Here is a 57,671-nt window from a genome sequence, read left to right as displayed (position 1 = left end):
TCGGGTCCGTAGCACCGGCGGGCGTGACCGACCGCCCGTACGGCCCGTACCTCACGCCCCGCCCGTACCGACCCGGTCCGCCGAACGTTCCACCCACCCCGAAGGGACCCCCGTGAACACCGACCTCACCCCCGGCACCGACGCCCCCGACCCAGGCGGCACCGAGGGCTCCGGCGGCTCCGGCGGCTCCGGCGAGCGCGCCGGGCTGCGTGCGTGGGCCGGGCTCGCGGTGCTGGCCCTGCCCACCCTCCTCCTGGCCCTCGACATCTCCGTCCTGCACCTGGCCGTGCCGCATCTGGCCGCCGACCTCCAGCCCAGCAGCACCCAGATGCTGTGGATCATCGACATCTACGGCTTCATGATCGCCGGCTTCCTGGTGACGATGGGCACGCTCGGCGACCGCGTCGGCCGCCGCCGGCTGCTGCTGATCGGCGCCGCCGCCTTCGGCGCCGCGTCCGTCGCCGCCGCGTACGCGCCGAGCGCGGAGGCGCTGATCGTCGCCCGGCTGCTGCTGGGCGTGGCCGGGGCGACGCTGATGCCGTCCACGCTCTCGCTGATCAGCAATCTCTTCCTCGACCCGCGGCAGCGCGGTCTGGCGTTCGCGATCTGGGCGGCGATGTTCTCCCTGGGTGTCGCGCTCGGGCCGGTGCTGGGCGGGGCGCTGCTGGAGCAGTTCTGGTGGGGTTCGGCGTTCCTGCTGGGCATCCCGGTGATGGTGCTGCTGCTGGTGGCGGGGCCGGTCCTGCTGCCGGAGTCGCGGGATCCGGATCCGGGCCGGGTGGATGCGGCGAGCGTGGTGCTGTCGCTGGTGACGATGCTTCCGGCGACGTACGCGATCAAGGAACTGGCGCACGGGCTCGCGGTGCTGCCGCTGCTGTCAGCCGCGCTGGGGGTGACGGCGGGGACGCTGTTCGTGCGCAGGCAGCGGAAGTTGGCGAACCCGCTGCTGGATCTGGCGCTCTTCGCCGACCGGTCGTTCCGCAGCGCGCTGCTGATCATTCTGGTGGGGACGGTCGCGGTGAGCGGCTCGTATCTGTTCGTGACGCAGTATCTCCAGATGGTGGAGGGCCAGTCGGCGTTCCGCGCGGGGCTGTGGCTGCTGCCGCCGGCGGCGGTGCTGATCGTCTCGTCGGTGGCGGCGCCGGTGTTCGCGCGCCGGTTCGGCCCGGGGGCCGTGATGGGTGCGGGGCTGGCGTCGGCGGCGGCGGGGTACCTGCTGCTGAGCCGGGTCGAGGCGGGTGGCGCGGGGGACATCGCGCTGATCGTCGTGGCGTACGCGCTGGTGAACTCGGGCATCGGCCCGGTGCTGGCGCTGGGCACCGAGCTGGTGGTGGGTTCTGCACCGCCGGAGAAGGCGGGCGCGGCGTCGGCGATCAGCGAGACGAGTTCGGAGCTGGGCGTGGCGCTGGGCGTCGCGGTTCTGGGGAGCGTGGGCACGGCGGTGTACCGGTCGGGGGTCGGCGACGGGGTGCCGGAGGGGACGCCGGAGGCGGCTGCGGACACGGCGCGGGAGACCCTGGCGGGCGCGACGGGGGTGGCGGAGGAGTTGCCGGTGCGGCAGGGCGCGGAGTTGCTGGGGGCGGCGCAGGAGGCGTTCGCGGGCGGTCTGGCGACGGTGGGCGTGATCAGCGCGGTGCTGTCGCTGGCGGTGGCGGCGGTGGCGTTCACGGCGCTGCGGGGCGCGGGCGCGGGTGCGGGTGCGGGTGCGGAGAAGAACGTGGCTGGGGAGAGCGCCGTGGTTGCGGAGAGTGCCCCGGCTGGGGAGAGCGCCGCGGCCGGGGAGGCGGCCGGGGTCGCGGAGAAGGCCGCGGTTGCGGAGAAGTGAGCGGAGGGCGTACGGGGGCCTCCGCCGCCCCCGTACGCGCCGCCGTCCCCGGCGTGCGCTCCGTGCCCCGGCGGGCACGCCCGACTCCGCTGTCACCTGGGCCCGTTAGGCTGCCCCCAGTCACGGACACAGTGCACGCATCGGACACGGTGCGCGCACCGAAGGGCAGAGGGCGGCTGTGGGGGAGAGCGAAGCGGGGGTCGGCCGGCGGCTTGCCGGGCGGTATCGCGTGGTGGGGCAGCTCGGACGGGGCGGCATGGGCACGGTGTGGCGTGCCGTGGACGAGGTCCTGGGCCGTGAGGTCGCGGTCAAGGAGCTGCGCCCGTTAGGGGAGGGCGCGGCCCATGACGCGCAGGAGTTGCGGCTGAGGATGCAGCGGGAGGCGCGGGCCGCGGCCCGCGTCGACCACCCGGGCGTCATCGCCGTGCACGACGTCACGGAGCACGAGGGCCGTCCCCTGATCGTCATGGAGCTGGTCGACGGGCCCTCCCTGGACGACGTCATCCGCGAACGGGGCGTGCTGGACCCGGCGGAGGCCGCCGGTATCGGCGCGAAGGTCGTGGACGCGCTGGCCGCGGCGCACCGGGCGGGAGTCCTGCACCGCGACGTCAAGCCCGCGAACATCCTGCTGGCCCGCAGTGGCCGCGTCGTCCTCACCGACTTCGGCATCGCCGCGATGGACGACCCGGGCGACGACGGTTCGACGCGGCTGACCGCCCCCGGCGAGATGGTCGGCTCCATCGACTACCTGTCGCCCGAGCGGGCCCGCGGCGAGATGCCGGGCCCGCCGTCGGATGTGTGGTCGCTCGGCGCGACGCTGTACGCGGCGGTCGAGGGCATGTCGCCGTTCCGCCGGTCGTCCACGTGGTCGACCATCAGCGCCATCGTCGTGGATCCGCTGCCCGAGCCGCAGCGCGCGGGCGTGCTGGCGGGTGCGCTGCGGGAGTTGATGGACAAGGACCCGGGTCGCCGCGCGGACGCGCTGCGCGCGGGCCGGCTGCTCGCGGCGGTCGCGGCGGGCGAGCCGCTGTCCGACCCGGCGGAGACGATGCGCCTGAGCGGCGGCCTCGGCCTCGGCGCGGGGGCCGCGGGTGCCGCGGCTTCCGGTACGGGCACGGGGCCGGGCGGGTTCGGCCCGGCACCGGAGTCGCACACCCCGTCGATGCCGCCGCAGGCGTTGAACGCGGCGGCCAGCGCGTACGGGCCTGGCGGCCGGCAGCCGGGCGGGCAGCCGGGCGGGCAGCAGAACCAGGGCGTGTCGCCGGGTCAGGCGACGCCGCCGGGCCAGTTCACCCCGTACGGCCAGAGCCCGCCGGCCACCGCGGGCACCCCGCCCGGCACCTCCCCGTCGCGGCGCCGCCGCCCGCTGATGCTGGCCGGTGCGGCGGTCGCGGTGGCGGCCGTGGCGGCGCTGGCCTTCACGGTGCCGGGCTGGGTCGGCTCCGACGACGGCGACGACACGGCGAACGGCAGTGGGGCGGACCGGAGTTCCAGCGCCCCCGCCGACCAGGGCAAGCAGCCGGGCAGCGTGAAGCCGTCAAAGGCGAAGGACGACGGCAAGGAGTCCGCCTCCCCGTCCCCGAGTCCCTCCGCAGCGGGCACCTCGCAGCCCACCGAGGACCCCGCCGAGACCGACCCCGCCCCCAAGCCCACCCGCCCCGAAGCGACCTCGGCCAAGCCGACCACCCCCACGACCTCCGCACCGCCCGCGGACCCCTGGGACTCCTGCACGTACTACTCGGGCACGGCCCTCACCCAGAACGGCGACAGCGGCGAGCGCGTGGTGCAGGTCCAGTGCATCCTCCGCGCCCGCGGCTACGACCTCGGCGCGGGCGGCGTCGACGGCATGTTCGGCGCGAACACGGAGGCGGCGGTCAAGAGCTTCCAGTCCGCGAAGGGCCTGGCCGTCGACGGCCAGGTGGGCCCCGACACGTGGGGTGCGCTGAGGGGTTGAGTTCGGCTCAGAACTCGTCGTGCTTCACGGCGGCGAGGAACGCGGTCCAACCCGCGGTGCTGAACATGAGCTTGGGACCGTCCGGGTCCTTGCTGTCACGAACGGGAACGAGGTCGGGGACACCGTCCCCGACCTCGACGCATTCGCCGCCTTCGCCGTTGCTGTACGACGACTTGCGCCAGGTGATCATGATCTCCCGTAGTCTTCTGCCGCCGATTCCAGCATCTCCAGGGATGCCGTCGGTGACAGAGCAGCAGCCCTGATCAGATCGTAGGACGTCTGGTACTGGCCGACCAGAGCCGGATCGTCGATCAGGTTGCCCCTGTGCGCGCCTTCCTCGTAGACCATGGACGGGCCTTCGGCGAACTTCATGATCCTCGCCATGCCGTTCATGAAGCCCTGCGCCGCCGCGGTGAATGGGAGCACCTGCACGACGATGCGGCGACTACGGCCCGGTTCAGGGATGTGGCGAAGCTGCCGCGCTGCGACTTCGGGTCCTCCGAACGCGGTACGGAGCACTGGCTCGTGGAGGACTGTCCAGAGCCTCGGGACTTCCGAGTTCTTCAGTAGGCGCTGCCGCTCCTGGCGAGCCTGGACGTGCTTCTGGATCACGTCCTCGGGCATCAAGGGTGCGGTGGCCAGGCTCAGGGCCCGGGTGTACTCCCGCGTCTGCAACAGACCGGGGACCAACAGCGGTGCGTGGTCGTACAGGTGCGTCGCCAGTGTCTCCAGCTCCGCCGCGTCCGCGAAGTAGTCCGGATACGGAGACCGCCGCGCCAACCGGCACAGCCTCTGGAGGTGTTCTCCCGTCGCGAAGATGTCGTCCAGCATCTTCGAGATTTCCTCCTGCGGACGCGCGTGGTGAGTCGTACGGGTCCGGGCGTCGTGTCTGTGTCATGTGACCGAAGGTAGTGGTTCAAGTGCGGTACGGAGTTGATACATGCGTAGTTGTACGACCGCCGGTACCCTGCCCCGGAAAGACGTCAGACCTCGGGGGAAACGGACGATGAGCGACCTGTGCGTGGACTACGGCCGCCTTCAGGTGATCGAGCGTGATCTCGGCATCGTGAAGCGGGAGTTCGAGAGCTGCGAGGAGCATCAGGAGCGGCTTAGCGGAATCTACGGCTCCGGCACCGTCGCGGATGCGATGGAGGACTTCACCACCAACTGGGACCGGCACCGCAAAGAGGTGCTGGAGTCCGTGAAGTCCGTCGGCGAGATGGCGAGCAGCGTCCATCAGTCGTTTCTGAAGACGGACAAGAAGCTTGAGCAGGAATGCAAGGGTGAGTGACGATGGCCCGCCCCACCGACTGGCAGCCGCTCGCCGACTCCGATCCCGTACCGGGGAACGTCGAGGACATCAAGGCTGAGGCCGCCAGGCTGAAGAAGATCGGCGAGACGATCGAGTCGCAGGTCGGCAAGTTGCGCGACATCGGCAAGGACGGTGCCCTGAAGGGCAAGTACGCCGACAAGCTGCGCAGTGCCGCGACCGATCTGGCCGGGAAGATGGAGAAGACCTCCGGGCGGTACAAGGAGGTCGCCGGGCATCTGTCGTCGTGGGCGGGTGATCTGGACGAGGCGCAGAAGGCCGCGGAGCGGGCGCTGACGAAGGCGCAGAGCGCGGCCGGGACGATGGCGCAGAACAAGCCGCCGGACAAGGCGGCCTCGCCGGACGCGCCGGAGCCCACCGACGCGGAGAAGGAGGCGGAGAAGGGCCGGGAGAAGGCGTACGGGGCCGCCGAGGGGGAGCTGGAAGAGGCGCGCCGGATGCTGGGGCGGGCGACGTCGGCGCGGGACAGCGACGCGGACACGGCGGCCGGGCGCATCAAGAAGTCCATCGACGACGACGTCAAGGACAGTTGGTGGGACAACGTCAGCGACTTCGTCGACAAGTACGCCGACATCATCAAGATCGTCATCGATGTCATCAGTTGGGTGGCGACGGCGGTGGCGATCATCTCGCTGTTCATCCCGGGGCTGAACGTGGTGGCGTTCCTGCTGATCGCGGGGTTGCTGGTGGTCGGGGGCAGAGCCCTGCTCGCGGCCACGGGCAACGCGAGCTGGATGGACGTGCTGGTGGACTCCATCGGGCTGCTGACCATGGGCCTCGGGCGTGCCGGCATGGCCGCCCTGAAGGGCACCAACGCGCTGACGAAGACGGCGGCGACCGGGGCCCGTTCGCAGCAGGTCGCGCAGAACCTCGCGAGGTCGTCCTCGCAGCGGCAGGCGCTGGGCCGGGTGCTCAGCAGCCGTACGGCGAGTCCCGCGGCGAAGCGGGCGGCGCGGGCGCAGATCGACGCGCTGAAGGCGCAGGCCCGGCGGCAGGCGACGAGCGTGCCGCAGAACCTTCCGTCGGTGGGGCGCCTGGGCAAGATCCTCAACATGGGCGACACCGAGGGCCTGTCCATGGTGCGCAACATCGGGCGCATCTCGGACCGCTTCCCCGGCCTGGTCAGCGGCGGTACGGCGGCGAAGGCGTCGGCCGCCTACACGGCCTCTTTGGGCGCCGCCTGGGGCGGTACGATCGTCGACCTCGGTGACAAGGCGCTCGGCAGCAGCGACATGCTTCCCTTCAAGCCGTTCAACGAGTCGTACAACGACTGGAAGGGCGACTCCTGGAAGGCGCCGATCGGCTCGACCTGGTGACCCGGGCGGCCCTGTGACGTCGGCGGCCCGCCTTGTGACGTGACGTCCGCCGCGGTCGCTCCGTCGCCGTGCCGCCCGCCCCCGTGATGGAGGAGCCGATGGTCTTCCTGCCCCGCCGCACCACCCCGTCCGCGCGCGGACGGGCGGACGGGCGGCTGCTGGTGGCCGCGCGCACCGCGGTGCTGGTGCCGGTGGCGGCCGGGGCGCTGTTCGCCGCGCTGGCCGCCGTCTTCGACGGCGCGGCGGGGGATGCCCTGGCCTGGGTCGAGCGGGGGCTGCTGGGCGCGGCGGTCGCGGTGCTGGTGTGGTCGGTGGTCACGGCGGCGGTACGGAACGTGGGCGACGGCGAGCTGGAGGTCACCGCCGTCTTCGGGGCGGTGCTGCTGATGATCGCCGCGTACTTCACGGGGCCGCCGGTGCTGGTCGCGGTGCCGGGGGTGGCGCTGGTGACGGGGGTGGTGTCGGCGGTGCGTACGGACCGGGCGGAGCGGCGGCGCAGGCGGGAGCGGCGGGAACGGGACGCGCGGGTGCGGGCGCACCACGCGGAGAAGAAGCGGCGGAAACGGGAGAGCGGGGGAGCCGGCGGTGGCTGAGCAGGCGGGGCGCGTGGACTACGTGAAGCGGCCGGGGCGGTCGGAGCGTACAGAGGCGCCTGTACGGGAAGAGGGCCGTGCCGCGGACTCGGCCGGGGCCACAGACGGGGACGCGGGCCGGGCCGGGGATCGGGGCCGGGCCAGGGACCGGAGCCGGACCCGGGCCAGGGACCGGGGTGAGGGTGCCGCCGTCGGGTACACCCTCGTCCTGCCGCCCAACTGGTCCCGAATACCCCTGCGCGACGGCACCGACGAGGCCGTCATGCGGATCGTCGACGAAGCCGTCGCCGACCTGCCCGACGACTTCCCGCGCGACCAGGTGCCCGCGGTGCGCCTGGAACTCGTACGCCGCCTGCGCAAGGCCGCCGCCGACGCGCGCAAGAGCGGCGGGCTGGACCTCTACCTGCCCGTACAGCAGATGCACGGCGTGACGGTCGCGGCGTCGTTCGTCGTCTCCGAGATCACCCTGTCCGCGGGCGCCGACCCCTCGCTCGTCCTCGCCCGGCTGCTCGCCGACGCCGACAAGTCGCAGCCCGCCGCCGTAGACGGCTCCGTGGGCTACCGCAACGAGCGGGTCGCGCGCGGCTCCGGCGAGGAGGGCGGCGAGTACGCTTCGCGCCGCGTCGACTACGTGCTGGCGGTCCCCGAGGACGACACCCGGTGGGTGACGGTCGGGTTCAGCACGCTCGCGGACGGCGACCCGAAGGGGCAGTTCGCGGACGTGCTGGTCGAGCTGTTCGACGCCGTGATGACCACATTCCGCTGGACGAGGAGCAGCCGGTGAGCTGGATCGAGGTCGACTACGACGACGCCAAGTGGCTGTGGGTGCCCCAGCAGTGGGAGGGCATGCCGTGGTCCGGGCCCGCGGAGTGGGCGGAGGCGTTCGCCGAGGCGTGGTGGCTGCTCGTCGACGTCGATCCCGGCGGCGACGAGGAGGAGGTGGCGCGGCTGCGGGACGCGCTGCTGGAGTACGCCACCCGCGCGGGCACCGTCTTCCCCGGCCAGGACCTGTACCTGTACATGCCCGACCCGCGCCAGGCGCCGGTGCCGCTGGCCGTGTGGGGGCTGGCGACGTCCGGGGACCGCAACGACCGGCTGCGGGAGCTGGTGCGGTCGATGGACCCCGAGGCGGTGGAGGCGCCGATCGTGGAGCTGTTCCGCCACCCGCACCTGGGGAACGGGCTGCGTGCCATGCGCTACTTCACCGACCCGGGCGACGGCACCCTCGGCTCCTCCCTGAACTACGCCTTCCGCTCCGAGCCGCACGGCGTGGACGTCCTCGTCCGCGCCATCAGCGCCGACGTGGGGCGGCTCGCGGCGGCGGCGCAGGACATGGACGAGCTGGCGCTGGCCGTACGGGTGCGGCGCGACGAGGACCGCTGACAAGCGGGCCGTACGCGTCCCCGCCGCGGGTGAGGGACAATGGAGGGTCCGTCCCCGTACCCGTATCGAGGTAGTCCGCCGCATGTCCGAGCTGAAGATCGGCCCGCACACCGTCTCCCCGCCCGTGGTGCTCGCGCCCATGGCGGGGATCACGAACGCGCCGTTCCGCACGCTGTGCCGGGAGTTCTCCGGCGGCCGGGGCCTGTTCGTCAGCGAGATGATCACGACGCGGGCGCTGGTCGAGCGGGACGCCAAGACGATGCGGCTCGTCCACTTCGACGGCACCGAGAAGCCGCGGTCCATCCAGCTCTACGGCGTGGACCCGGCGTACACCGGCCGCGCGGCCCGCATGATCGCCGACGAGGACCTCGCCGACCACATCGACCTCAACTTCGGCTGCCCCGTGCCCAAGGTGACCCGCAAGGGCGGCGGCTCCGCGCTGCCGTACAAGCGGAACCTGCTGCGCGCGATCCTCCGCGAGGCCGTGCGCAACGCGGGCGACCTGCCGGTGACGATGAAGATGCGCAAGGGCATCGACGACGACCACCTGACCTATCTGGACGCCGGGCGGATCGCGGTCGAGGAGGGCGTCACCGCCATCGCCCTGCACGGACGTACGGCGGCGCAGCACTACGGCGGCACCGCGGACTGGGACGCCATCGCGCGGCTGAAGGAGCACGTGCCGGAGATCCCGGTGCTGGGCAACGGGGACATCTGGTCGGCGGACGACGCGCTGCGGATGGTGCGCGAGACCGGGTGCGACGGGGTGGTGGTCGGGCGCGGCTGCCTGGGGCGGCCGTGGCTCTTCGGAGACCTGGTGGCGGCGTTCGACGCGGAGCCCGAGGCGGGGCCGGAGCGGGGCGTGGGCCCGGTCTCGTACGCGCGGCCCGCGCTGAAGGAGGTCGCCGGGGTCATGCTGCGGCACGCGGAGCTGCTGGGGCAGTGGCTCGGCGACGAGCGGCGCGGCGTCATCGACTTCCGCAAGCACGTGCCGTGGTACACGAAGGGCTTCTCGGTGGGCAAGGACGTACGCCACCGGATGGCGATGGCCGGGTCGCTGGCCGAACTGGACGACCTGCTGGGCACCCTGGACCTGGACCAGCCGTGGCCCGCGGGTGCGGACGGCCCGCGGGGGCGCACGGCGGGGCGGAACAAGGTGGTGCTGCCGGAGGGGTGGCTGGCGGACCCGTACGAGTGCGCGCAGGTGGACGCGGGCGCGGAACTGGACACGTCGGGCGGCTGAGCCGCGCGGGGGCGCGGTACGGCGGGTCCCCGCCCTCCCCGAAACCGGGACTGCGCCCCCGGGCCCTCGCCGCTGGCGCCGCACGGGCCGGCCTGCCGACCGGGAGCCGCCGGGCGGCGCGCACCGCACACGGCGATGCGGGTCCGGGGCCCGGCGGTGCGAGTCCGCGCCCGGCGGGTCCGCCCCGCATCCCCCGCGTCCCGCCCGGCGGCTAGCCTCGGGGTGGTGGACACGACGCATCGGCCCGCCGCGCGGGTGATCTGCCTCGACGCCGCCCAGCGGATTCTTCTGCTGCGCTGGCGCGACCCCTTCGACGGCGCCCTGATCTGGGAGCCGCCCGGCGGCGGCATAGAACCGGACGAGACCCCGTTCGCCGCCGCCCGCCGCGAACTCGCCGAGGAGACCGGCCTCGACCCCGCCGCCGTGCTGGACCGCGGGGTGCCCGTCGAACGCGACTTCCACTGGAAGGGCACGCACTTCGTCGGCACCGAGCACTTCTTCCTCGCCCGCTACGCCGACGACCGCCCCCCGCTGCGCCGCGGCGGCCTCCTCCCCGACGAACAGGTCACCCTGGCCGGCCACGCCTGGGTCCCCTGGCCGGAGATCCCCGCCCTCCCGGACCCCCTCGAACCCCCGCACCTGCCCGCGGTCCTGGCCACCCTCGCCCCCGAAGGCCCGTGGGGCACGGCCGCGGGCGGCTAGCGCACCACGCGGTGGTGGAGGTAGACGACGCCCGAGGCGAAGGTGCGGGTCTCGACGAGTTCGAGGTCCTCGCGGCGCTCGTGCCGGGGGTGGAACGGCGCGCCGCCGCCGACCAGCACCGGGTACACCCTGACCCGGTACGCGTCGATCAGCCCCAGCGCCCCCGCCTCGGCGGCGAGCGTCGCACCGCCGATCGCGATGTCGCCCTCGCCGGGCTCGGCCCGCAGCCGCGCGATCTCCTCGGCGAGCGTGCCGGTGGCCAGCCGCGCGTTGCCCTCGACCGCGGTGAGCGTGCGGGAGAACACCACCTTGGGCAGCGGATTCCACAGCGCGGCCCACTCCCGCATGTCGTCGCTGAGCGAGGGGTCCCGCTCGGCGGTCTCCCAGTACAGCATCGTCTCGTACAGCCGCCGCCCCATCAGGTGCACGCCGACGTCGCGGATCTCCTCCATGGAGAACCGGAACACCTCCTCACTGGGCGCCGCCCAGTCGAACCCGCCGTCGGGCCCGGTGACGAAACCGTCGATGGAGATGGCCATCGAGTAGGTCACGCTGCGCATGGGAAGTCCTCCTCGCCAAGGGATCTCGACACTAGGACCCCCCCGGACCCCCCGGACTCATCGCCGTACCTCAGGCGTCCGCGGGCGGGGCGAGAGGGGCGATCTCCCTGTCGAAGAAGTCGTGGAATCCGTCTCCGCGTTCGTACAGGGCGTCGAACCCCGCGGAGGTCTCCTGGATCAGCACGCGATCTGTGAAGCGACGGCACCCCATCGCGTTCCCGTCGTCGTCGTAGAGCACCTCGTACATGGCGACGTCCCCGAGGATCACCACTTCGGGTACGGGGCGGTCCTTCTCGATGTCCGCGATCTTACGGGCGTCCAGGACTCTGATGTTGTCACCCAGTTCAACGCGAAGGCGCAGCACGTGGAACTCCCACTGCACGTATGGGGTCACCGGGAACTCGACGACACGGAGGCGCCGCTGAAGAATTCTGCGCCGGGCAGCTTCCTGAAATTGCTCTGCGTAGACCTCGCGTCTTTCCTGGGCGAGGGACACTGCACGATCCCATTGGCCTGCCGCGAAGGCTTCCCAACTGGCGAATCCGCGCTCTTTGAAGTTCTGCCCGCGTTCGAGCTTGTTCATGTGGCGGATTCCGCTGGCGAACACCCGCTGGAAGTCCGCGTGGTACGTGGGGCGGTCCAGGCGCTCTGAGACACCGGAGGGGAAGGAGTCAAACACTCGGGATGTCCTGTTTCGCGGCGATCAGCATGTTTCTTGGGATGACGACGAGCCGTTCGTCCGTACCGACGGAGACGCCGGGCGGCAGCTTTCTGCCCAGGGAATCCGTGAGGTCGCGGCCGATGACGGCGATGTCGCCGTTCGCGAGTTCCCAGATATCGGGGCAGTCGGGGTCGTGAGTCGTATTTCCTAACTCCTGCGGCGACTTTCCCAGGCGCCGCTTGAATGTCGTCGCCGGATCAGCTTCCCACGGCCTGGCCATGACAGTCTCCATTCGCTGTACCGGATCCGGGCGACGAGACCCTAGCATCGGACGCCGCGGTCGGCGACGCCGTAATAGGACAGATTGACGACGGCCGCTCGATCTTTTGTTGCGCCATGCGGCCTGGCACGCGATGATGAGCGATCGTAAAATGGCACGGTCAGCACGACAATTATCTGTCATTTGTCATACCGTCCCAAGACTTGTCGTTCGAGGCAGGGGGAACCGTGGACCCGGAGGCAGCCTTACTCGCGCAGAGCGCTGGAATCACGCTGGTCACGCTGATGACAACCGACGCCTGGCAGCGCACCCGAGACGGAATCACGCAGCTATGGCACCGTATGCAGCCGCACCGTGCCGAGACGGTCGCCGCCGAACTGGAAGCCACTCGCGACGATGCCCTCGCGGCCGAAGCCGCCGGGGACCGGGAGACGCTCGGTGAACTGCACGCCGAGTGGCAAGGACGGCTGCGGCGCCTGCTCGTCGCCCGGCCCGACGTCGCCGCGGAACTGCGCGCGCTTCTCGACGAAGTCGAACCGCCGGGTGTGCCGGGCAGCGCGGTCGTTCAGCACGCTCGCGCGTCCGGGCACGCCCGTATCCACCAGGCCGGACGAGACCAGCACATCGCCGAACGATGACGGGCGGGATGGACGGCCGCGCCGAGGACCGTGGCCGTGTCTACCAGGCGTCAGGCGACCAGCACATCACCGAACACCACCACCGCGGCGACGAGTCCGCCGGACCCGGCGGCCCCGACTCCGTACGCCGTCCGGCGGTCGGGCGGCCTCCGGTCGTCCTGCGCGACCGCGCCGAGGTCCTCGTGCGGCTGCGGGCGAGCGTGGCGGCGGAGCGGGGCGGCGAGGTCTACGTGCTGTACGGCATGGGCGGGTGCGGCAAGACGGCGGTCGCGTACACGCTCTTCCAACTGGCCACCGAGGAATGCGGCCGGGCCGGCCTGTGGGTCAGCGCCTCCGACCGCTCAAGCCTGCGTGCCGGGATGCTCGCCGTCGCCGCCGACCGGGGTGCACGCGACGGCGAACTGCTGGCCGCCCGCGGTGGTCTCCGCCCGGCCGCCGACCTCGTCTGGCAGTACCTCGACAGCTCCGCGGAGCCCTGGCTGCTCGTCCTCGACAACGCCGACGAACCCGAGATCCTCCGCGACGGCAGTTGGCTGCGCACCAGCCCCCGCGGCACGGTCGTGGTGACCACACGCCGCTCGGCCGCCCGCTGGTGGCCGGGGGCCGAGCTCCAGCACATCGGCGTACTGCCACGCGAGGACGCCGCCCGGGTGCTGCGGGACCTCGCCCCGCACAGCGGCACACAGCAGGAGGCCGACCGGATCGCGGAGCGGCTGGGGCGGCTGCCGCTCGCCCTCACGCTGGCGGGCGGCTTCCTGTCGCAGCAGGTCCTCGACCCCTGGTCGATGGAGACGTACGAGCGCCGTCTCGACGAAAGGGAAGGCGTCGAGCTCATCGACCGGGGGGCCGACCCGCTGTCGCCGCAGGACCCCCGGCACCTGGTCGGCCTCACCTGGCAACTGACACTCGACGCCTTCGAGGCCCGCGGCCTGCCGGAGGCGACCGCGCTGCTGAGGCTCCTCGCGCGGTTCTCGCCCGAGCCACTACCGCTGTCGCTGCTCGACCACGGCGAGATCGGCGGCGTCCTGCCACGCGACCGCTGCGAAACCGCGCTGCGGGCACTGCTCGACCAGTCGCTGACCGAACTCGTCGACGTCGGCATCCGCTGTGCGCAGAGCCACGGGGTGCTGCTCGACAGCGTTGCCGCGGCGACTCCGGCGGAGAAGGTGCCGCCGCTTGACGCCACGGCGGTCCGGTTGCTCGACGCCGCCGTGCCCGCGGTGCCCGACGCGGGCCCGTACGAACCGCGCTACCGGCTGCTGGTGCCCCACGTGCTCGCCCTGCTGCGGCGCGGCGCCGATCCGCGCATGGCTGCCGACGCGCTGGCCGCAGCGACCCGGCTGTCCGTCGCCCTGCACCGCACCGGCGACTACCAGGCCGCCTGGGAGACCGCCCGCACCGCCGCGGACCTCGGTGAGCGCCGGCTGGACCCGGACCACCGTCTCGTTCTGGGCGCCCGATCCCGGGCCGGCCGGGCGCTTTTCCGGCTGGGCCGGTACGCCGAGGCCGAACAGCTCCTCGGCCGCACCCGTACGGTCCAGGAGGCGGCCCTCGGAGCCGACGATCCCGACACCCTGGACAGCGGCCACGGCCTGCACATCGTCCTCGGGAATCTCGGCAGGCGCGACGAGGCAGTCGCACTCCTTCGGTCCACGGTGGCCGGCAGGCGACGGGTTCTCGGTGCCGACCACCCGCTGACGCTGCGCTCCCGCGCAAACCTGCTGGTCCTGCTGCCGGCGGCGGACGTCGCCGTGGAAGACGGCGGCGAGCTGCTGTCCCTGCCGGAGGAATGCACGCGGATCCTGGGCCCCGACCACACCGTCACCCTGGGCGCCCGCCACAACCGCGCCTGGACGCTGTACCGACTGGGCCGCTTCGACGCGGCGGAGGAGGAGACGCGCCTGGTTACCGAGGCGTATCTGCGGCGCTTCGGCCCCGACTACGTGGTCACCCTCTCCGCCCGCCAGTTGCTTTCCCGGATCCTGGTCGCGCGGGGCCACGTGGCCGAGGGGATCGAGATCATGACGGATGTGCTGGCCAGGCGGGAACGCAGCCTGGGAGCCGACCACCCGTTCACCGTCGCCAGCCGGCAACGGCTCGGCGAGTTCACGTCGGGGCGGGCGCGCCCGGCCGGCGCCTGAGGGTGCCGATGTCCTCCGTGGCACCCGGGCGTCGATCTATGGCTCCCGCGCCTCCGCGAGTGCCGTCAGCAGGGCCAGGGGGGTGGTGGCGGACCAGGACTGGGGGGTGCAGGCGTGGGGGAAGGGGACCGGGGTGGGTTGGTTGGTGCGGGGGTAGCCGCCGATGGCTTCCGGGAGGCGGTACGCGGCTTGCGCGGCCAGGGCGGTGAGGGCCGCGGCGAGCGTGCGGGCCTCCTCGTGGAGGCCGTAGCGGGCCAGGCCGAGGGCCAGGATCGCGTTGTCGTGCGGCCACACGCTGCCGCGGTGGTACGCCATCGGGTGGTACGCCCCCTGGCCCGCGGCCACGGTCCTCACGCCCCAGCCCGAGAAGAAGTCCGGCTCCAGCAGCCGCCGGCCCACGCGGCGGGCGCGGTCGGGGTCCAGCAGGCCGGTCCACAGCAGGTGTCCCGCGTCGGAGGCCAGGGCGTCGGCGGGGCGGCCGGTGCCGTCGAGGGCCAGGGCGGGGAAGTCGGGGCCGGGTAGCCAGAAGTCGGTGAGGAAGCTGGTGCGCAGGTCGTCGGCCGCGGCGGCGAGGCGGGCGGCGAGTGCCGGGTCCGCCCAGGCGGTGGTGGCGAGGCGGGCGGTGTGGGTGAGGGCCGCGTAGGCGTAGCCCTGGGGCGCGGCGGCGGCGATCGCGCCGGTGGCGCGGGTGCCGTCGGCGGCGCACAGGGCGCCGGGGGAGTCGCGCCAGCTCTGGTCGGCCGGGCCCGCGTCGTCGGGGCGGTGGCGGAGGTAGCCGGTTTCGGCGAGGCCGCCGTCGCGGAACATCCACTCGACGGCGGCGCGGGCCTGCGGCTCCAGGCGGCGTGCCAGCTTGTCGTCGCCGGTGTGCTCGGTGAGCGCGCCGAGGAGGACGAGGAAGAGGGGGGTGGTGTCGACGGCGCCGTAGTAACGCCCGTACGGCACCTGCCCGAAGTGGGCCAGCTCGCCGTGGCGTACCTCGTGCACGATCTTCCCCGGCTCGCCGTCCGCGTTCCCCGCCTGGGTCGCGGCGAGCGCGAGGAGCGTGGCGTGGGCGAGTGCGGGGCGGTGGCGGAGCGCGAACAGGGACGTCACGAGCGCGTGCCGGCCGACGAGCGCGAGGAACCACGGGACGCCTGCGGCGGGCACCTGAAGCGCCTCCCCGTCCGGTCCGGTGGCGGGGATGAGGAGGCCGTCGAGGTCGGTGAGCCCCTGCTCGGCGGCCCGGGTGAGGTGCGGCGAGAGGTCGGGGGTGGGGGTGGTGGGGTGCGGGGCTGTGTGCGCGGTGGGTGCGGGTGCGGTCAGGGGCGCGGCGGTACGGGCCTGGGGCGCCGCGCCTGCGGCGCCGACCGCCGCGTCCACGGCCTCCGGTGCCGGGGCCGGGGCATCTGCCGGGACCGTGCCGACCGCCGTGTGCCCGGCCCCCGCCGCCGCTGCCCCGGCCGGGGCTCTGGCCGGGGCCGTGTTCCCGGCCGCGGTCCGTACCGCGCCGACTGCCGCTTCCGCGGGCTCCGTTGCCGCCTCCGGGCCCGGATCGGCCGCTCCCGTCCCCGGGTTCGCCACCGCTGCGGCACGCAGTGTCACCTCGATGGTCTCGTGGGGCTCCAGCGCCAGCCGCCACACCAGCCGCCGTGCGCCGCTGCCCGTCTCCTCCACCGCGTCCGGCGGCGGGTCCGCCGTGATCGTCGTACGGGCCTGCCAGCCCCCGCGCCGGTAGCGGAACTCCACGCCGTCCGGGAGCACCTCCCGGCCCCGTACCGCGTGCGGCTTGCCGTAGACGCGGTGGTCGGCCCGTAACTCGAACTGGTCGGCGAAGTCCGCGTCGACCGTCAGGGCCAGCCACAGCTTCTCGGGATCCGCGCGGTTTCCGGTGATGCGCAGGACGTCGACCAGCGCGCCCCCCGTGACGCGCTGCTCGCGGAAGACGGTGTGCGGCGGGGGCTCGTCGCGGGCGGTGGGCGGGACGAGCGCGGAGTGGGCGGTGGCCGGGCCGTCCGGCCCCGCCCGGGACGCCAGGAGGGTCGGCACGGCGCCGTCGACCGTCAGTTGCCAGCGGCTCAGGTGCCGGGTGTCCCCGAGGAAGAAGCCGTCCGGCCGGGTCCCGCGCGCCCCGGTGATGTCCCCGGAGTGGGCGACGGCGGCGAAGGCCCCGCCGTGGAAAAGAAGCCGGTGTTCCGCGCCGCTCATGCGAGCGCCTCCTCAGCGAGGTGTCATCCCGTCATTACGTCTGGTCGGCACGCAAAACTAGCGCGCCTCTGTCGGGTCGACAAGCAGAACCGGGGTCGCACGCAAGCATGTTGCGGGAGCACGCCCCGTGTGTCCCCGGCGCCGCTCGGGCCACACACCGCGCCGGCCCGCGTTATGTCAAGGTGACGTGTCCACATGATGAGATGAAGCCCATCCGATCGCGTGATTCTTGCCACGCTTGATAGGGCTTACGCTCAAATGAGCGCTCAAATGTGGGCATCATCTCTCGTATGCGCGGCACTGAGTGCCATCCGGATTCCTTCACCACTCGAAGGCACAACTGCGTTCCGTAACGCGGATGACCCGTCCCGGCTTGCCGATACCCGCCCGTCCGGGATCGTCGTTAAGAGAAGTGAAGAAGGGGCGCGGCTCCCGGTCGCCGGCAGGATCCCAGGTACGAGGGCCGAAACCCCTCGTGATCGTCAACGCCTCATCCCTTGGAGCCTTCGATCTGGGTATGTTCCTCGCCGTCAGGGCAGCTCCCCGCCAGGGGTCCCACACGAGGAGTCGATCCCGTGCCGGAAAAGAAGAAGCCAGCGAAGAAGGCGACGGCCTCGAAGAAGTCCCCCGCACGGGGGTCCGCGTCCGCGAAGAAGGCGGGCGCGACCACGTTCGTCTACGACTTCCACGAGGGCAACAAGGACCTCAAGGACCTCCTCGGCGGCAAGGGCGCCAACCTCGCCGAGATGACCAACCTCGGCCTGCCCGTCCCCCCGGGCTTCACCATCACCACCGAGGCGTGCAAGGTCTACCTCGCCAGCGGCGCCGAGCCCCCCGCGCTGCGCGACGAGGTCAGCGCCCACCTCGACGCCCTCGAAAAGCGCATGGGCAAGAAGCTCGGCCAGGCGGACGACCCGCTGCTGGTCTCCGTACGCTCCGGCGCCAAGTTCTCCATGCCCGGCATGATGGACACCGTCCTCAACATCGGCCTGTCCGACGCCTGCCTCCCGGGCCTCGCCGCCCAGGCCGGCGACGAGCGGTTCGCCTGGGACTCCTACCGCCGCCTCATCCAGATGTTCGGCAACACCGTGCAGGGCATCGACGGCGAGCTGTTCGAGAACGCCATCGAGGACGCCAGGCGCGCCAAGGGCGTCGCCACCGACGTCGAGCTGGACGCCGCCGACCTCGAAGCCCTCGTCGGCGTCTTCAAGGACATCGTCGCCAAGGAGACCGGCCACCCCTTCCCGCAGGACCCGCGCGAGCAGATGGACCTGGCCGTACGGGCCGTCTTCGAGAGCTGGAACGGCGAGCGCGCCAAGCTCTACCGCCGCCAGGAGCGCATCGCCGGCGACCTCGGCACCGCCGTCAACATCTGCTCCATGGTCTTCGGCAACCTCGGCCCCGACTCCGGCACCGGCGTCGCCTTCACCCGCGACCCCGCCAGCGGCCAGCAGGGCGTCTACGGCGACTACCTCCAGAACGCCCAGGGCGAGGACGTCGTCGCCGGCATCCGCAACACCGTGCCGCTCGCCAAGCTCCAGGACCTCGACAAGACGTCGTACGACGAGCTGATGCGGATCATGGAGACGCTGGAGACGCACTACCGCGACCTGTGCGACATCGAGTTCACCATCGAGCGCGGCAAGCTGTGGATGCTCCAGACGCGGGTCGGCAAGCGCACCGCGGCCGCCGCGTTCCGTATCGCCGTACAACTCGTCGACCAGGGGGTCATCAGCGAGGCCGAGGCGCTCCAGCGCGTCAACGGGGCGCAGTTGGCGCAACTGATGTTCCCCAGGTTCGACAACGGCCACAAGGGCGAACGGCTCGCCCGCGGCATCGCCGCCTCGCCGGGCGCCGCCGTCGGCAAGGCGGTCTTCGACTCGTACACGGCCGTGAAGTGGTCGCGCTCCGGCGAGAAGGTCATCCTCATCCGCCGCGAGACCAACCCCGACGACCTCGACGGCATGATCGCCGCCGAGGGCATCCTCACCTCCCGCGGCGGCAAGACCTCGCACGCCGCCGTCGTCGCCCGCGGCATGGGCAAGACGTGCGTGTGCGGCGCGGAGGAACTGGAGGTCGACACCAAGCGGCGGCAGCTCACCGCACCCGGCGGCGAGGTCATCGACGAGGGCGACGTCGTGTCCATCGACGGCTCCAGCGGCAAGGTCTACCGCGGCCGGGTGCCGGTCGTGCCCTCCCCGGTCGTGGAGTACTTCGAGGGCCGCATGCACGCCGGCGCCGAGGACGCCGACGAACTCGTCGTCGCCGTGCACCGCCTCATGTCGTACGCCGACCGCATCCGCCGGCTGCGCGTCCGCGCCAACGCCGACAACTTCGACGACGCCGCCCGCGCCCGCCGCTTCGGCGCACAGGGCATCGGGCTGTGCCGCACCGAGCACATGTTCCTCGGCGAGCGGCGCGAGCTGGTCGAGCGGCTGATCCTCGCGGACACCGACGAGGAGCGCGAGGCGGCGCTCAAGGAACTGCTGCCGCTCCAGCAGCGGGACTTCGTGCAGCTCTTCGAGGTGATGGACGGGCTGCCGGTGACGGTGCGGCTGCTCGACCCGCCGCTGCACGAGTTCCTGCCGGACATCACGGAGCTGTCGGTACGGGTCGCGCTCGCCGAGTCGCGCAAGGACCACAACGAGAACGACCTGCGCCTCCTCCAGGCCGTCCACCGGCTGCACGAGCAGAACCCGATGCTGGGCCTGCGCGGCGTGCGCCTCGGGCTGGTGATCCCGGGGCTGTTCACGATGCAGGTACGGGCCATCGCGGAGGCGGCGGCCCAGCGCCTGGAGTCGAAGGGCGACCCGCGGGCGGAGATCATGATCCCGCTGGTGGGCACGGTGCAGGAGCTGGAACTCGTACGCGACGAGGCCGAAGCCGTCATCGCCGAGGTCGAGGCGGCGCGGGGGGTGGAGCTGAAGGTGACGCTGGGCACGATGATCGAGCTGCCGCGGGCGGCGCTGACGGCGGGTCAGATCGCGGAGTCGGCGGACTTCTTCTCGTTCGGCACCAACGACCTCACCCAGACCGTGTGGGGCTTCTCCCGCGACGACGTGGAGGCGAGCTTCTTCACCGCGTACCTGGAGAAGGGCATCTTCGGCGTCTCCCCGTTCGAGACGATCGACAAGGACGGCGTCGGCGCGCTGGTCCGCGACGCGGTGCGGGCCGGCCGGGCGACACGGCCGGACCTGAAGCTGGGCGTGTGCGGCGAACACGGCGGCGACCCGGAGTCGGTGCACTTCTTCCACGACGTGGGCCTGGACTACGTCTCGTGCAGCCCGTTCCGCATCCCGGTGGCCCGCCTGGAAGCCGCCCGCGCGGCGGCGGCACAGAACGGCGCGGCGGCCCCGAACGGCAAGAAGCCGCACCCCGCCTCCTGAACCCCCGGCCACCGTCGGCGTTGCCCTGACCCTCACCCGACGGCAGACCGGTTCCCGAGGGGCGGCGCCCGTGCGGGGGCGCCGCCCCTCACCTCGTGCCGGCGGCGGATGATGACCTCGCCCGTGTCCACGTCCTCGTACAGCGCTGGGCACTCCCCGACCTTGGGATCGGTTCCGGGTAGCGAATCCGGCGCGCCATGGCGCTCCCCTCTCGTGTGCTTCTTCGTGACCGTGCCGACGCGCACGGTAGTGCGGTGATCTGGAAACACGGCAGGCCGCAGACGCGCCGGCGCCCGGCGCTCCGAGGTGAGGTGCCGGGTGCGGTCGTGCGTGGCCGAGTGGGTTGTGCCGGTGCGGACGAGGGTGGGCGGACGCAGGGGGCGGGCGTCCCCTCTCAGTTCAGGTGAGCCAGTCGCGGTAGTGGGTGGGGGCGATGCGGGCGTCGGCCTGGGGGAGGAGGGCGTCGCCGGGGGCCGCGGCGAACATGCCGGCGGTGTCGTCGGTGACCACCGAGCGGCCGTCGGGGCGGGCGGCCAGGGTGATGCGGCCGAGTTCGTCCAGGGGGAAGACGTCCGGGCCGGCGATGTCGAGGGTGCCGTTCAGGGGGGTGCCCGCGGCGACCTCGGCGACCACGTCGGAGACGTCCCGGGCGGCGATCGGCCGGAGCGGGGTGGTGGGGAGGCGGACGGTGTCGCCTTCGGTGGTCCAGGACAGCGTCGCCGCCATGAATTCCATGAACTGCGTGGCGCGGACGATGGAGTACGGGATCGGGCCGGCCTTGAGAAGTTCTTCCTGGAGCGTCTTGGCCCGGTAGTAGTCCAGGCCGGGCACCAGGTCGACGCCCACGATCGACAGGATGACGGCGTGCCCCACCCCGGCCCGGTCGCTCGCGGCCAGGATGTTGTCCATCGACGTCCGGAAGAAGGCGAGGGAGGCGTCGTCGAAGGTCGGGGAGTTCGTGAGGTTGACGACGACGTCGGCGCCGGCGACCGCGTCCGCCAGGCCCTGGCCGGTGAGCACGTCCGCCCCCGTGGACAGCCCGTGCGGCACGGCCTCGTGTCCGGCCGCGTCGAGCTTCTGCACGACCTGCGACCCGATCAGGCCGGTTCCGCCGATGACTGCGATCTTCATGGGTCACCTTCCATCGGACATGCCAGGGCCCCCGACCGCGCTACGCGCACGCGCTCGACCAGGGTATGTGCGCCGCATCCGGCGCGCCCGTCGAGACGTACCCGCAGTGCGCCGGAATTTCCGGGCCGGGAGGGAGGGGGCCGAGGGCGCGGTGCGGGTCCGAGAGGGCGGGGCGCGGGCGTCGCACCTGAGCGCTGTCGGGCGGGCGCGGGTTCGTTACGCTGTCGCTCGCTCGAACGGGGCCGCGGGTGGCGGACCGGAGTTGGCGAGGTGGTCGGCAGACCACCGGGGGGTGAGAAGGCCATGTCCCGACCGGACGACGGCCGGCCGGCGGTGCCGCACGCCCGTGCGGGCGAGCCCGGGTGGCCGACGGCCCCGCCGCCGCACCGGCCGCTGGGGGCCGCCGACCCCGCCGTGGCCGGCCCGTACCGGCTGGAGGCGGTGCTCGGCACCGGCGGGATGGGCCGCGTCTACCTGGCGCGTACGCCCGCGGGCAGCGCGGTGGCGGTCAAGGTCGTCCACCGCGAGTACGCGGGCGACGCCGCGTTCCGCAAACGCTTCGCGCAGGAGGTCGCCGCCGCCCGGCGGGTGCAGGGCCTCTACACCGTGCCCGTGGTCGACGCCGACCTCCGGGCCGACGAGCCCTGGCTCGCCACCGCGTACGTGCCCGGGCCCTCCCTCCAGCACGCGGTCGCCCAGAGCGGGCCGCTGCCCGCCGACGCGGCGCTGGCCCTGATCGCCCGGGTCGCCGAGGCGCTTCAGTCCATCCACGCCGCCGACGTCGTCCACCGCGACCTCAAGCCCTCCAACATCCTGCTGACCGCCGACGGGCCCAAGGTCATCGACTTCGGTATCGCCCGCGCCGCGGACCTCACCGCGGTCACCGCCACCGGCGTACGCGCCGGCACCCCCGCCTACATGGCGCCGGAGTACATCCGCGGGCAGAGCGTCACCGAGGCCGGCGACATCTTCGCCCTCGGCGGCGTCGCCCACTTCGCCGCCACCGGCGGGCACGCCTTCGGCGGCGGTACGGACCACGCCGTGGTCTACCGGATCCTGGAGCAGGAGCCCGACCTCGGCGGCTGCCCCGAGTCCGTACGGGACGTCGCCGCCGCCTGTCTGGCGAAGGACCCCGAGCGGCGGCCGGCCCCGGCCGAGGTCATCGAGCGGTGCCGCCAGGCCGCAGGCGCGGGCGCGGGCGGGCACCCGGCGACGGTCATAGCCGTGCCGGCGCCGGGCGCCTCTCCCGGCGCCGCGGGGCCGGTCGGGCAGCCGGGCCGGGGGGACGCGGAGCGTACGGTGTCCGCCGACCCGACGGCGCTCGACGGGGCCGGCGCGACCCCCGCCGGGCCCGCCGCGTCCGGCCCGCACGACCTCGCCACCCGCACCGCCGCCGCCCCGGCCGCCCCCGCCCCCGCCGCCGTGCCCCGCCCTCCGGACCCCGACGTCCGCACCGGCACCTTCGCGCCCCTGGCGCTGCTGGTCGGCGGGGCCGTCGCCGTCGTCCTCGCCATCGTCCTGGTCGCCGTCCTCCTGCCCTCCGGCGGCTCCGGCGACTCCGGCACATCGCAGGCGGACTCCCCCTACGACACCTACGAGCCCACCGGCACCCTCGCCTTCCCCGCCCGGGCCGCCGGCCCCGCGGGCATCGACTTCAGCCCGGACGGCGCGACGCTGGCCACCGTCGGCGACGACGGGAAGATCCGGCTCTGGGACGTCGCCCGCCGCAGGCAGCGCGCCGCCCTCACCCAGGACGACCGGGGCAGGGACGGGGAAGGGCGCGGCAACGTGTTCGGGGTCGGCAACGTCGCCTTCAGCCCGGACGGCAAGCTCCTCGCCACCGGCACCGACCACGGCGCGACCGGGCTGTGGGACATGACCACGCGCCGGCCGCTCAACTACCTGCACCTGGGCGGTGAGAGCGTGGAGTTCTCGCCGGACAGCAAGCTCCTCGCCATCGGCAGCAGAACGGGCTCGGTGTACCTGTTCGACCCCGCCGAGCGCTCGGACGACGTCGTCGCGTACTTCGACCACAAGTCGGCCGTCACCGCCCTCGCCTACAGCCGGGACGGCAAGACGGTGGCCTCGGCGGGCGACGACTCCGAGAGCAACTCCGGCCGCGACGACACCGCGCAGCTCTGGAACGTCGCGAAGCTCGACCCGGAACCGTACGGCCAGGACGGCCCGCGCAAGGTCCTCGACCAGCCCCGCGAAGCGACGGCCGCGGCGATCAGCCCGGACAGCAGCACCCTGGCCGTCGGCCACCCCGACGGCGAGGTGTGGCTGTGGGACGTGCGGACGGGCCGGAAGAAGGGGGTCCTGCGCAACGACCACCTCACCGCCGTCACCGATGTGGAGTTCAGCCCGGACGGCAGGAGCCTCGCGACCACCACCGCCCTCGGCGGCGGCGTGCTGCTGTGGGACGTCGCCGACCGCAGGCCGCGCGCGCTGCTGGCGACCGGCGAGGACGGGGACGAGGACGGCGTGAAGGACGAGGGCAAGGGCGTGGTCGAGGAGGTGACCTTCAGCGAGGACGGGAAGCTGGTCGCCGGCGGCGACCGCAAGGACCGCGCGGTGCGGCTGTGGAAGAACCCCCTGTGAGCGGGGCGGGGCGCGGGCGGGGCGGCGTCAGGCGCGGAACGGGCCCGTTATCTCGTAGGTGATGCCGTTCGAGGAGCTGCCCGCGGGGCCGCGCTGGCTGGAGAAGTACAGGCGGGTGCCGTCCGGCGTGAAGGCCGGGCCCGTGATCTCGGAGCCGCCCTGGCCGTCGACGCGCAGGAACGGGGCGACGACGTCGTCCGGGGTGATGAGGCAGATCTCCATGTTGCCGCCGTCCTCCGCGACGTAGAGGTCGCCGGCGCGGCTGCCGGTGACGTTGTCCACGCCGGTGAGCGGGGCGCCGCCGGGGATCAGGGAGTCGTCGTACGCCAGGTCCAGGGTCTGCGCCGCCGCGTCGTACCGCCACACGCGGCCGTCGCCCTTCGTGGTGAACCAGCAGATGCCCTCGGCGCTCGAATAGTGGCAGCCCTCGCCGCCGTCGAACCGCTTGGCGCCCGCGACCTGGTGCCGCGTCGCCGTTGACGCGCCGCCCGGGTCCGGCACCGGCGCCCACGTCACCGGGCCCGAGGTGCCCGAGCCCATCCGCAGCACCTCCAGCGTGCCCGCCGACAGAGACCCCCAGGTGGTCGGACGGAAGCGGTAGAAGCAGCCGTCGGAGACGTCCTCGGTGAGGTAGACGACCTGCCGCTCCGGGTCCGCGGCCGCCGCCTCGTGCTTGAACCGGCCCATCGCGTCGCGGCGCACCGCGGCGTTCGCGCCCCGGGGGTCGGTCTCGTAGACGTAGCCGCGGTCGACCTCCTCGCACGACAGCCACGTGTCCCACGGCGTCTTCCCGCCCGCGCAGTTCTGCCGCGTCCCGGACAGGATGCGGTACGCGCCCGCCACCTCGCCGGCGGCGGTGAAGCGGATCGCGCCGGCGCCGCCGGAGGGCGTGACCTCGGAGTTGGAGACGTAGATCCAGCCGGCGCCGTCCGCGAAGCAGGCGCCGCCGCCCGGCGCCGGGTGCCAGGTGTACGACGTACCGGCCACCTGCTGCCCGGAGCGCGCCACGACCCGGCTGGTGAAGCCCTGCGGCAGCCGGATCCCGTGCCCGTCCGCCGCCCCCGGCGCCCCGTACGGTCCGGCCCCCGGCTGTGCGGGATCCGCCGCGGCCGACCCCCGCCACAGGCTGCCGCCGAACGCCGCCGCCGATCCGCCGACGACCGCTCCGCGCAGGAAAGAACGGCGCTCCACGACCATCCACTCCTTGAGGTGGGGGAGCCCGGGACAGCCGCCCGCGGGCCGCCTTCGCACCATAGAGCTGCGAGGTTGACGGAGCATGAACGAGCCGGTTACGCGGAGCTGACCGCCGGCCGCCGTAACCGTGCGCGGCCTCAGGGCGCGTCCCACAGGCGGAGGTCCTCGGCGTTGCGCAGGCCCTCCTCGGCCCGGCGGCGTTCGGCGTCGGTGAGGTCGAGTGCGGCCAGCCGGCGACGCCACTCGGCCACCCCGTCGGTCTCCTCCAGGGCGGCGGCCAGCTCGATCAGGGTGGCGAGCGTACGGGCCACGTCCACCGGCGGGGCGCCGGGCCCGTGCCCGCGCAGGGCGGTGGTGAGGACCCGCAGGGCGGTGCGGTCCTCGTTCTTGAACTCGCTGAAGATCCGGGCGTTGTCGAGGGCCCTGGCCAGGCCCGTGAGGCTCTTCGAGCCGCCGTACTCCAGCTCCTCGGGCTCGCACCGTGGTCTCGTTCGGCCGCACCCTCGCCTCGGTCATGTCCGCCACTCCTTGACCCGCGCCCTGAACCGGGCCACCGAGGTTGCCGGAGATTCCGTTTCGGCGCCTATGGAGTGTTTACGGCGGCCTCATTGCCGCAGGCCGGGAGGGGGTGGGTGGGTCTTCAGGCGGTGGTGCGGGCGGGGGTGTCGAGGGTGGGGCGGGTCGTCGTGGCGATGGGGTTCGAGAGGGGGGCCGGGTGCGGGTGGAGGGGGCCGCGGGCCGGGAGGGCGTGGGGGGTGTTCAGGCTGCGGTGCGGGTGGGGGTGCCGAGGACCGCGAGCTGTTCGTCGTAGCGGTGGAGTACGAGCCGCGCGAGCGCCGGGTGCGCGCCGAGCGGCGCCGCGACGGGGAGCCCCAGGCCCCGGGCCGTCGCCGCCGTGCGGCGGGCGAAGAGGCCCGGGGCGGTGAAGCAGCAGGCCACCCCGACACGGCGGCAGCCGCGGGCCGCGAGGGTACGGGCCGCCTCCGCGACGGTCGGCGCGGCGGCCGAGGCGTACGCGGGCAGCACCGGCACCCCGAGCCGGGCGGCAAGCAGTGCGGCGGTGGCCTCGGTGTCGGCCGCCGACCGGGAGGCGCGGGACCCGGCGGCGGCGAGCACCACCCCGTCGCCGCCGCGCCAGCCGGCTTCCGTCAGCCGGTCGGCGAGCGCGTCGGCGAGGAGGGGGTGCGGGCCGAGGGGGGCGGCGACGCGGGCGGAGAGCGGGGGAGCGGGGGCGGGGGCGGGGTGGCCGATGGCCGGGCGGTCGGTGGCGGTACCGAGGCCGGTGCGCTCGGCGGCGGGGGCGGGGCGGTCGCGGACGTCGGGCGTGCCCGGCCGTGCCGTCGCCACCCGCACCGCCTCCGGGATGTCCTCCGTCACGTGGTGGCCCCGCCCGAAGAGCAGCGGCACCAGCACCGCGTCGCCCCCCGTCGACGCCAGCGACCCCAGCGTGTCGCGCAGCAGCGGCGCGTTCAGCTCGACGTGCCCCAGCCGCAGCGGCACCTCCGGCCGCAGCTCCCGTACACCCGCCAGCAGGGCCCGTACCGTACGGACCGCCTCCGGATCCCTGCTGCCGTGCGCCACCGCCACCAGCACGGGAAACCCCGGGCTTCCCCGCTCCCTGCCCACCGCCGCCAGCCGCGTGCTCAGCTCGGCGGTGATCCTGGTCATCAGCTCTGCCGCGGTCCCCGGGGGCGGTGAAGTCGCCGTCATGCCACGAGCCTGCCCCGTCTCCGTTGCGCCCCTGTTTCGCCGCCGCGTCGCCGTGTTGACGGCTGCTCACGCCCGTAGCCGCCCCCCGCTGAGGACGGCGAACCCGTCCCGTAATACCCCCGTCCACCAGGGGTGACATCCGTCCCGCATCCTCTGGCGCATGACCGTCGACACGCACTGCCCGTACTGCTCCCTCCAGTGCGGCATGACGCTCGGACCAGGCGGCGCCGCGCAGGACGGCGGGCTCGTCGTGCGGGAGCGCGCGGCGTTCGACGTCAACCGCGGCGCCCTGTGCGGCAAGGGCCGCACCGCGCCCGCCGTCCTCGCCTCCGCCGCCCGCCTGACCGAGCCCCTGGTACGCGACGACCCCGCCGCCCCGCTCCGCCCCGCGTCCTGGCCCGAGGCGCTCGACCGCGTCGCCGCCGGCCTCGCCCGCGCCCGGGAGGGGCACGGGGCGGACGCCGTCGGGGTCTTCGGCGGCGGCGGGCTGACCAACGAGAAGGCGTACGCGCTCGGCAAGTTCGCCCGTACCGTCCTTCGCACCTCCCAGATCGACTACAACGGCCGCTTCTGCATGTCCTCCGCCGCCGCCGCGGGCAACCGCGCCTTCGGGCTCGACCGCGGCCTGCCCTTCCCCCTCGCCGACATCCCCCGCACCGGCTGCGTCGTCCTCGTCGGCGCCAACCCCGCCGAGACCATGCCGCCGGCGCTGCGCTACTTCACTGAACTGCGCGCGGGCGGCGGCACCCTCGTCGTCGTCGACCCGCGCCGCACCCGCACCGCCGAGCAGGCCGACCTGCACCTCGCCCCCCGCCCCGGCACCGACCTCGCGCTCGCCCTCGGCCTGCTGCACCTCGTGATCGCCGAGGGCCGCACCGACGACGACTACATCGCCGCCCGCACCACCGGCTGGCCCGCCGCCCGCGCCACCGCCATGGCCCACTGGCCGGAGCTGGTCGAGCGGATCACCGGCGTGCCCGTACCGCAACTGCGCCGGGCCGTGGAGCTGTTCTGCGCGCCGGAGTCCGCCATGGTCCTCACCGCCCGCGGCCCCGAGCAGCAGGCCAAGGGCACCGACACCGTCGGCGCGTGGATCGACCTGTGCCTGGCCACCGGCCGCCCCGGCCGCCCCCACTCCGGCTACGGCTGCCTCACCGGCCAGGGCAACGGGCAGGGCGGGCGCGAACACGGCCAGAAGGCCGACCAGCTCCCCGGCTACCGCATGCTCACCGACCCCGCCGCCCGCGCCCACGTCGCCGCCGTCTGGGGCGTCGACCCGGACACGCTCCCGGGGCCCGGGCGCAGCGCGTACGAACTGCTCGACGCCCTCGGCGCCCCCGGGCCCGACGGCATCCGGGCGCTGCTGCTCATGGGCTCCAACCCGGTGGTCTCCGCGCCGCGCGCCGCGCACGTCGAGCAGCGGATCCGGTCGCTGGACTTCCTGGCGGTCGCCGACGTGGTGCTGTCGGAGACCGCGGCGCTCGCGGACGTCGTGCTGCCCGTCACGCAGTGGGCCGAGGAGACCGGCACCCTCACCAACCTGGAGGGCCGGGTGCTGCTGCGCCGCCGCGCCGTCGACCCGCCGCCGGGCGTACGCGGCGACCTCGACGTGCTGCGCGGGCTGGCCGAGCGGCTGGCGCCGGCGCGGGCGGCCGGGTTCCCGGTGGCGGCCGAGGAGGTCTTCGCGGAGCTGCGGCGGGCGTCGGCCGGCGGGAAGGCGGACTACTCGGGGATCACCTACGAGCGGATCGAGGCGGAGGACGGGGTGTTCTGGCCGTGCCCGGAGGGCGGGGAGCCGACGCCGCGGATGTTCCTCGACCGGTTCGCGACGCCGGACGGGCGGGCCCGGTTCTCGGGGGTGCAGCACCGGCCGGCGGCGGAGGAGACGGACGCGGAGTACCCGGTGTGGCTGACGACGGGCCGGGTGCTCGCGCAGTACCAGTCGGGCGCCCAGACGCGCCGGGTGAGCGAGCTGAACGCGGCCTCCCCCGGGCCGTACGTGCAGATGCACCCGGAGCTGGCCGCCCGCGTGGGCGCCGACGAGGGCGACCCGGTCGCGGTTCTCTCCCGGCGCGGCCGGGCCGTGGCGCCGGCGCTGATCAGCACGGCGATCCGGCCGGACACGGTGTTCATGCCGTTCCACTGGGCGGGCGCGGGCCGGGCCAACTCGCTGACGAACCCGGCGCTGGACCCGGTGTCGCGGATGCCGGAGTTCAAGGTGTGCGCGGTGCGGGTGGAACTGGCGGGGGAATAGCGGGGTACGGGCCGGGCGTACGGCCGGGGCGTACGGGAGATACGGGCCGTGCCCGGGGTCAGGCCGTGGTCTCGCCCTGCACCCACGCCAGGTAGCCCGCGCTGCCGTGGGTCACCGGGGTGGCGATGATCTCCGGCTCGTCGTAGTCGTGGGCCGCGCGGAGGTGCGCCTCCAGCTCCGCGTACCGCGCGGTCGTCGTCTTGAGCAGCACCTGCCACTCCGTCGACTCCTCGACCGCGCCCTCCCACCGGTAGACCGACGTGACCGGCGCGCTCACCTGGGCGCACGCCGCCAGCCGCGCCTCCACCGCCCCGCGGGCCAGCGCCTCGGCCTTCTCGCGGGCGTCCGTCGTCGTCAGTACCGTCAGGAAGTCCGTCATGCCCACTGATCGTAGGCGAGCTTGGTCACCAGGCCGACGACCGTGACGACCAGCACCCCGCGGACGAAGCCGCTGCCCTTCTTCAGCGCCATGTGCGCGCCGAGCCAGCCGCCGCCGAGGTTGAACACCGCCAGCACCGCGGCCAGCGACCACAGCACCGTGCCCTGGATCGAGAACATCACCAGCGCCCCGAAGTTGGTGCAGACGTTCACGATCTTGGCGGTGGCGGACGCCTGCACGAGGTTCATCCGGAGCACGGCGGTCAGCGCGAGCACCAGGAACGTGCCCGTACCGGGGCCTATCAGCCCGTCGTAGAAGCCGATGCCCAGCCCCGCCAGCAGCACCGCGGCGGCCACCCGGCGCGCCGTCACCGGGCCGGTCGCGGGTGCGTCCGTGCCGAACGACGGGCGCAGCACGACGAACGCGAGGACCGCGAGCAGCACCCCCATGATCACCGGCCGCAGCACCTCGCTGCTCACCCCGGCGGCGAAGAACGCGCCCAGCGCGGAACCGGCGAGCGCCGCCGCCCCGATACGCACCGCCAGCCGTACGTCGACCGGGGATCTGCGGGCGTACGTCACCGCCGCCGCGGAGGTGCCGACGATGGCCACGGCCTTGTTCGTGCCGAGCAGATACGCGGGCTGGAGGTGCGGATAACCCAGCAGCAGCGCGGGCAGCAGCAGGAGCCCGCCCCCGCCGACCACGGCGTCGATCCAGCCCGCCGCCGCGGCGGCGGCACACAGCATGACCAGGGTCAACAGGGGTATGTCGGGCATCGTCGGCGAGCGTAACCCGGGGCCGGGGGCGGTCCGGTCGGCGGGGTGGAACCGGGGGTCGGGCCGGCGTCGTTCTTAGGGGTGGGAGGGGAGTTCTTCGTGGGGATTCTGTGGGGGGACCGGGCGATACGGCTCGCGGCGCGGGTACGGGCGGGGCTGTCGGGAGTGCGGGAACGGCTGCCGGGGCGCGGGTCGGGGCGCGGGCGGGGGCCGGTGTGGCGGCCGGGGTGGCCGCGGACGCGGGGCGGGCGGCGGCGGGCGCTGCGGGCCGCGGTGCTGGCCTGCGCCCTCGCCCTGCTGCCCTCGGCGTGGCTGTTCGTCGCCGCCGGCGACCGCGTCGTGGCCGCCGAGCGGGCGCCGCACGCGCCCGTAGCCCTCGTCTTCGGCGCCGGCCTGTGGGGCGAGGAGCCGTCCCCGTACCTCGCGCACCGGCTCGACACCGCCGCCGAGCTGTACGAACTCGGCAAGGTCGAGGCCATCCTCGTCAGCGGCGACAACAGCACCCGCGACTACAACGAGCCCACCGCCATGCGGCGCTACCTCGTCGAACGCGGCGTCCCCGCCGAGGCCGTCGTCCGCGACCACGCCGGCTTCGACACCTGGGACTCCTGCGCCCGCGCCCACCGCGTCTTCGGCGTCGACCGCGCGCTGCTCGTCAGCCAGGGCTTCCACATCCGCCGGGCGCTGGCGCTGTGCCGGGCGGCGGGCATCGACGCGTACGGGGTCGGGGTGGACGAGCCGCGGCGCGGGGCCTGGTACTACGGCGGGCTGCGGGAGATCCCCGGCGCGGTGAAGGCGGCGTACGACGCGGCGTTCACGCCGGACCCGCGCTTCCTGGGACCGCGGGAGCCGGGCGTGTCGGAGGCGGTCGCCGCGGCCCGGTAGGCGGCGGGGCCGGCCCGGGGGCCTGCGCGGCGGCGGGCGGGTTCGTGCCTGGCGGGTTTCTGCGTGGCGGTTCCGGGCGCGGCGGTTCCGGGCGCGGTGCTTCGGCGCGTGGCGGTCCGGTGCGCGGCGGGGGCGGCGCGGGTGGCTGTCTGCGTGGCGGTTGCGTGGCTGTGTGCGTGGCGGTTCCGGCACGGCGTTCCGTGCGCGGTGGCGGGGCTGTGTGCGTGCGGTTGCGCGCGGGGCGTTCAGCGCGTGGCGGGTTCGGGCGTGGTGGCCGCGCGGCGCCCCCGGGTGCTCACAGCCCGTCCCCGGCCGCGCTGAGGGCAGCGTTGCGCGGCGGAAACCGGAGGGATGCGGCGGGGTAACGGCACCGCCGCAGGGTGGACGCATGACCCCGCCCGTGCCCGTACCCGCAGCCGCACCGGCCCCCGCCGAGGGGCGCCGCGTCGTGATCGTCGGCGGCGGCATGGCCGGCACCCGGCTCGCCCGGCAGCTTGCCACCGCCGGGGCGCGGGTCACCCTCGTCGGCGAGGAGCCGCACGCCGCGTACAACAGGGTGCTGCTCGCCGAAGTCCTCGCCGGGCACTACGCCCCGGGCGTCATCGGCCTCCCCGGCCTGCCGGCGGCCCCCGCCGTCCGCACGCTGCGCGGCGTGCGCGCGGTGCGCCTCGACCGCGCCGCGCGCCGGGTGTGGTGCGACGACGGGCAGGAGTTGCCGTACGACGTGCTGGTCCTGGCCACCGGCTCCTGGCCGGTGCTGCCGCCGCTGCGCGGGCTGTTCGACGCCGACGGCGACCACGCCGACGGTGCCGGCGTCGCGCTGCCGGACGGGGTGCACGCCTTCCGGACGATGGACGACTGCCTCGCGCTGGCCCGGGCGGCGACGCCCGGTGCGCCGGCGGTCGTGGTGGGCGGCGGGCTGCTCGGGGTGTCGGCGGCGCGGGCGCTGGCGCGCCGCGGTGCGCGGGTGGTGCTGGCGCAGCAGGGGGAGCGGCTGATGGAGCGGCACCTCGACCCGGCCGCGGCCCGGCTGCTGCGGGCGCACCTGGAGGACCTGGGGGTGGAGGTGCACACGGAGTGCCGGGTACGGGGCGTGCGCTCCGCCCCGGACCCCGCCGCCCGCGCCGCCACCCGCACCGTCACCGGCGTCGAACTCGCCGACGGGTACGTGCTCGACGCCCGGGCCGTCGTCCTCGCCTGCGGCGTGCGGCCCCGGGTCGGGCTCGCCCGGGCCGCCGGGCTCGACGTCGCCGAGGGCATCGTCGTGGACGACGAACTGCGCACCGCCGACCCCGCCGTGCACGCCATCGGCGACTGCGCCCAGCACGCCGGCATCGTCTACGGGCTGGCCACCCCCGCACTCGAACAGGCCGACCTGCTGGCCCGTGTCCTCACCGCCCCCCGCTCCCAGGACGGCCCGGCGCCCCGCTACGCCGGCACCCGCGCGCTGACGCGCCTGACCCTGGCCGCCGCCGACCGCCCTCTCGACCTCGCCGCCTTCGGCGAGACCGAGCCCGCGCCCGGCGACGACGTCGTGCACCTCGCCGACGCCACCCGCCGCGTCTACCGCAAGGTCGTCGTCCGGGCCGACCGCCTCGTCGGCGGCATCCTCCTCGGCGACCTCGGCGCGGTCGGCAGCCTGGCCCGCGCCTGGGAGGGCGACGAGCCGCTGCCCGCCGGCGCCCCCCTGCACCACCTGCTCACCGACCACTTCGGAGGCTCCTGACGATGTCGACGACCACCCGCACGCCGCCGACCCCGCAGCCGCCGCAGGCCCCCCGCACGATCGTGCTCGTCGGGCACGGCATGGTCGGCCAGCGCTTCCTCGAAGCGCTCGCCGAGCACCGCGTCACCGACACCGCCCGCATCGTCGTGTTCTGCGAAGAGCCCCGCCCCGCCTACGACCGCATGCACCTCACCTCCTACTTCTCCGGCACCACCCCCGACGGGCTCTCCGTCACCCCGGCCGGCTTCATGGCCGAGCACGGCGTCGAGCTGCACGTCGGCGACCCCGCCGTCGCCGTCGACCGCGAGGCGCGCACCGTCACCTCCGCCGCCGGCCGCACCGTCCGCTACGACGTGCTGGTGCTCGCCACCGGCTCGTACCCCTTCGTCCCGCCGGTCCCCGGCAAGGACGCCCGCGGCTGCTTCGTCTACCGCACGGTCGAGGACGTCCTGGCCATCGAGGCGTACGCGCAGGGGGCGAGCACCGGCGTCGTCGTCGGCGGCGGGCTGCTCGGGCTGGAGGCGGCGGGCGCGCTGCGGGGGCTGGGGCTGCGCACGCACATCGTGGAGTTCGCGCCCCGGCTCATGCCCGTCCAGGTCGACGAGGGCGGCGGCGCGGCGCTCCGCCGCACCATCGGCGACCTGGGGCTCGACGTGCACACCGGCGTCGGCGGGAAGGAGATCCGCACCGACGCCGCGGGCGCGGTGACGGCGATGGAGCTGTCGGACGGCTCGGCCGTCGATGCGGACCTCGTCGTCTTCTCCGCCGGAGTCCGCCCCCGGGACGGTCTCGCCCGCGAGGCCGGCCTGGACGTCGGCGAGCGCGGCGGCGTCACCGTGGACGAGCGGTGCCGCACCTCCGACCCCGCGGTCTTCGCCATCGGCGAGTGCGCGCAGGCCGCCGACGGCCGGGTCTACGGGCTGGTGGCCCCCGGCTACGAGATGGCGGAGACCGCCGCCGCCGCGATCGCGGCCGACCGGCCGGCCGCCGCGCCCGCGGCCGGCGGCACCGCGGACAGGGCAGACGCCGCCGCGGCCCCCGGCAAGACCTTCACCGGCGCCGACACCTCCACCAAGCTCAAGCTCCTCGGCGTCGGCGTCGCCTCCTTCGGCGACGCCCTCGGCGCCGCCGACGGCTGCCTCGACGTCGTCTACTCCGACTCCCGCGCCGGGCTGTACAAGAAGCTCGTCGTCGACCGCGACGGCACCCTCCTCGGCGGCGTCCTCGTCGGCGACACCGACGCGTACGGCATGCTCCGCCCGCTCACCGGCAGCGTCCCGCCCGTCCCGCCCGAGCAGTTGGTGCTGCCCCCGGGCGCCGGCGCCCCCGCCGCGCTCGGGCCCTCCGCGCTCCCCGACGACGCCGTCGTCTGCAACTGCCACAACGTCACCAAGGCCGCCATCCGCGGTGCCGTCACCGACCACGACTGCACCACCGTGCGCGAGGTGGAGAAGTGCACCCGCGCCGGCTCCGGCTGCGGCTCGTGCGAGAAGGTCCTCACCGCGCTGGTCAACGACGAGCTGGAGGCGCGCGGCGTCGCCGTCGACAAGGGCCTGTGCCGCTGCTTCGCCCACACCAGGACCGAGCTGTACGAGATCGTCCGCGTCAAGCGCATCAGCTCCTACGTCCGCCTCCTGGACGAGCACGGCCGCGAGGAGGCCCGCAGCGGCGACGGCTGCGAGGTCTGCAAGCCGGCCGTCGCCTCGATCTTCGCCTCCCTCGCGCCCGCCATCGGCGCCGACGGCTACGTCCTCGACGGCGAACAGGGCGCCCTCCAGGACACCAACGACCACTTCCTCGCCAACCTCCAGCGCAACGGCTCGTACTCCGTCGTCCCGCGCGTGCCCGGCGGCGAGATCACCCCCGAGAAGCTCATCGTGCTCGGCGAGGTGGCGCGCGACTTCGGGCTCTACACGAAGATCACCGGCGGCCAGCGCATCGACCTCTTCGGCGCCCGCGTCGACCAGCTCCCGGTCATCTGGGCCCGCCTGGTCGACGCCGGGTTCGAGTCCGGGCACGCCTACGGCAAGGCGCTGCGCACCGTGAAGTCCTGCGTCGGGTCGACCTGGTGCCGCTACGGCGTCCAGGACAGCGTCCGCATGGCCATCGACCTGGAGCTGCGCTACCGCGGGCTGCGCTCGCCGCACAAGCTGAAGGCCGCCGTCTCCGGCTGCTCGCGGGAGTGCGCCGAGGCGCAGAGCAAGGACTTCGGCGTCATCGCCACCGCCGGCGGCTGGAACCTCTACGTCTGCGGCAACGGCGGCGCCACCCCGCGCCACGCCGACCTGCTCGCCCAGGACCTGACCGACGAGGAGCTGATAAGGCTCATCGACCGGTTCCTGATGTTCTACATCCGCACCGCCGACCGGCTGGAGCGCACCTCGGTGTGGCTGGAGCGGCTGGAGGGCGGCCTCGGCCACCTGCGGGACGTCGTCGTCGACGACTCGCTCGGCATCGCGGCCGAGCTGGAGGAGCTGATGGCCGCGCACGTCGCGCACTACCGCGACGAGTGGGCCGCCACCCTGGCCGACCCCGAGCGGCTGGCCCGCTTCGTCTCGTTCGTCAACGCGCCGGGCGTGCCGGACCCCACCGTGCGGTTCGTCCCCGAGCGCGACCAGGTCAAGCCCGACCTCACCCTGCTGTCAGGACCCGCCATCCCGGTGCGCGGGACGCTGGAAGGAGCATCCGCATGACGACGACGGCCTACGCACCGGCCCGGACCGTGCAGCGCGTCGAGATCCGCACCGCGGCCGGCTGGTACCCGGTGTGCGACCTCGGCCTGCTCACCCACGGCCGCGGGGTGGCGGCGCTGCTGCCGGACGGCACCCAGGCCGCGGTCTTCCTCGGCCGTACCGGCGACACCTACGCGATCGGCAACCGCGACCCGTTCACCGGCGCGTACGTGCTGTCGCGGGGTCTGCTGGGGTCCGCGGGCGGGCGGCCGTTCGTGGCCTCGCCGCTGCTGAAGCAGCGCTTCGACCTGGCGACCGGGCGGTGCCTGGACGACGAGGAGGTGGCGGTCGCGGCGTACGCGACGCGGGTCGCGGAGGTGGCGGCGTAGCGGAGGCGTCGCGAGAGCGCGTCGGGTGGGGGCGTAGCGCGGGAAGCGGCGCAGGGTACGAACCGGAGGCCCGGCGCGCGGTGAACCGGAGGCACGGCCCGGCCGGTACGGGAGGCGCGACCGGGCGTGCACCGGAGGCCGCACGCGGCACGAAGCGGAGGGCCGGCCCGGACGGGGCGGGCACCCGGCCCGTACCGCCGCGGACCGCCGCGACCCGCCCGTACTACCGTTCGCCCCATGGGGTACACCGACGCCGACCTGGAACGCTGGGCCCCCGAGCCCGACAAGCGCCCCGGCCGCACCGCCTTCCAGCGCGACCGCGCCCGCGTGCTGCACTCCGCCGCGCTGCGCCGGCTCGCGGGCAAGACCCAGGTCGTCACGCCCGGCATCAGCGACGGCGGCGAGGTCGGCCAGGCCCTGACGTTCGCCGACGCCACGCCCCGCACCCGGCTCACGCACTCGCTGGAGTGCGCCCAGGTCGGCCGCGAGCTGGGCGCCGCCCTCGGCTGCGACCCCGACCTCGTGGAGACCGCGTGCCTCGCGCACGACCTGGGGCACCCGCCGTTCGGGCACAACGGCGAGCAGGTGCTCGACGAGCTGGCCGCGCCCTGCGGCGGCTTCGAGGGCAACGCGCAGTCGCTGCGCCTGCTCACCCGGCTGGAGCCCAAGCGCTTCACCGACGGCGGCCGGCCCGTCGGGCTCAACCTCACCCGGGCGGCCCTGGACGCAGCCACCAAATACCCCTGGCAGCGCGGCGGCCACCCGGCGGGCCCGGACGCGGTCAAGTTCGGCGTCTACCCCGACGACGTGCCGGTCTTCGAGTGGCTGCGCGCGGGCACGCCCGGCGGGCCCACGCCGCGCACCTGCTTCGAGGCGCAGGTCATGGACTGGTCCGACGACGTGGCGTACTCCGTGCACGACGTCGAGGACGGCCTGCACGCCGGCCACTTCGACCCCGCGATGCTGCTCGCCGGGCCGGAGCGCGCCGACGTCCTCGCCGTCGCCGCCGACCGCTACGCCCCGGGCACGGCCGCCGACGAACTCGCCGACGCGCTCGACCGGCTGCTCGCCCAGAAGTGGTGGCCGCACGGCTACGACGGCACCGCCGCCGCGCAGGCCCGCCTCAAGGACGCCACCAGCCAGCTCATCGGCCGCTTCTGCCTCGCCGCCGAGGGCGCCACGCGCGCCGCGTACGGCAGGGGCCCGCTGTCCCGCTACGGCGCCGAGCTGATCGTGCCGCGCCCGGCGCGGCTGGAGTGCGCGGTGCTCAAGGCCGTCGCGGACCGGTTCGTGATGCAGCGGCCGGACCAGGCGCGGCTGCGGGCGGACCAGCGGGTGGTGCTTCAGGAGCTGGCCGAGGCGCTGACGGCGGGGGCGCCGACGGGCCTCGACCCGCAGTTCCGGGCGCTGTACGGGGCGGCGGAGGACGACGCGGGGCGGCTGCGGGCGGTGGTGGACCAGATCGCGGCGCTGACGGACGCGGCGGCGCGGCGGCTGCACGAGCGGCTGACGGGGTAGGGCGGGCGCCGTACGGGGACGGCGGGCGGCGGCCCGCGAAGGCGCACGCCGTACACCGTACGGAGTGACAGGCCGTGGCGCCGTGCCACGACCGCCGCCGGGAGCGGAGGGCGAGTTCCGGCCACGGGCGCGCAGGCGGGCGCGGGGGCGGGTGCGGACCCGGGAGCGCCCCCGGCCGCGTACCCGGGTGCCATCCCGCCCCCGTACCCGCCCTCCACCGCCCCCACCAGCCCGTTTCCCACCACCCGCCCCGGTACCGCCGCCGTGCCCGCGCCGCCGGGCACCGCGTACGCACCGCCCGCCGCCCGGCCCGTTCGCGCAGCCCTGGCGCGCCTCCCCCTTTTGCCCCCACGCCTGTGTGCGGGAGGCTCGCGGTGCGGCAACGCGGCCGAGGACACGGCAAAATGGATGGTCGGGGCCTGGGAGCTAGGAGGCGTGAAGTGGTCGACGCACATCAGACGTTCGTCATCGTCGGAGGAGGACTGGCCGGTGCGAAAGCAGCAGAGACGCTGCGATCGGAAGGGTTCACCGGCCGGGTCATCCTCATCGGCGACGAGCGCGACCACCCGTACGAGCGACCGCCGCTGTCCAAGGGCTACCTCCTCGGCAAGGAAGAGCGCGACAGCGTCTTCGCGCAGCCGCCCGGCTGGTACGCGGAGGCGGAGGTCGAGCTGCACCTCGGGCAGACCGTCACCGCGCTGGACCGCGCCGCGAAGACCGTGACCCTCGGCGACGGCACGCGGGTGCACTACGACAAGCTGCTCCTGGCCACCGGCGCCGAGCCGCGCCGCCTCGACATCCCCGGCACCGACCTCGCCGGCGTCCACCACCTGCGCCGCCTCGCCCACGCCGAGCTGCTGCGCGGCGTCCTCGCCGCCCTCGGCCGCGACAACGGCCAGCTCGTCATCGCCGGCGCCGGCTGGATCGGCCTGGAGGTGGCCGCGGCGGCGCGCTCGTACGGGGCGGAGGTCACCGTCGTCGAGCCGGAGCCCACGCCGCTGCACGGGGTGCTCGGCCCGGAGATCGGCCAGGTCTTCGCCGACCTGCACGGCGAGCACGGCGTGAAGTTCCACTTCGGCGCCCGGCTGACGGCGATCACCGGCAGGGACGGCATGGTGCTGGCCGCGCTCACCGACGACGGCGAGGAGCACCCGGCGCACGACGTGCTGGCCGCCATCGGCGCCGCCCCGCGCACCGCGCTCGCCGAGGCCGCCGGGCTCGACGTGGTGCCGCGCGCGGAGGGCGGCGGCATCGCCACCGACGCCTCGCTGCGCACCTCGGACCCGGACGTCTACGCCGTCGGCGACGTCGCCGCCTTCGTGCACCCCGCCGCCTCCCACGCCTCCCACGCCGCCGGCGGCGGCCGGCTGCGGGTGGAGCACTGGGCGAACGCCCTCAACGGCGGCCCGGCCGCGGCCCGCGCCATGCTCGGGCAGGACGTGACGTACGACCGCGTGCCCTACTTCTTCTCCGACCAGTACGACATGGGCCTGGAGTACTCGGGGTTCGCGCCGCCCGGGTCGTACGACCAGGTGGTGTGCCGCGGGGACGTCGGGCGGCGGGAGTTCATCGCCTTCTGGCTGAAGGACGGCCGGGTGCTCGCGGGGATGAACATGAACGTGTGGGACGTCACCGAGGGCATCCAGAACCTCGTCCGCTCCGGCGCGCGGGTCGACGCGGAGCGCCTGGGCGACCCGGCGGTGCCGCTGGGGGACCTGGTCCCGTAGCGCGTGCGAAGGCGGCGGGCCCGCGAGCGCCGGAGACCGGCGGTCGCGGGCCCGCGGCGCGTACGCGGGGGAGCGTGCCCGGGCGCGACCGCGCAGCTCGCGCCCGGCGCGTGCGGCAGCCCGCCGGGGCCTGTGGCGGGCGGCCGCACGCCGTCGGCTCCGTCAGCTCGCGACCTCGGCCGCGAAGTGGTCCACCATCTCCATCGCCTGCTCGGCGTTGAGCCGGGGGTCGCACGGCGGCGCGGGGTGGCCGTCGGCGGCGGTGGCGACGCTCTCGTGGCATTCGAACACGTCGTACGGGGTGACTTCGAGGTGCAGCCCGCCCGGGTGGTGCCCGGCCCGCCGCAGGCTGCGGACGAACGTCGTGACCTCGCTGCGCAGATCGGGCAGCAGCCGGAACTTGGAGTCGCCGAGTTTCCGCGTGTTGCCGTGCATCGGATCGCACTGCCAGAGCACCGGTGAACTGGCCTCCGTCACCGCCTTGATGGCCGGGGCGATACGGTCGGCCGCGCCCTCCGCACCCATGCGGAGAATGACGCTGAGCCGCCCCGACTCGCTCTCCGGATTGAGGGTGCGGACGACGTCGAATATGTCGTACGGGGTCGCGGAGGGGCCGAACTTCACACCCACCGGATTCGCGAGGGAACGCGCCCACTGGATATGCCAGTTCCACAGTCGGCGAGTGCGTTCCCCGATCCACACCAGGTGTCCGGTGGTGGCGTAAAGCGTGTCGCGGCCCCGGGTCATCGGCTCCTCGTAATCACGGAGGAGCGCTTCGTGGGAAACGAATACCCGGTGATTTCCCTGCGGTTCCCTGCGGATGAGTTCCAGGGTTTCCGCCGAGGCGTGATAACTCTCCAGCAGACGCCAGGGATCGGGCTTTCTGGCGTCGGCTTCCGGCGTGCGCCGGTTTACCGCGTCGCCGCGGTAAATGGCCAGCTCTTCGCCGCTGGGCAGCACTTCGGTGGGGCTGCTGCGCGGTTTGGCGTGCTGGCCGGCCATACGGGCGAGCAGGACGGCTTCCTTTCCGGTGCGTTCGGCGAGCCGGTCCGCCATGCGCTGATAGAGCCGCAGCCGCTCGCCGACGTACACCGGCTCGGCCATTTCGAACAGCTCTGCGCATTCGCCCACGTGCAGGAGGTGGGCGTCCCCCGCCTCCACACGGGCCAGCAGGCCGCGCAGCGCGAGCACGTCCGGCTCCTCGACGAGGGCGGGCTTGACGCCGAGTTCGGCGCGTGCCTGGCCGAGTTCCGGGGCGTATTCCCACGACGGTTGCTGGGCCGCGGCAAGGCGGCTCCACACGTCGAGGTGGGCCCGGTAGGCGCTCTGTGCGCCGCCGGGCACCGACGTTTCGGCTAAAGAGGTGTCCTGATGGTCCATGAGACGGGGTTCCCCCACCGTGAGTCAGAGGCCGGAGTGCTGGATTCCCCTCACTTTAACCGGGAGTCGGTGGTGTGCAAGTGAAGGCGAGATGGGGCGCGGATAACGGGTGCAAGCGCTGACAGGAACCTGTTAACCAGGCCACATTGTGATCAAGGGATGCCGTCCGCATACCCTGATCAGGAACTGTTTGCCGGGTCGATCGGACGGCTCGATAAGTGTGGGCAGAGCGGACAGTTGAGGAGCGTACTGAAGATCCCATGTGGGGAGCGGTTCGTATGACCGAAAGTGTCGTCGGACAAGCCGGTCGGTTACGGGAAGTGCGCAGCAGGCAAACGCGGTCCGAACTCGAAGAACTCGAACCTGTAACGGGCAGTGCGGCATCCCTGGCGGTGCATCTCGAAAATCACCCGACCGTGATTATGCCCATCGACTCGCTGATCCTCGGGAATACGCCGCGGCAGTCCGAGGAAAACGCCGAGCACATCCGGGTACTCGCCGAGGCGGTGGACCGGTTGCCGCCGATCACGGTCCACCGGCGCACGATGCGGGTCATCGACGGGATCCACCGGGTCCGGGCCGCCCAGTCCAAGGGCTGGGAGGTGATCGAGGCCCGGCTGATCGACTGTGACGACGACACCGCATACCTGATCGCGGTGCACGCCAACGTCACCCACGGCCTTCCGCTCACGCTGGCGGACCGGAAGGCCGCGGCCCGGCACATCGTCGGCATCCACCCGGAGTGGTCCGACCGGGCCATCGCCGCGGCGGCGGGGATCTCGCACAAGACCGTCGGCGCCATCCGGGCCCGTACGACTGGGGAGATTCCCCACCTGGACACCCGGCTCGGCAAGGACGGCCGGATGCACTCCGTGAACACCGCGGCCAAGCGCCGGGAGGCCGCCGCCCTGATGCGGGCCGACCCGGCCGCGGGGCTTCGCTCGGTCGCGCGGGCGACGGGGTTATCCCCGTCCACGGTCCGTGACGTGGTGCAGCGGACGGGCCGGGGCGAGGACCCGGTGCCGGCCAGGTACAGAGAACCGGGCGCACAGGCCACGGCCGAGCGCTGCGGCGGGGACGACCCCGCCCGGGCGGACGGGGACCCGGGGGCGCGGGTCCCGGCGCGGGCGGCCGGCGTGGACCGGGGCGCCGTGCTGGAGAAGCTGAGCAACGACCCGTCGGTCCGCTTCAGCGACTCCGGCCGCCAGGCGATCCGCTGGCTCCAGCGGCACGCGGTCGCCCCGGAGGCGATGCGCAACGTCGGCTCCAGCCTGCCCAACCACTGGGCGCCCGTGGTCGCCGACCTCGCCCGGAGCTGCGCCGCCGCCTGGGCGGTGCTGGCCGAGGAGCTGGAGCACCGCGTGCGACCCGACGCCGGCTGAGCCTGGCTGAACACCGCCGCCGCGGCATAGAGTTCGCAAATCGAGCGTATCCATACACTTCCCATCATTTCGGTTGTCAACCGGGCATGTCCGCAAACTCGTCGAGGGCTGGGTCGCATGCAGGGGAACGACGTCTTCATCGCTGGAATAGGAACGGCCGCCACCGAGAGCGTGGCGACCGCAGAGGCGGTACGTCAGGGCTGGTACGACGCGGACGAGCGGGAGCGCGGCGGCCTGGAGGCCGTCACCGTCGCCGGCTCCGCCCCGGCGCCCGACCTCGCCGTCGAAGCCGCCAGAGCGGCGCTGGGCCGGTCCGGGCACTCCGCGGCCGACATCGGCGCCGCCTTCCACGCCCACATCCACTCGCCGGGCCCGGGTCGCTGGTCCGCGCAGCACTACATCAACCGCCACGCCGTCGAGCCGCGCCGGATGATCTCCGTCGAGGTCCGCAACGGGTGCGTGGGCTTCTTCTCCGGACTGCGCCTGGCCATGAGCCACCTGCTGGCCGGGCCGGAGCAGCCGGCCGCGCTGCTCACCTGCGCCGACAACTTCGGCGCACCGTCGGTGCACCGCTGGCGCGCGTGCGAGCAGTTCGTCCTGGCCGACGGCGGCGGCGCCCTGGTGCTCTCGCGCCGGCGCGGGTTCGCCCGGGTGCTGGCCGTCGAGTTCGCCACCGGCACCGAGCCGGCGCCGCGGCGGCGCGGCGCGCTCGGCTTCCGGGAGCGGATGGAGTACTTCGCCAAGAAGTCGTGGAACGGCGACGGCAGCCGGCCGGCGGAACCGGGCGCGGTGCTCGAAGAGGCCGCGGAGCGGGCGCTGAAGAGCGCCGGGGTCGTCATGGACGACATCGCCCGGGTCGTGCACGACGGGTTCACCCGGCAGGGGCTGCGCGAGGTGGTCCTCGGCCCGCTGGGCATCGAGGAGGAGCGCAGCACCTGGGAGTTCACCAAGCGCGTCGGGCACGCGGGGCCGCTCGACCAGATACGCGGCCTGGCGCACGTATGGGAAAGCGGCGACGTCACAACCGGGGACCGCGTGCTGCTGCTGAGCTGCGTTCCCGGAATGGAAGCGGCGTGCGCCGTGGTCGAGATCCTTGAGTCGGCTGACAGGTGAAGAGGGGTTGTCTCCAGTGCGAATGCGGGGGAATGTCACCTACCCGAGCAAATTCATCGGCGATGCAATATACGCGAGTGAACTCCCGGCAGATCTGCTGGGGTCGCTGTTCGCCTCGTTACCACGGGCGGATCAGCGCCGCAAAGGCATCGAATACGTCACGGGCCTGCTGCACACCCCGGGACGGAAATCGGCGCGGAACATGGCCAGCCGGATCGGCGGCCGGGCCGCGGACCAGAGCCTGCACCACTTCATCAACCAGTCCACCTGGGCGTGGCGGCCGGTGCGCCAGGCGCTCGCCCACTACCTCCTGCCGCGCTTTCCCGTCGACGCCTGGGTGGTGCGCAGGGCGCTCGTGCAGAAGGTCGGCGAGCACTCCGTCGGCGTCGCCCGCCGGTTCGTCCCGGCGGTCGGCCGGGTGCTCAACGCCCAGCAGGCCGTGGGCGTGTGGGCCGCCTCCGGGGAGCGCAGCACCCCCGTCGACTGGGAGCTGCACCTGCCGCAGGGCTGGCTCGACGACCCCGTGAGGCGACGGCGCGCGGCGATACCCGACGACGCCGTCCTGGAGAGCTACGCGGACCAGATCACCCGGCTCTGCCTCGGCCTCGTACACGACTGGGACCTGCCGGTACGCCCCGTGGTGCTGGACGCCCGCGGGCTGAACGTGGGCACGATCGTCGGCGGGCTCGGCCGGGCCGGCATCCCCGTCATGGCCCGCGTGGACGAGTCGGTGCCGCTGATGGTCGCCGACCGCGCGCTCACCGGGCACCGGGTGTCCTCGCGGATCCCGGCGGGCGAGCTGATGCGCGCCTCCCGGGGCGCGCGCCGGCCCGTGCGCTGGTGGGACCACATGGCGGGGGGCGTGCGCATGGGCCAACTCGCCGGCGTCACCGTCGGACTGGTCGACCGCGCCACCGGGACGGCCCTGCCGCGCGGCGGGGGCAGCCTGACGCTGATGGGCCTGACACAGCGCGGCAAGCGCGAGACGCCGCAGCTCTGGCTCACCGACCTGCCGGCGGCGCAGCCCGCCCCGCTGCTGAGGCTGTGCACGCTGCTGAAGCGGGTCGACCACGACTACGCGAGCACCGCGAAAAGCGTCGGCATAGAAGACTATGTCGGCCGTTCATTCTGCGGCTGGCACCGGCACATGACCCTTGCGTCGGTCGCCCACGCCGTTTCCCTGCTGATATCCGGAAACCGTGAAATGGCACTGGCCACGCCGTCCTGAACACGGCCGCCAACACCTGACGAAGTACGCCGGGGCGCGTTGCCCAGCAACCGCCCGGCGCCACAGGATCACGCTTGCCGCGCTCTCGCGGAAGGAGGACCGGCACATGGAGGAAAAAGTCGCATTGGTCACTGGAGCGGCCGGGGGAATAGGTGCCGCGGTGGCCGCGGCACTGGGTGAACGCGGCGTACGCGTCGCCGCCGTGGACCTCGACGCCCGCCGCCTGTCCCAGACGGTGGAGAAGCTCGCCGCGGACGGCATGGCCGCCGAGGCGTTCCCCGCCGACGTCACCGACCCGGCGGACGTCGAGGACGTCGTCGGCGCGGTGGAGGACCGCCTGGGCCCCCTGGACTTCCTGGTGAACACCGCCGGCGTGCTGCGCCTCGGCGCGGTCTGCGAACTCACCGACCAGGACTGGTACACCACCTTCTCGGTGAACACCACCGGTGTCTTTCTGATGTCGCGCGCCGCCGTCGTCCGCATGGTGCCGCGCCGCCGCGGCGCGATCGTCACCGTGGCCTCGAACGCCGCGGGCACGGCCCGTACCGCGATGGCCGCCTACTCCGCATCCAAGGCCGCGGCCACGATGTTCACGCGGTGCCTGGGGCTGGAGGTCGCCCGGTACGGCATCCGCTGCAACGTGGTGGCGCCCGGCTCGACCGACACCCCGATGCTCAGCTCCATGGGCGGCGGGGAGGTCGACCGCCACGGCCTGGTCGCCGGCCACCCGGAGGACTACAAGGTCGGCATCCCGCTCGGCAAGCTCGCCCAGCCGTCCGACGTCGCCGACGCCGTCGCGTTCCTGCTCTCCGACGGTGCGGGGCACATCACCATGCACAGCCTCACCGTCGACGGCGGCGCCACCCTCGGCGTGTAGCCGGGACGCGCCGGCGCGCGCAGCACACGGGGCCGGGGGCTCCACGCGGCCACCCGCACCGGGCGGGAGCCGACAGCACGTCACCAGCAACCGACGGCCCCCCGCGGGCCGGTCGACAACCACGGGAGCACCATGGCCGGCATTCCCACCACGGAACCGTATGCGATGCCGAGCGCATACGACCTGCCCGAGAACATCGCCTCGTGGACCGTGCAGCCCGATCGCGCGGTGCTGCTCATCCACGACATGCAGCGCTTCTTCCTCAGAGCGCTGCCGGACTCGCCGCGGGAGGAACTGCTCGCCAACGCCGCCCGGTTACGCGGGCACTTCACCACCCGGGGCGCCCCGGTGGCGTACACCGCCCAGCCCGGCGGCATGAGCGCGGGGCAGCGCGGGCTGCTCAAGGAGTTCTGGGGCCCCGGCATGGACAGCTCCCCGGAGCACCGCGAGATCGTGCCGTGGCTGGCGCCCGCGGACGGCGACTGGGTGTTCACCAAGTGGCGCTACAGCGCCTTCTTCGCCTCCGACCTGCTCGCGCGGATGCGGGCGCAGGGGCGCGACCAGCTCGTCGTCTGCGGCGTGTACGCGCACATCGGGGTGCTGATGACCGCGGTGGAGGCGTTCAGCAACGACATCGAGACGTTCCTCGTCGCCGACGCCGTCGCCGACTTCAGCGCCGACCGCCACCGGCAGGCGCTGGAGTACGCGGCGCGGTGCTGCGCCGTCGTGACCACGGTCAAGGAGGTCGTCTCGTGACCCCCGACCCGCTCGGGCCCGTACTGGCGGCGCAGCCGCCGCCGTTCGCCCTGCTGTACCGGCCCGAGTCGGGCGGCCCGGAGCAACTGGACGTCCTCGTCGGGCAGATGTCCGCCGCCGGCACCCTCGCCGGCGTCCCGCTGCCGCCCGCGGCCCCCTACCCCGGCGGCGCACGGCACGACGCCCTGGTGCTCGTGCCGTACCGGCAGATCGCCGAGCGGGGGTACGCCTGCGTGGACGACGGCGAGCCGCTGCTGACGATGACCGTGACCCGCCAGGACACGATGCCCCTGGCCGAGGCGCTGCGCCGGCTGCCCGACGTGCCGACCGACCTGACCGGCGGGCACTTCACGCCGGACGACGAGGCGTACGCCGCCACCGTGCGGGACGTCGTCGCGGACGAGATCGGCATGGGGGAGGGCGCGAACTTCGTCGTCAAACGCTCCTACCAGGCCCGGATCCGGGACTACTCGACGCGCTGCGCGCTGTCCTTCTTCCGCAGCCTGGTGGGCAAGGAGACCGGCGCGTACTGGGTCTACCTCGTGCACACCGGCACCCGCACGTTCGTCGGCGCCTCGCCCGAGCGGCACGTCAGCCTCGAAGACGGCGTCGCCGTGATGAACCCGATCAGCGGCACGTACCGCTACCCGCCCTCCGGCCCTGCGCTCGGGGAGGTGCTGGAGTTCCTCGCGGACCGCAAGGAGACCGACGAGCTGTACATGGTCCTCGACGAGGAACTGAAGATGATGTCGCGCATCTGCGACGGCGGTTCGCGGGCCGTGGGCCCGTACCTGAAGGAGATGGCGCGGCTCGCGCACACCGAGTACCTCATCGAGGGACGCACCGGCCGCGACCCCCGCGAGATCCTCCACGAGACGCTGTTCGCCCCCACCGTCACCGGCAGCCCGCTGGAGAGCGCCTGCCGGGTGATCGAGAAGTACGAGCCCGCCGGGCGCGGCTACTACAGCGGCGTCGTCGCCCTCATCGGCCGCGACGCGCGGGGCACCCGCACCATGGACTCCTCCATCCTCATCCGCACGGCGGACATCGACGCCGAGGGGCGCGTCGACATCGGCGTCGGCGCCACCCTGGTCCGGCACTCCGACCCCCTCTCGGAGGTGGCGGAGACCAAGGCCAAGGCGGGCGGCCTGCTGGCCGCGCTGGAGGGCGGCCGGCCGCCGTCGCTCGCCGACCACCCCAGCGTGCGCGAGGCCCTGGCCGGGCGGAACACGACCATCGCCGGCTTCTGGCTCGCCGACGGGGCCGCCGGCGGGGCCGCGGCCGGCGCCGCGGACGGCGGCACGATCCGTGGCGCAGCAGGCGCCGCGCCGCTCGCGCCGGCGCTCGCCGGGCTGAAGGTGGGCGTCGTGGACGCCGAGGACACCTTCACCTCGATGCTCGACGAGCAACTCCGCTCCCTCGGGCTGTCGGTGCGGGTGACGCGCTACGACGAGGACCACTCGTTCGCCGACCACGACCTCGTCGTCATGGGCCCCGGCCCCGGCGACCCGCGGGACGGCCGGCACCCGAAGATCGCCTTCCTGCGCGCGGCCATCGACGCCCTGCTCGACGGGGGCCGCCCGTTCCTGGCCGTCTGCCTGAGCCACCAGGTCCTCAGCTCCCTGCTGGGCCTGGACCTGGTGCGCCGCGACGTGCCCAACCAGGGGACGCAGCGGGAGATCGACCTCTTCGGCGAGCGGGAGACCGTCGGGTTCTACAACACGTTCGCCGCCCGGTGCCACGAGGACAAGGCAGAACTGCCCCGCGCCGGGCTGGTGGAGGTCAGCCGCGACGGGCGGACCGGCGAGGTGCACGCGCTGCGCGCGCGCCGCTTCGCGTCCGTCCAGTTCCACGCGGAGTCCGTCCTGACCCGCAACGGCCCGCGGATCCTCTCGCGGCTGCTGACCGACCTGCTCGGCAGATGAGGTGATGCCGTGTTCTTCCGCACACTGGTCAAGCGCGTCCTGGTGGACGGGCTGCTGCGGCAGACGTGGGCGGCCCTGGTGGCACTGGGCTCGTTCCACATCACGGGCGCGATGAGGGACGCCGCCGCGGAGCCGGGCCGGCGTCACGGCGCGGCGGCAAAGCCGGATCCGACCGTACGCAAACGCGCCCGTCATTCCCGTGCGCTGCGCGTGCCGCGCCTTTCCGAGCCGCCGCCTGGACACCCCGAGCGGCTTCTTCCCGATGCCGCGCTGACCGAGCAGGAGGAATTGCTCCTGCGCCATATGCGGTGGCGCCGGCCGTGAAACCGAATCCGCATGTGCGGGCTTTTCGCCTTGACTTGACGGACCCCGCGGGCGGCCGTTGACCGTGTTCCCTTCATCTCGCGAAGCTGCTCGTTATGACTGATATCCCGACGGGGGAAGGCCCCCTCTTCGAAGTCCGCGCCGAGACGCGCGTCGCCGCCTCGGCGGACGTGCTGTACGCGACCGTCAGCGACCTCCCGCGCAGCGGCGCGTGGAGCCCCGAGTGCCAGGGCGGCGAGTGGATCACCGGCGAGCCCGCGACCGTGGGCGCCGTCTTCCGCGGCCGCAACTACCGCAGTGAGGACGTCGTGGCCTGGGCGCCCGTCGTCCGCGGCGAATGGGCCACCGAGTCCGAGGTCGTCGCCGCCGTGCCGGGGCGCAGGTTCGGCTGGTCGATGCGCAACCGCGCCGGGCAGCGCCAGGAGAGCGTCTGGTCGTACGAGATCAAGCCCGCCGGCGACGGCGCCGTCCTGGTGCACAGCTTCTGGATGGGAAAGCCCACCGAAGGCATCCGCGGCATTATCGCGGACATGTCGGAGACGGAGAAGAAGGAGTTCTTCGCCGACTGGGCCGTGAAGCTCAAGAGCGACATGGAGACCACGGTCCAGCGCATCAAGGACGTCGTGGAGAAGAACTGAAGAACGGCTTCGGCGGCGCTCCCGCGCCGCCGGGTTCCCGAGGTATTCGCAGCCTTGCGCGAGAGGGCGGATGGAAATGCTGCTGCAACGCATAGGGAACAACGGTCTCCGGCTCGGGACGCTCTTCGAGCGCGCGGCGTCGCGCTATCCGGCGAACGTGCTGATCCTCGACCACGACCTGGACATCGCACCCGGCCTCGGGCGGCGGGCCACCGTCGCGGAGGTGGCCGACCTGGTGGCGGACCACGCCTCCCGGCTGCGGGCCGCCGGCATCCGCCCGGGCGAGCGGGTGGTGGTCTACAAGTCCGACGGCTTCGACATCATGCTGCTCGCCTGCGCGGCCAGCCGCATCGGCGCGGTACCGGTGCTGCTCTCACCGAAGCTCGACGGCGCGACCACCACCGAACTGGTCCGCCGCACCGACCGGCCGCACCTGCTCACCGACCAGGCCAAGCTCGACGACGAACTGCCCGACGAGGTCTTCGGGCTCGCCGAGAGCGTGCTCCTGACGACGGGCCACCACCCGGACGCGGTGAAGCTCGCCGACCTGGCCGGCAGCCCCCGGGTGCCGGCGGTCGCCATGCCCGCCGACCACCCGATGCTCATCACGCACACCTCCGGCACCACCGGCGTCCCCAAGCTCGCCGTGCACACCGCCCGCACCATGCAGGCCCGGTACCGGCCGCAGCGGATGTCGATCCTGCCGTTCATCCGCCGCCGCGAGACGATCGCGATCCACGTCTCGTTCGTCCACTCACGGCTGGTCACCGCCCTGGCCATCTCCCTGCTGAACAGCTTCCCCGTGGTGGTGCTCCGCGACGGCGAACCGGAGCCGACCGCCGACCTGTTCACGCGGCTGCGCCCCGGCATCCTGGAGGCGCACCCCAACTCGTACATGAGCTGGGAGCCGCTGGCCGACGACCCGCGCGGGCCGCTGGCCAACGTGAAGCTCTTCAGCAGCACCTTCGACGCGATCCACCCGCGCACGGTGCACCGGCTGCTGCACGCCTCGAAGCGGCGGGCGCCGCTGTTCGGGCAGATCTACGGGCAGAGCGAGATCGGCCCGGCGATGATCCGGGCGTTCACCAAGCGGCGGGCCCTCGACGCCGACGGCCGCTGCGTCGGCACCCCCGTACCCGGCATGACCGACGCCCGCGTCGTCAGCCGGGACGGCCGGCCGCCGTCGCGCGAGAACCCCGGGTTCATCGAGGTCCGCAGCGACGGGCGGATCAAGACCTACCTCGGCGAGCCGGAGCGCTACGCGCAGCAGCTCGACGACGGCTGGTGGCGGATGGGCGACGTGGGCTACAAGACGAAGTGGGGCTGCGTGCACCTGCTCGACCGCGAGGTCGACGTGATCCCCGGCTTCGGCAGCACCCTGGCCGCCGAGGACACCCTGTTCGCGAAGCTCGACGCGCTCGCCGAGGTCGTCATCGTGCCCGGCGCCGACGGCACCGCCGTCCCCGTCGTGTGCACCAAGGACGACCGGCCGCTGGACCCGGAGACCTGGCGGAGCGCCGCGGCCGAACTGCCGGCGATGGCCGACCCGGTGTACTACCGGCTGGCGGACCTGCCGCAGACCGCGACGAAGAAGATCAAACGACTGGAGCTGGCGCGGCAGTTGACCGCCGCCGGCTCGCCCGAGTAGGGGGCGTCGCATGGCGAGGACAGTTGTCGTCGGCGGCGGCATCGGCGGTCTGGCCACGGCCCTCAGCGTCGCGGGCCGCGGGCACCGCGCCGTCGTACTGGAGCGCAGCGACGACTTCGCCGAACTGGGCGCCGGCATCCAGCTCGCACCCAACGGGATCCACGCGCTCGACCGCCTGGGACTCGGCGAACGGGTGCGCGTGGGCGCGGTGCACATCGACGAACTGCGGTTCATGGACGGCGTCACCGGCGAGCACGTGACCAGCCTGCCGCTGAAGGGCGCGTACCGGAGCCGGTTCGGCAACCCGTACGTCGTCGTCCACCGCGGCGAGCTGTACCGGCTGCTGCTGGCCGCCTGCCGCGACTCCGACGCCGTCGAGCTGCGCGCCCGCGCCCACGTCACCGGCTACCGCCAGGACGAGGCGGGCGCCACCGTGCTGCTCGACACCGGCGAACGGGTCACCGGCGAAGTGGTGATCGGCGCCGACGGCATCCACTCGGCGATCCGGCAGCAGCTCGTCGGCGACGGTGCGCCGCGCGTCTCGGGCATCACCGTGTACCGCACCATCATCCCGATGGAGCGGGTCCCCGAGGAGCTGCGCTGGAACGCCGTCACCTGGTGGGCGGGCCCCGGCTGCCACTTCGTGCACTACGCGATCGCCGGCGGGCGCTACCTCAACCTCGCGCCCAGCGTGGAGAACGGGGCGACGGAGGCGTTCGCCGGCATCCCTGCGCGCAGGGACGAGGTACTGGCGGCCTTCGCGTCGCTCAGCGGCGTCGCGCAGCGGCTGCTGGAGCTGGGCGAGGAGTGGAAGTCCTGGGTGCTGATCGACCGGGACCCGGTGGACACCTGGACCGACGGCAGGGTGGCGCTGCTCGGCGACGCCGCCCACCCGATGCTCCACTACGCCGCCCAGGGCGCCTGCCAGGCGCTGGAGGACGCGGTGCTCCTCGGCGACCTGCTCGACGGCGGCGACGACGCCGTCGCCGAGCGGCTCCGGAAGTACAACGAGGAGCGCCGCGAGCGTACGGCCGCGATCACCCGCCTCGCCCGGGACAGCACCCGGCTGTGGCACCCGGCCGGCGACGCCGCAGCCGAGCGCAACGCGGCGCTGTCGCGGCTGTCGCCGACGGAGCTGCACGACCACGTGGCGTGGATGCACGGGCCGCGGGAGTTCGGCCGGGCCGCCGCGCCCGCCCTGCCCCGGACCTGACAGACGCGCACCGGCCCGGCGGACGAACCCCTGACAGAGCACCAGGATCGGGACTCATGCTTGCTGCTTACCTGAAAGAGTGCGGCCCCCCGGACGTCATACGCTTCGGTGAGGTGCCCGAACCGCGGCCGGGAGCCGCGGACGTACTGGTCGACGTCCACGTCACCACCGTCAACGTCGTCGATGCCCTCGTACGCTCGGGGGCCTTCCCCGTACCGATGGACCTCCCCTTCGTCGTCGGGCGCGACCTGGTCGGCAGGGTGGCCGAAGGCACCCCCGCCGGCACCGGGTTCGTGCCCGGCGAGTGGGTGTGGTGCAACAGCCTCGGCCACGGCGGGCGCCAGGGCGCCGCTTCCGAGCGCGCCGTCGTGCCCGCCGACCGGCTCTACCGGCTGCCCGACGGGGTGGACCCCGTGCACGCCGTGGCGCTGCTGCACCCGGCGGCCACGGCGTACCTCGGGCTCTTCACCCACGGCCGGCTGCGCGTCGGCGAGACCGTCGTCGTCGTCGGCGGCGGCGGGAACGTGGGCAGCGCGATGGTCGTCATGGCCGCGCACGCCGGCGCCCGGGTCGTCACCACGGCCGGCGCCCGGGACGCGGAGCGCTGCCGCGCCCTGGGCGCCGACGAGGTGATCGACTACCGCGATCCCGAGGCGGTCAAGGCGCTACGGGCCGCCTGCCCGGCCGGCGCCGACGTCTACGCCGACACCTCCGGCCTCAACGACCTGGACACCGCCGTCGACCTGCTGGCGCGGCGCGGCCGGGCGGTCCTGCTCGCCGGCTACGACACCCGCCCGACGCTGCCGGCCGGGGCGCTGTACGGGGTGGACCGCTCCATCGTCGGCTTCGCCATCTCCAACGCCACGTCGGGGGAGCTGGCCGAGGCCGCCGCCACCATCAACCGGCTGATGGCGCGCGGTGCGCTGCGCCCGCCCGGCACCGAGACCGTGCCCCTGAGCGAGGCCGCCGAGTCGCACCGCAGGGTCGAGTCCGGTGACGTACGCGGCAAGCTCGTCCTGCGCGTACCCGAGCGCGGGCCGTCGCAGGCGGCGGCGGGGCGGGAGCCGCGGCGGACCTGAGGGCGGCCGGTACACCGATGGGCGCCGCGGGCGCCGGCGGATCTCCGCCGGCGCCCGCGACGCGTCCGGCGTGCGGCGTCCGGCGTGCGGCGTGCGGTGGTCGGCCCGCGGCGACCGGAGGGCACGGGACGTCACGGCGGCTTCGGGGCTTCGGGGCTTTACGGGCGTACGGCAAAAGCCGCGGCCGGGGCGGGGATCGCTCCCCGTCCCGGCCGCGGCCCACCCCGTGTGCGGCGGGGGCGAGGGCCTACATCCGCAGGGCGGCGTCCAGGCGGAGGGACGCGCCGTTGATCATCGTGTTCCCGATGACGTGCTCGGCGAGCGCCGCGAACTCGTCGATCTCGCCGAACCGCTTGGGGTGCGGCAGTTGGGTGCGCAGCGCCGCCCGGGTCCGCTCCGACACGTCGTCGAGCACCGCCGTGTCGAAGAGGCCGGGAGCGATGGTGACCACGCGGATGGCGTGCTCGGCCAGCTCCCGGGCCAGCGGCAGCGTCATCCCCGCGACGGCCGCCTTGGAGGCGGCGTACGCGGAGAGCCCGATCTGCCCGTCCCAGGCGGCGATCGAGGAGGTGGTGATGATGACGCCGCGGTCCTCCTCGACCAGCGGGTGGGCGGACATCCGCGGAACCGCGTGCCGGATGGTGTTGAACGTGCCGACCAGGTTGGTCTGGATGACCGACTGGAACTCCTCCAGGCCCATCAGGCGGCTGCCCATGATGCGCTTGGTGTAGATGCCGCCGGCGCAGCAGACCAGGGTGCGCAGCTCGCCCAGCTCCGCCGCCGTGTCCATGAGCCGGACGAGGGCGTCGTCGTCGTTGACGTCGCCCGCGACGAACGCGGCCCGCGGGCCCAGCTCGTCGGCGGCGGCCTTGCCGGACGCCTCGGAGCGCCCCATGACCACCACCCGCGCACCGGCCGTCACCAGCCGCCGTGCGGTCGCCAGCCCCATGCCCGTGGTGCCGCCGGTTATCACCGCCACCGTGTCTTTGACCTGCACAGCACTCTCCTCCGTACGGAGTTGGGGGATCCCTCGGTCAGGAGTCCTTCGGCTCGTACCAGCGCACGACCGCCGCACCGGCGCTCATCCCGGCGCCCACGGACAGCACGGCGAGCAGGTCGCCGTCGCGGAACGGGCGCTCCTCGTGCGCCAGCGAGAGCGCCAGCGGGGCCGAGGAGGTGGCCGTGTTGCCCGTGAAGCGGCCGTAGGTCGGCATCACGTCGGAGTCCACGCCCATGGACTCGCCCAGCCAGGTCACCAGCTTGGGGTTGGCCTGGTGCACGAGGATCCGGTTGAGCTGCTCCAGCCGCACCCCGGCCTTGGCCAGCGCCGAGTTGAGGAGCTTGGGGCCCATCTCCATGACGACGTTCTTCACGCCGCGGCCGTTCATCCGGAAGTAGCCGCCGTGCTCCGGGGTGTGGGCGTACTCGGCCTTCGAGCCGTCGGCCCACAGGTCCAGGGCGAGGATGCCGTAGCCGTCGGGGACCTCACCGAGCTGTACGGCCGCCGCCCCGTCGCCGAAGAGCGGCGCCGTCTTGCGGTCCGCCGGGTCGATGCACCGGGAGAAGGTGTCGGCGCCGATCACGACCGGGCGGGCCACGATGCCCGCGCTGAACATCCCGGTGGCGGAGGCCAGCGCGGACAGGAAGCCGGAGCAACTGGAGTTCACGTCGAACGCGGGCACGCCGGGCAGGCCCAGGTTGTCCTGCACGTACGACGCGGTCGCCGGGGCCGGGCTGTCGGGGCTGCCGGTGCCGAGGACGATCAGGTCCGGCGGCAGACCGGCCGGCGCGGCCTCGATCGCCCGGCGGGCGGCCTCCGTCGCGAGGTCGGACGTCTGCATCTCCGGCGGCGCGTAGTGCCGGCTCTGGATGCCGGTCCGCGAGCTGATCCACTCGATGTCGACGCCCGCGGTCGCGGCCACCGCCTCGTTGGTCACGGGCTCGCCGGGCAGATAGTGGCCGATGCCTAGTATTCCCACTGACTTCGTGGACCTGTTGATTGCCATGAAGGCTCCTTCATTTCTTTTCTGGCAGGGCGGACTGGCACACGCACAGCCGGGGATCGACAAACAGCGGACCGGTTGCCCGGATACGGGCGGACGTTGCGGTCTGCCTACCTGTCCTGAATCATCTTGCGTACGACGCTGAAGCGCTCGAACTGGCCGAGGGTGTCGCGTGCGGCGGGGGCCAGCATGAATTCGTCCACGCCGGCGTCGAGCAGTTCCGTGAGCTGCTCCGCCGTTTCCTCTTCGTCGCCGACGACGGCGTACTTCATCAGCCGCGGACCGTTCTCCACGCCGAACTGGCCGCGGAAGAACTGCTCGGCCTCCCGCCGGCCCGCCACCCGGTCGTGCGTGACATGGGTGAAGACGACGAGCTTGGTGCGCGGCACCCGCGCCCCCTTCTCGGCCGCGTACCGGGCGATCGTCTCCTTCGCCCGGACCACGCCGTTGGGGCTGAGCCACATGGCGAGCCAGTCCGCGTCCCAGCGCACCGCCCGGCGGATCGCGGCCTCGGACCGGCCGCCGACGAACATCGGCGGCGGCGCCGACGGCACCGGGGCGATCGGCGGCGAGGTGATCCCGGCCGCGTTGTGCGCGGCGTCGACGGACTCGCCCCGGAGCAGGGCGTGGACGACCTCAAGCGCGTCGTCGACCCGCTTGCCCCGGCCCTCCATGGGGATGCCCGCGGCCTTGAACTCCTTGGGGTTCTCCCCGCCGACGCCGACGCCGAGCACCAGCCGGTCGCCCGACAGCACGGCGAGGGAGGCGATCTGCTTGGCGGCCCACACGGGCTGGCGCAGCCCGAGCAGCATGACGCCGTAGGCCACGCGCAGGCGCTCGGTGACGGCGATCGCGGCCGCCAGCGAGATGCTCGATTCGAGCAGCGGGGTGTGGAAGGTCAGATGGTCGCCGACGAAGCCGAGCGAGAACTCAAGCTCCTCGGCCAGCCGGGCGCCGCGCACCAACTGCGGAGCACCGGTACGGAACGGATCGAAACTGGGAAGCATGACGCCGAAATTGAAATCGGAGTGTGTTCCCGCTGCCGTGACCAAGTCGAGCTCCTCTCACGGACCTGTTTGTCCTGGACGTGCGAAACCCACACTGAAAAGGACACCGCGGGAGAGGAGAAGAGTCCAACAGGGGCGAACGGGTCTGTCAGGTCATACAAATCGGCGTCAGCCGTCGGACGCGACCTGTGCTTCGATCCCGTCGAGCGCGTAGTTGAGCCCGAGATGGAAATTCGCTTCCCACCCGTACGCGAGCAACTTGTGCTCGACGATGGTGGGGTACTGTGCCTTGCGGAGGTCCAGTTGCTCTTGGAACGCGGAGATTTCCTCGTCGCTCCACTGGAGGCTGGACTGGCTGGTGGTGGCGCCCTGGACATGGTGCAGCAGCAGCCAGAAGGCCGCCGACACGTGCTGGCCCTTCAGCCCGCCGCGCACCAGCATCGCCTGGACGGCCTCCATCCAGGCCAGGAAGTTCGGCCCGATCGCCGGCCGCATCGGCAGCGCCGAGGACCACGGGTGCCGCAGCAGCATGCGCCGGCAGCCGGAGAGCGTGGCGACCACGTCCTCCCGCCAGTCGGGGCCGGGCTCCGCGGGGAGGGGGGCCTCCTGGAAGATGGCGTCGATGGCGAGGTCGAAGACGTCGTCCTTGGTGTCGATGTGCCAGTAGAGCGTGGTCGCGCCGACGCCGAGGCGTTCGGCCAGCCGCCGCATGGTGAGCCGGTCCATGCCCTCGTCGTCGAGGAGCGCGATGGCCCCCTCGGTGATCCGTTCCCGCGACAGCGGGGGATCGTTGCGTGCGGCCGACGGGCGGCGCATCCAGATGCTTCTAGCCGCGCCGGCGTCCGCGTCCGGACTCCCCGATGGCTTGCCAACGATGATCTCCACCGCCTTCCTGGCCCGACGTGCGACGGGGCGACTCATCGTACAGTGATCGGCACCGCGGCCGTCGGGCGGAACAGGTGCGTGACCAGCGGCACCCCGCGCCGTCCGGGGACTGCGCGGGATGCCCGCGGATCACGTCAACGTGGGTGTGCGGTCCGGTCTCAGTGCTCCAGCCTGACCCTCGGAAGGATCCGCTCCAGCGGCGCCGGCAGCCACCAGGCCCAGCGGCCCAGCAACTGCATGACGGCGGGGACGATCAGGCAGCGGATGATGACGGCGTCGACGAAGATCGCGACCGCCATGCCGAAGCCGATCTGCTGGAGGAGCACCTGGTCGCTGAACATGAACGAGCCGAAGACCACGATCATGATGGCGCCCGCCGCGGTGATGACGGAGCCGGTGTGCGCCAGTCCCTCGCGTACGGCCAGGGAGGTGTCCTTCGTGCGGATCCACTCCTCGTGGATGCGCGAGACCAGGAAGATCTCGTAGTCCATGGAGAGGCCGAAGACCACGGCGAAGATGAAGATCGGGATGTACGGCCCGACCGGCGTCGACTCCCCGAACACCCCGCCCTGGAAGACGAGGACGGTGGCCCCGAGCGCGGCTCCGATGCTGATGAGGTTGAGCAGCGCCGCCTTGACCGGGATCAGCACCGAGCGGAAGACCACCAGCAACAGCAGCAGCGACAGCCCGACGACGACGGCGATGAACAGCGGCATCCGGCCGCCGACCTTGGTCGAGTAGTCCTCGGCGGACGCGGTGGAGCCGCCGACCAGGTACGTGGCGTCGGTGTCCGCGGCCACCCCGGGCAGCACGTCGGAGCGCAGGTGCTTCAGCAGGTCGGTGGTCTCCGAGTCCTGCGGGGCGGACTCCGGGTAGACCATCACGATGGCGGCCTCGCCGTCCTCCGTGGGCAGCGGGGGCGCGGCGGCGGCGACGCCCTCGGCGTCGGCGACCGCCGACGCGGCGGTCGTGGCGGACTGTTCGGGACCGCCCTCGCCGCCCTCGACCACGAGGAGCAGCGGGCCGTTGAAGCCGTCGCCGAAGCCGTCGGC

The 57,671-nt window shown here is 73.6% G+C and carries 49 protein-coding genes (1 of these 49 running past the window's edge); 31 read left to right on the top strand and 18 right to left on the bottom strand.

Annotation, left to right across the window (positions count from 1 at the left end; genetic code table 11):
• Positions 1-112 precede the first annotated feature (112 nt).
• Entirely contained in the window at positions 113-1,825 is a 1,713-nt protein-coding gene (locus QBL21_RS27060; protein WP_407564846.1) for an MFS transporter, read from the top strand.
• A gap of 232 nt (positions 1,826-2,057) precedes the next feature.
• Complete coding sequence (locus QBL21_RS27055) at positions 2,058-3,779, top strand: protein kinase domain-containing protein (protein ID WP_407564845.1); 1,722 nt, start codon at positions 2,058-2,060, stop codon at positions 3,777-3,779.
• A gap of 7 nt (positions 3,780-3,786) precedes the next feature.
• Here QBL21_RS27055 and QBL21_RS27050 read toward each other — a convergent pair whose 3' ends face one another.
• Both QBL21_RS27050 and QBL21_RS27045 read right to left on the bottom strand, forming a co-directional pair.
• The gene (locus tag QBL21_RS27050) at positions 3,787-3,969 is read right to left on the bottom strand and encodes a DUF397 domain-containing protein (RefSeq protein ID WP_407564844.1); all 183 of its coding nucleotides are present in this window, start codon (positions 3,967-3,969) and stop codon (positions 3,787-3,789) included.
• On the bottom strand, positions 3,966-4,610 hold the full coding sequence (locus tag QBL21_RS27045) for a DUF5753 domain-containing protein (protein WP_407564843.1): 645 nt from the start codon (positions 4,608-4,610) through the stop codon (positions 3,966-3,968). Before QBL21_RS27045 ends, QBL21_RS27050 begins: the two co-directional genes overlap by 4 nt.
• 175 nt (positions 4,611-4,785) lie before the next feature.
• On the opposite strand from QBL21_RS27045, the gene QBL21_RS27040 reads away from it, so the two are divergent.
• The 7 genes from QBL21_RS27040 to QBL21_RS27010 all read left to right on the top strand — a co-directional run bounded on the left by QBL21_RS27040 (position 4,786) and on the right by QBL21_RS27010 (position 10,346).
• Positions 4,786-5,070, top strand: a complete 285-nt coding sequence (locus QBL21_RS27040; protein ID WP_407564842.1) for a hypothetical protein — start codon at positions 4,786-4,788, stop codon at positions 5,068-5,070.
• Between the two features lie 2 nt (positions 5,071-5,072).
• Positions 5,073-6,425 (top strand): putative T7SS-secreted protein, encoded by a 1,353-nt coding sequence (locus QBL21_RS27035; protein ID WP_407564841.1) that lies wholly within the window; start codon positions 5,073-5,075, stop codon positions 6,423-6,425.
• A gap of 98 nt (positions 6,426-6,523) precedes the next feature.
• Positions 6,524-7,018 carry a hypothetical protein gene (locus QBL21_RS27030; RefSeq protein WP_407564840.1) on the top strand — a complete coding sequence of 165 codons (495 nt, stop codon included), beginning with the start codon at positions 6,524-6,526 and terminating at the stop codon, positions 7,016-7,018.
• 262 nt (positions 7,019-7,280) lie between these two features.
• Positions 7,281-7,802: a hypothetical protein gene (locus QBL21_RS27025; protein WP_407564839.1), complete on the top strand. Its 522-nt coding sequence runs from the start codon at positions 7,281-7,283 to the stop codon at positions 7,800-7,802.
• A complete protein-coding gene (locus tag QBL21_RS27020) occupies positions 7,799-8,401 on the top strand; it encodes a hypothetical protein (protein WP_407564838.1) in 603 nt (200 codons plus the stop codon). Before QBL21_RS27025 ends, QBL21_RS27020 begins: the two co-directional genes overlap by 4 nt.
• A gap of 82 nt (positions 8,402-8,483) precedes the next feature.
• A complete protein-coding gene (gene dusB, locus QBL21_RS27015; RefSeq protein WP_407564837.1) occupies positions 8,484-9,644 on the top strand; it encodes a tRNA dihydrouridine synthase DusB in 1,161 nt (386 codons plus the stop codon).
• Positions 9,645-9,869: 225 nt separating this feature from the next.
• Complete coding sequence (locus tag QBL21_RS27010; RefSeq protein ID WP_407564836.1) at positions 9,870-10,346, top strand: NUDIX hydrolase; 477 nt, start codon at positions 9,870-9,872, stop codon at positions 10,344-10,346.
• Here the strand turns inward: QBL21_RS27010 and QBL21_RS27005 are convergent.
• From QBL21_RS27005 to QBL21_RS26995, 3 genes are all read right to left on the bottom strand, one after another.
• On the bottom strand, positions 10,343-10,906 hold the full coding sequence (locus QBL21_RS27005) for a dihydrofolate reductase family protein (protein WP_407564835.1): 564 nt from the start codon (positions 10,904-10,906) through the stop codon (positions 10,343-10,345). The two genes, QBL21_RS27010 and QBL21_RS27005, sit on opposite strands and share 4 nt — an antisense overlap.
• 70 nt (positions 10,907-10,976) lie before the next feature.
• On the bottom strand, positions 10,977-11,585 hold the full coding sequence (locus QBL21_RS27000; protein WP_407564834.1) for a DUF6879 family protein: 609 nt from the start codon (positions 11,583-11,585) through the stop codon (positions 10,977-10,979).
• On the bottom strand, positions 11,578-11,847 hold the full coding sequence (locus tag QBL21_RS26995; RefSeq protein WP_407564833.1) for a hypothetical protein: 270 nt from the start codon (positions 11,845-11,847) through the stop codon (positions 11,578-11,580). The genes QBL21_RS27000 and QBL21_RS26995 overlap by 8 nt, the downstream gene beginning before the upstream one ends.
• Before the next feature lie 227 nt (positions 11,848-12,074).
• Here QBL21_RS26995 and QBL21_RS26990 point away from each other — a divergent pair, with 227 nt between their 5' ends.
• Both QBL21_RS26990 and QBL21_RS26985 read left to right on the top strand, forming a co-directional pair.
• Complete coding sequence (locus QBL21_RS26990) at positions 12,075-12,485, top strand: hypothetical protein (protein ID WP_407566570.1); 411 nt, start codon at positions 12,075-12,077, stop codon at positions 12,483-12,485.
• A complete protein-coding gene (locus QBL21_RS26985; RefSeq protein WP_407564832.1) occupies positions 12,482-14,626 on the top strand; it encodes a tetratricopeptide repeat protein in 2,145 nt (714 codons plus the stop codon). The genes QBL21_RS26990 and QBL21_RS26985 overlap by 4 nt, the downstream gene beginning before the upstream one ends.
• 36 nt (positions 14,627-14,662) lie before the next feature.
• Here QBL21_RS26985 and QBL21_RS26980 read toward each other — a convergent pair whose 3' ends face one another.
• Complete coding sequence (locus QBL21_RS26980; protein ID WP_407564831.1) at positions 14,663-16,813, bottom strand: glycogen debranching N-terminal domain-containing protein; 2,151 nt, start codon at positions 16,811-16,813, stop codon at positions 14,663-14,665.
• 575 nt (positions 16,814-17,388) lie between these two features.
• Between QBL21_RS26980 and ppdK the strand changes: the two genes are divergently transcribed.
• Positions 17,389-20,199: a pyruvate, phosphate dikinase gene (ppdK, locus tag QBL21_RS26975; protein ID WP_407564830.1), complete on the top strand. Its 2,811-nt coding sequence runs from the start codon at positions 17,389-17,391 to the stop codon at positions 20,197-20,199.
• Between the two features lie 399 nt (positions 20,200-20,598).
• Here the strand turns inward: ppdK and QBL21_RS26970 are convergent, their stop codons facing one another.
• Complete coding sequence (locus tag QBL21_RS26970; protein ID WP_407564829.1) at positions 20,599-21,330, bottom strand: SDR family oxidoreductase; 732 nt, start codon at positions 21,328-21,330, stop codon at positions 20,599-20,601.
• A 303-nt stretch (positions 21,331-21,633) separates the two neighbouring features.
• Here QBL21_RS26970 and QBL21_RS26965 point away from each other — a divergent pair, with 303 nt between their 5' ends.
• Positions 21,634-23,931 (top strand): WD40 repeat domain-containing serine/threonine protein kinase, encoded by a 2,298-nt coding sequence (locus QBL21_RS26965; RefSeq protein ID WP_407564828.1) that lies wholly within the window; start codon positions 21,634-21,636, stop codon positions 23,929-23,931.
• Positions 23,932-23,958: 27 nt separating this feature from the next.
• On the opposite strand, the gene QBL21_RS26960 is transcribed toward QBL21_RS26965, so the two are convergent.
• The 3 genes from QBL21_RS26960 to QBL21_RS26950 form a co-directional block, all read right to left on the bottom strand.
• Positions 23,959-25,122, bottom strand: a complete 1,164-nt coding sequence (locus QBL21_RS26960; RefSeq protein ID WP_407564827.1) for an alkaline phosphatase PhoX — start codon at positions 25,120-25,122, stop codon at positions 23,959-23,961.
• A 140-nt stretch (positions 25,123-25,262) separates the two neighbouring features.
• Positions 25,263-25,442, bottom strand: coding sequence for a hypothetical protein (locus tag QBL21_RS26955; RefSeq protein ID WP_407564826.1), 180 nt, complete (start codon positions 25,440-25,442; stop codon positions 25,263-25,265).
• A 442-nt stretch (positions 25,443-25,884) separates the two neighbouring features.
• Positions 25,885-26,835, bottom strand: coding sequence for a sirohydrochlorin chelatase (locus QBL21_RS26950; RefSeq protein WP_407564825.1), 951 nt, complete (start codon positions 26,833-26,835; stop codon positions 25,885-25,887).
• 160 nt (positions 26,836-26,995) lie between these two features.
• On the opposite strand from QBL21_RS26950, the gene QBL21_RS26945 reads away from it, so the two are divergent.
• Positions 26,996-29,089, top strand: a complete 2,094-nt coding sequence (locus QBL21_RS26945) for a molybdopterin oxidoreductase family protein (RefSeq protein WP_407564824.1) — start codon at positions 26,996-26,998, stop codon at positions 29,087-29,089.
• Between the two features lie 58 nt (positions 29,090-29,147).
• On the opposite strand, the gene cutA is transcribed toward QBL21_RS26945, so the two are convergent.
• Positions 29,148-29,468, bottom strand: a complete 321-nt coding sequence (gene cutA / locus QBL21_RS26940; protein ID WP_407564823.1) for a divalent-cation tolerance protein CutA — start codon at positions 29,466-29,468, stop codon at positions 29,148-29,150.
• On the bottom strand, positions 29,465-30,244 hold the full coding sequence (locus tag QBL21_RS26935; protein ID WP_407564822.1) for a sulfite exporter TauE/SafE family protein: 780 nt from the start codon (positions 30,242-30,244) through the stop codon (positions 29,465-29,467). The genes cutA and QBL21_RS26935 overlap by 4 nt, the downstream gene beginning before the upstream one ends.
• 99 nt (positions 30,245-30,343) lie before the next feature.
• On the opposite strand from QBL21_RS26935, the gene QBL21_RS26930 reads away from it, so the two are divergent.
• From QBL21_RS26930 to QBL21_RS26905, 6 genes are all read left to right on the top strand, one after another.
• Positions 30,344-31,129, top strand: coding sequence for a vancomycin high temperature exclusion protein (locus QBL21_RS26930; RefSeq protein ID WP_407564821.1), 786 nt, complete (start codon positions 30,344-30,346; stop codon positions 31,127-31,129).
• 388 nt (positions 31,130-31,517) lie between these two features.
• Positions 31,518-32,855: an NAD(P)/FAD-dependent oxidoreductase gene (locus tag QBL21_RS26925; protein ID WP_407564820.1), complete on the top strand. Its 1,338-nt coding sequence runs from the start codon at positions 31,518-31,520 to the stop codon at positions 32,853-32,855.
• 2 nt (positions 32,856-32,857) lie between these two features.
• Positions 32,858-35,548 carry a nitrite reductase large subunit NirB gene (gene nirB, locus QBL21_RS26920; protein ID WP_407564819.1) on the top strand — a complete coding sequence of 897 codons (2,691 nt, stop codon included), beginning with the start codon at positions 32,858-32,860 and terminating at the stop codon, positions 35,546-35,548.
• Positions 35,545-35,916 (top strand): nitrite reductase small subunit NirD, encoded by a 372-nt coding sequence (nirD, locus tag QBL21_RS26915; protein ID WP_407564818.1) that lies wholly within the window; start codon positions 35,545-35,547, stop codon positions 35,914-35,916. Before nirB ends, nirD begins: the two co-directional genes overlap by 4 nt.
• 237 nt (positions 35,917-36,153) lie before the next feature.
• On the top strand, positions 36,154-37,434 hold the full coding sequence (locus QBL21_RS26910; RefSeq protein WP_407564817.1) for a deoxyguanosinetriphosphate triphosphohydrolase: 1,281 nt from the start codon (positions 36,154-36,156) through the stop codon (positions 37,432-37,434).
• 440 nt (positions 37,435-37,874) lie between these two features.
• The gene (locus tag QBL21_RS26905; RefSeq protein ID WP_407564816.1) at positions 37,875-39,161 is read left to right on the top strand and encodes an NAD(P)/FAD-dependent oxidoreductase; all 1,287 of its coding nucleotides are present in this window, start codon (positions 37,875-37,877) and stop codon (positions 39,159-39,161) included.
• A gap of 162 nt (positions 39,162-39,323) precedes the next feature.
• Here the strand turns inward: QBL21_RS26905 and QBL21_RS26900 are convergent, their stop codons facing one another.
• The gene (locus QBL21_RS26900; protein ID WP_407564815.1) at positions 39,324-40,541 is read right to left on the bottom strand and encodes a 3-deoxy-7-phosphoheptulonate synthase; all 1,218 of its coding nucleotides are present in this window, start codon (positions 40,539-40,541) and stop codon (positions 39,324-39,326) included.
• 422 nt (positions 40,542-40,963) lie between these two features.
• On the opposite strand from QBL21_RS26900, the gene QBL21_RS26895 reads away from it, so the two are divergent.
• From QBL21_RS26895 to QBL21_RS26845, 11 genes are all read left to right on the top strand, one after another.
• Positions 40,964-41,923 carry a ParB N-terminal domain-containing protein gene (locus QBL21_RS26895; RefSeq protein WP_407566569.1) on the top strand — a complete coding sequence of 320 codons (960 nt, stop codon included), beginning with the start codon at positions 40,964-40,966 and terminating at the stop codon, positions 41,921-41,923.
• A 117-nt stretch (positions 41,924-42,040) separates the two neighbouring features.
• Positions 42,041-43,036, top strand: coding sequence for a ketoacyl-ACP synthase III family protein (locus tag QBL21_RS26890; protein WP_407564814.1), 996 nt, complete (start codon positions 42,041-42,043; stop codon positions 43,034-43,036).
• 22 nt (positions 43,037-43,058) lie between these two features.
• Positions 43,059-44,264, top strand: a complete 1,206-nt coding sequence (locus QBL21_RS26885) for an IS701 family transposase (RefSeq protein ID WP_407564813.1) — start codon at positions 43,059-43,061, stop codon at positions 44,262-44,264.
• A gap of 106 nt (positions 44,265-44,370) precedes the next feature.
• On the top strand, positions 44,371-45,141 hold the full coding sequence (locus QBL21_RS26880) for a 2,3-dihydro-2,3-dihydroxybenzoate dehydrogenase (protein WP_407564812.1): 771 nt from the start codon (positions 44,371-44,373) through the stop codon (positions 45,139-45,141).
• A 132-nt stretch (positions 45,142-45,273) separates the two neighbouring features.
• Complete coding sequence (locus tag QBL21_RS26875) at positions 45,274-45,897, top strand: isochorismatase family protein (RefSeq protein WP_407564811.1); 624 nt, start codon at positions 45,274-45,276, stop codon at positions 45,895-45,897.
• Entirely contained in the window at positions 45,894-47,822 is a 1,929-nt protein-coding gene (locus QBL21_RS26870) for an anthranilate synthase family protein (protein WP_407564810.1), read from the top strand. The genes QBL21_RS26875 and QBL21_RS26870 overlap by 4 nt, the downstream gene beginning before the upstream one ends.
• A 9-nt stretch (positions 47,823-47,831) precedes the next feature.
• A complete protein-coding gene (locus tag QBL21_RS26865; protein ID WP_407564809.1) occupies positions 47,832-48,146 on the top strand; it encodes a DUF6059 family protein in 315 nt (104 codons plus the stop codon).
• A gap of 95 nt (positions 48,147-48,241) precedes the next feature.
• Positions 48,242-48,784 (top strand): SRPBCC family protein, encoded by a 543-nt coding sequence (locus QBL21_RS26860; RefSeq protein WP_407564808.1) that lies wholly within the window; start codon positions 48,242-48,244, stop codon positions 48,782-48,784.
• 76 nt (positions 48,785-48,860) lie between these two features.
• Positions 48,861-50,432, top strand: a complete 1,572-nt coding sequence (locus QBL21_RS26855) for an AMP-binding protein (RefSeq protein WP_407564807.1) — start codon at positions 48,861-48,863, stop codon at positions 50,430-50,432.
• 10 nt (positions 50,433-50,442) lie between these two features.
• Entirely contained in the window at positions 50,443-51,645 is a 1,203-nt protein-coding gene (locus QBL21_RS26850; protein ID WP_407564806.1) for an FAD-dependent monooxygenase, read from the top strand.
• Positions 51,646-51,701: 56 nt separating this feature from the next.
• Positions 51,702-52,724, top strand: coding sequence for an NADPH:quinone reductase (locus QBL21_RS26845; protein ID WP_407564805.1), 1,023 nt, complete (start codon positions 51,702-51,704; stop codon positions 52,722-52,724).
• Positions 52,725-52,971: 247 nt separating this feature from the next.
• Here the strand turns inward: QBL21_RS26845 and QBL21_RS26840 are convergent, their stop codons facing one another.
• From QBL21_RS26840 to QBL21_RS26820, 5 genes are all read right to left on the bottom strand, one after another.
• Positions 52,972-53,721, bottom strand: coding sequence for an SDR family NAD(P)-dependent oxidoreductase (locus QBL21_RS26840; RefSeq protein WP_407564804.1), 750 nt, complete (start codon positions 53,719-53,721; stop codon positions 52,972-52,974).
• A gap of 37 nt (positions 53,722-53,758) precedes the next feature.
• Entirely contained in the window at positions 53,759-54,730 is a 972-nt protein-coding gene (locus QBL21_RS26835; protein WP_407564803.1) for a 3-oxoacyl-ACP synthase III family protein, read from the bottom strand.
• A 107-nt stretch (positions 54,731-54,837) separates the two neighbouring features.
• Entirely contained in the window at positions 54,838-55,734 is an 897-nt protein-coding gene (locus QBL21_RS26830) for an LLM class flavin-dependent oxidoreductase (RefSeq protein ID WP_407564802.1), read from the bottom strand.
• A 168-nt stretch (positions 55,735-55,902) separates the two neighbouring features.
• Positions 55,903-56,550, bottom strand: coding sequence for a TetR/AcrR family transcriptional regulator (locus tag QBL21_RS26825; protein WP_407564801.1), 648 nt, complete (start codon positions 56,548-56,550; stop codon positions 55,903-55,905).
• A 227-nt stretch (positions 56,551-56,777) separates the two neighbouring features.
• Positions 56,778-57,671: the 3' portion of an MMPL family transporter gene (locus tag QBL21_RS26820; protein WP_407564800.1), read on the bottom strand. 1,266 nt of this gene lie beyond the right edge of the window; only the last 894 of its 2,160 coding nucleotides appear in the window; the start codon falls outside the window, past its right edge; the stop codon is at positions 56,778-56,780.

It is taken from the genome of Streptomyces sp. 184 (assembly GCF_045781775.1).
GTDB lineage: Bacteria > Actinomycetota > Actinomycetes > Streptomycetales > Streptomycetaceae > Streptomyces.
Note: the sequence above shows the minus strand (reverse complement) of the source record. Positions and strands in the feature narration are given on the sequence as shown.

What these genes read in the sequence shown, in the direction of transcription:
- QBL21_RS26825 (WP_407564801.1), bottom strand. Translation starts at nt 56,550, where the DNA reads ATGCGCCGCCCGTCGGCCGCACGCAACGATCCCCCGCTGTCGCGGGAA.
- QBL21_RS26945 (WP_407564824.1), top strand. Translation starts at nt 26,996, where the DNA reads ATGACCGTCGACACGCACTGCCCGTACTGCTCCCTCCAGTGCGGCATG.
- QBL21_RS26970 (WP_407564829.1), bottom strand. Translation starts at nt 21,330, where the DNA reads ATGAAGATCGCAGTCATCGGCGGAACCGGCCTGATCGGGTCGCAGGTC.
- QBL21_RS26880 (WP_407564812.1), top strand. Translation starts at nt 44,371, where the DNA reads ATGGAGGAAAAAGTCGCATTGGTCACTGGAGCGGCCGGGGGAATAGGT.
- QBL21_RS27035 (WP_407564841.1), top strand. Translation starts at nt 5,073, where the DNA reads ATGGCCCGCCCCACCGACTGGCAGCCGCTCGCCGACTCCGATCCCGTA.
- QBL21_RS26935 (WP_407564822.1), bottom strand. Translation starts at nt 30,244, where the DNA reads ATGCCCGACATACCCCTGTTGACCCTGGTCATGCTGTGTGCCGCCGCC.
- QBL21_RS26900 (WP_407564815.1), bottom strand. Translation starts at nt 40,541, where the DNA reads ATGGACCATCAGGACACCTCTTTAGCCGAAACGTCGGTGCCCGGCGGC.
- QBL21_RS26835 (WP_407564803.1), bottom strand. Translation starts at nt 54,730, where the DNA reads ATGGCAATCAACAGGTCCACGAAGTCAGTGGGAATACTAGGCATCGGC.
- QBL21_RS26980 (WP_407564831.1), bottom strand. Translation starts at nt 16,813, where the DNA reads ATGAGCGGCGCGGAACACCGGCTTCTTTTCCACGGCGGGGCCTTCGCC.
- QBL21_RS27030 (WP_407564840.1), top strand. Translation starts at nt 6,524, where the DNA reads ATGGTCTTCCTGCCCCGCCGCACCACCCCGTCCGCGCGCGGACGGGCG.
- QBL21_RS26875 (WP_407564811.1), top strand. Translation starts at nt 45,274, where the DNA reads ATGGCCGGCATTCCCACCACGGAACCGTATGCGATGCCGAGCGCATAC.
- QBL21_RS26925 (WP_407564820.1), top strand. Translation starts at nt 31,518, where the DNA reads ATGACCCCGCCCGTGCCCGTACCCGCAGCCGCACCGGCCCCCGCCGAG.
- QBL21_RS26985 (WP_407564832.1), top strand. Translation starts at nt 12,482, where the DNA reads ATGACGGGCGGGATGGACGGCCGCGCCGAGGACCGTGGCCGTGTCTAC.
- cutA (WP_407564823.1), bottom strand. Translation starts at nt 29,468, where the DNA reads ATGACGGACTTCCTGACGGTACTGACGACGACGGACGCCCGCGAGAAG.
- QBL21_RS27045 (WP_407564843.1), bottom strand. Translation starts at nt 4,610, where the DNA reads ATGCTGGACGACATCTTCGCGACGGGAGAACACCTCCAGAGGCTGTGC.
- QBL21_RS26830 (WP_407564802.1), bottom strand. Translation starts at nt 55,734, where the DNA reads ATGCTTCCCAGTTTCGATCCGTTCCGTACCGGTGCTCCGCAGTTGGTG.
- QBL21_RS27040 (WP_407564842.1), top strand. Translation starts at nt 4,786, where the DNA reads ATGAGCGACCTGTGCGTGGACTACGGCCGCCTTCAGGTGATCGAGCGT.
- QBL21_RS26845 (WP_407564805.1), top strand. Translation starts at nt 51,702, where the DNA reads ATGCTTGCTGCTTACCTGAAAGAGTGCGGCCCCCCGGACGTCATACGC.
- nirD (WP_407564818.1), top strand. Translation starts at nt 35,545, where the DNA reads ATGACGACGACGGCCTACGCACCGGCCCGGACCGTGCAGCGCGTCGAG.
- QBL21_RS26895 (WP_407566569.1), top strand. Translation starts at nt 40,964, where the DNA reads ATGCCCATCGACTCGCTGATCCTCGGGAATACGCCGCGGCAGTCCGAG.
- QBL21_RS27050 (WP_407564844.1), bottom strand. Translation starts at nt 3,969, where the DNA reads ATGATCACCTGGCGCAAGTCGTCGTACAGCAACGGCGAAGGCGGCGAA.
- QBL21_RS27005 (WP_407564835.1), bottom strand. Translation starts at nt 10,906, where the DNA reads ATGCGCAGCGTGACCTACTCGATGGCCATCTCCATCGACGGTTTCGTC.
- QBL21_RS26965 (WP_407564828.1), top strand. Translation starts at nt 21,634, where the DNA reads ATGTCCCGACCGGACGACGGCCGGCCGGCGGTGCCGCACGCCCGTGCG.
- QBL21_RS26890 (WP_407564814.1), top strand. Translation starts at nt 42,041, where the DNA reads ATGCAGGGGAACGACGTCTTCATCGCTGGAATAGGAACGGCCGCCACC.
- QBL21_RS26855 (WP_407564807.1), top strand. Translation starts at nt 48,861, where the DNA reads ATGCTGCTGCAACGCATAGGGAACAACGGTCTCCGGCTCGGGACGCTC.
- QBL21_RS26995 (WP_407564833.1), bottom strand. Translation starts at nt 11,847, where the DNA reads ATGGCCAGGCCGTGGGAAGCTGATCCGGCGACGACATTCAAGCGGCGC.
- dusB (WP_407564837.1), top strand. Translation starts at nt 8,484, where the DNA reads ATGTCCGAGCTGAAGATCGGCCCGCACACCGTCTCCCCGCCCGTGGTG.
- QBL21_RS26910 (WP_407564817.1), top strand. Translation starts at nt 36,154, where the DNA reads ATGGGGTACACCGACGCCGACCTGGAACGCTGGGCCCCCGAGCCCGAC.
- QBL21_RS27025 (WP_407564839.1), top strand. Translation starts at nt 7,281, where the DNA reads ATGCGGATCGTCGACGAAGCCGTCGCCGACCTGCCCGACGACTTCCCG.
- QBL21_RS26860 (WP_407564808.1), top strand. Translation starts at nt 48,242, where the DNA reads ATGACTGATATCCCGACGGGGGAAGGCCCCCTCTTCGAAGTCCGCGCC.
- QBL21_RS26850 (WP_407564806.1), top strand. Translation starts at nt 50,443, where the DNA reads ATGGCGAGGACAGTTGTCGTCGGCGGCGGCATCGGCGGTCTGGCCACG.
- QBL21_RS26885 (WP_407564813.1), top strand. Translation starts at nt 43,059, where the DNA reads ATGCGGGGGAATGTCACCTACCCGAGCAAATTCATCGGCGATGCAATA.
- QBL21_RS26950 (WP_407564825.1), bottom strand. Translation starts at nt 26,835, where the DNA reads ATGACGGCGACTTCACCGCCCCCGGGGACCGCGGCAGAGCTGATGACC.
- nirB (WP_407564819.1), top strand. Translation starts at nt 32,858, where the DNA reads ATGTCGACGACCACCCGCACGCCGCCGACCCCGCAGCCGCCGCAGGCC.